Raw genomic sequence first — 50,128 nt, 5'->3', positions numbered from 1 at the left:
CATTGGCCGAGATCGTGCCGACCTGGGCGACTTCCTCGGAGGTCTTGATCTTCTTGGAGGCCTTGCCGAGAGCGGTGACGACTTCACCGACGGCGAGGTCGATACCGCGCTCGAGATCCATCGGGTCATGCCGGCGGCAACCGCCTTGTGGCCTTCCTGGACGATCGACTGCGCCAGAACGGTCGCGGTCGCCGGCCGGCTGTTCGAGAGCTGGGCGGCGTTCGAGGCGCATCTGGGGCGCCGTTGGGCAACTGCGGGACCTGATCCGCAAGGTCCAGGCCGACTGTGCGATCGATCTGGATACGAACAGGTACTCGGTGCCCTGGCACCTGATCGGCGAGAGCGTCCAGGTCGTGGTGTTGGCTGGCCGTGTGATCATCCTTCATGCGGCCAGATGATAAACGATCATGCCCTGTGCCGGGGGCAGTGGTACAATCGGCTTCATTGCTCCTCAAAACGGTGAGAAGGACATCTTCGTTCATGCCACCGCGCAGACCCGCTCAGGACTGAGCATGCTGATGGAGGGACAGAAGGTGTTTGTCCAATGCGGGCAGGGCAAGAAAGGCCTGGAAGTTCGGACTATTCGCCTCGCTTAGCCAAATGCGTTGGCCCAACCGAAATCGCGCCTCAGACGAAGAAAAAGCCCGCTGCCGGGAGGAGGTGACAGCGGGCTCTATTTCGATGAGACGCGGGAGGAGGTGCGCCCCACTCAGCGTCGGCACCACATCTGGGAGGAGTAGATGGCCGACAACATGATCATAGCAACAGCAACGGATATTGCAACGCACAAATTTTTTATCGCACGTGCGAAATCATGCCGGATCCACAACACATTGTGCCGTGGTCGCCGCGTCGATGCGGCGCCTCTCACGCAAATTGGCTATTTGGAAGATTGGGAGGAACGAATGAATGCTAAAGTTTTCAGCAGCCCCCTTTTCGTAAAGCGGGCTACGCACCCAGATCGCAGAGACCTGATCCACGAAGCCGCCCTTAGGGCACGATGCATACGACGGACGCAAGCCGGTAAGCACGGCGCGCAATGCCTTTTTGGGCTTTGCGAAGCGGGTCGCCATATTGGAAGATCCAACCCTCCGCGATGCAGTGGATCGCCGCCTGCCCATCCACCAGCCGCTAGACGAGCTTTCGTCGCAGCCGCGCGCGAAGCACGCGTTCTACGCAGCGTTCAGATTTAGGACGCCGCTCATTGAATCTCGGCCATCTGCGCATCGCTATTTTGGCGCGGTCCGAACACCCCTCCCGGCATCCGCCGGGAGCAAGCTAACCCCGGACTTCCGCGATGGCATCCTGGTCCGGCGCCGGATATTCCACCATGGGGGCGGGCCCAGCTGCGGCCCGCTCGGCTTCGCTTTCGTGGCGATGGTGATTGAAGGACGGAGCCCGAGCGGGAGTTGGTCCGCTGCAGATGTAGAGGGGCGATGCCGCCTCCATAAGTGCCGTTTGAACCATTCCCCATCCGGTCTCCTGGAACGCGCTCAGCGGACCGGCGGCGCGTGATCGCTGATGCTTCTTCCGACCGTCGGGAGCGGGATCTCGGCGACCAAGATGGGGAGATCATAATGATACTGGATTATCCCAATACGGAATGATCCGAAACTGGCTGGCGGAGAGCCGTCTCGTTTCTGGCCGGGCACATTTAAATACGCAAGTCCCTTCGATCGCCCGCCAACGCCGGCCTCGTGGAACAGCTGACTTCGACGCGCCATGATAAGGGCGCAGCCACGCCAAGGTGTCGAGGCGTTTCGCCACCGGCAGCTCGATTGCCTTGGGAGCGGTGGATCCCAAGATTGACCGCTGTGTGGCGTTGCCGCTCAGCGCCGGCGAGTGTCACCGCGCGCTACGCCGTCTCCGCTTTTTACCGAATTGCGCGTACCGCAGCCACCAAGTTCAGGGCAGGGCGGACCTCCTCCCATCTGCGCGTTTTGAGACCGCAGTCGGGATTCACCCCCACAGTTGGCCATCCAACAATCGATGGCGCGCAAGCATAATGAGGTTGAAAATCTCGGCCACTTCTGGGATCCCCGGCGAGTGAATGTCCAGCGGCGACCTCATCCCGGCCTTCGGCCAGGGCAAGGGCGAGCACGATCAGCTCGTCGGTCTTTTGCGCCGCGAAGGCGAACCACGACTTCACATCCGCTTCGAGTGCCGTCTCGATGTCCACGTCAATCGGCACATGTAGCATCGAAAGGCTCTGTTGGAATGCCGTCGCGCATCTTTGGTCCATTTATCGGGTGGATGATTGCTATTCCAACAATCAATTTTACCGTCCCAATAAAATCGTATTAGAGGATCCTGAATTGCAGCGCGTCGGTATCCTCGTCGTGATTGGTGCGTCGACTGAGGCTGCCGGAAAGAAGTCGGAGACGGCATGTGCGGGATTGTTGGTATTGTTGGGCAACTGCCCGTGTCGGAGCGGTTGGTCGACGCCTTGACGCGTCTGGAATATCGCGGCTATGATTCCGCCGGCGTTGCGACGATCACCGGGGGCGCCTTGCAGCGGAGGCGGGCTGAGGGCAAGCTCGTCAATCTCGAGACGAGACTGAAGGCAGAGCCGCTGAACGGCTCCATCGGCATCGCCCACACGCGCTGGGCAACCCACGGAGCGCCGACGGAAGGCAATGCGCACCCGCACTTTACCGGCGGTGTGGCCGTCGTTCATAACGGCATCATCGAGAATTTTGCCGAGCTGAAGGAGGAATTGACGGCGGCGGGAGCCGAGTTCCAGACCGACACCGACACGGAGGTCGTCGCGCATCTTGTGGCAAAACACCGCCAGGAGGGCATGGGGCGGGGCGAAGCGATGCATGCCATGCTGAAACGCGTCAAGGGCGCCTATGCGCTCGCCATCCTGTTCGAGGATGATCCGTCGAGCATCATCGCGGCGCGCAATGGACCACCGCTGGCAATCGGCCACGGCGACGGCGAGATGTTTTTGGCATCCGACGCGATCGCGCTTGCCCCCTTCACGAATGAAGTCACCTATCTCATCGACGGTGACTGGGCCGTAATCGGCAAGGGGGGTGCCGATATCTTCGATCTCGACGGCTACCCCGTAGAGCGTCCGCGTCAGACCTCCATGGCCGCGGCTTATCTGGCCAACAAAGGCAAACATCGCCACTTCATGGAGAAGGAAATCTACGAGCAGCCCGAGGCCATTGGCCATGTGCTCGCCCATTATGTCAGCTTGATAGAGAATCGCGCCGATCCGGTTCCTAGCTTCGATTTTGCCAGCATTCCGAGCCTGGCGATCTCTGCCTGCGGCACCGCCTACCTCGCCGGACTGATCGGAAAATACTGGTTCGAGCGCTATGCTCGCCTGCCAGTCGAAATCGACGTTGCGTCCGAATTTCGCTACCGCGAGATCCCGTTGTCGCCCCAGTCTGCTGCTCTTTTCATTTCGCAATCTGGCGAAACCGCCGATACGCTGGCCTCGCTGAGATACTGCAAGAAGCTTGGACTGAAAATTGGCGCGATCGTCAATGCCGCCGAATCGAGTATCGCTCGGGAGGCCGACGCGGTCTTCCCGATCCTTGCCGGCCCGGAAATCGGCGTCGCCTCCACCAAGGCCTTCACCTGCCAGCTTGCCGTTCTTGCCGCACTTGCCATCAGCGCCGCCCGGACCCGCGGAACGGTAACCGAAAATGAGGTGCAGGCGCTGGTCCGAAGCCTTGCCGAAATGCCGCGCATTATGGGCCAGGTCCTGAACAGCATCCAACCTAAGATAGAGCTTCTGGCGCGCGAATTATCTAAGTATCAAGACGTCTTGTATCTTGGCCGTGGCACCAGTTTCCCACTGGCGATGGAAGGTGCGCTGAAGCTCAAGGAGATTTCCTACATCCACGCCGAGGGCTATGCGGCGGGTGAATTGAAGCACGGTCCGATCGCATTGATAGACAAGGACATGCCGGTGATCGTCATCGCGCCATTTGATCGCTTTTTCAACAAGACCGTCTCCAATATGGAGGAAGTCGCCGCCCGTGGAGGGCGGGTTATCCTCGTCACCGATGAAAAAGGAGCAACCGCATCCAAGCTCGACACCATGCACACGATCGTGCTGCCAGCTGTCGACGAGATTATCGCGCCGATGGTCTTCTCGCTGCCCATACAGCTTCTTGCCTATCACACAGCGCTCTTCATGGGTACAGATGTCGACCAGCCGCGCAACCTCGCAAAATCAGTCACCGTCGAATGATTGTGACGCGCTCATAGCTGGGGCCGTCCATTGGAAATACATTCCAAGTGACAAAGCGCGTCGCACCGGTACTTGGATGTCGACGAGACGCAGATCGATGGCGATACCCGCGGTTAGGTCGGCATTTGCCCCGGTGAAGGTAATGCCCAGCGAAGCACCCAGCAGAGCCACGCTGCCATCCGCGACAATGCCTTCTTCTACGGTCGCGCGGGTCGCGTTCAGGGCGTCGACACGATCCTGCCGGGCCAAATCGACAAACGGCGCGCTGTGCAGAACTGGGCCAGACGGCGGTTCGGCCCGGCTGCGCAATGGCTGTGAGCCCGGGCCTCTGGTCGGACCGATTGGTGCGCGAGGGCAGGGTGGCGCGCCAGTAGAACTGCGAGGTTAGTCGCATGCTGGAGTACGCGAATGTGGGCGTCCGCGCCGACTGATGTCAAGATCACCTGAAACCGGTAAGTGGCGCCAACCCGTTTCCGAGTTCCGGTAATTAGACTGGGACGCCAAGGGGAAAACCGCCCTCAACGGGATGCACATGGGACATTTCGATTTGCCCGCGCTTTCCTAAACAGCTGTCACTAGGAGGAAGGAAGCTAGTCCTTGGCACGCCCCTACAGCAGCCCGGCTTGCCCGGCCTCGCGGCGCAGGTTCTGGCGCGGACGCGGGCCGATCTGCTGGATCACCAGGCCGGCGGCCAGCGAGCCGAGATCGCCGCACTCCTTGAGGCTGCGTCCGGTCGTGTAGCCGTAAAGGAAGCCGGCGGCATAGAGGTCGCCGGCGCCGGTCGTGTCGACCAATTCCTCGATCGCCGTCGCCTGGATGATAACGGTCTCGTCGCCGCGCACGATGACCGAGCCTTTCTCAGAACGGGTGACGGCGGCTATTCTGCAGTCCTTGCGGATGGCGGCCAACGCCTCCTCGAACGAGGAGGTCTGGTAGAGAGACTTGATCTCGTGGCTGTTGGCAAAGACGATGTCGACGGTGCCCGAGCGCATCAGCTCGAGGAACTCATCGCGGTAGCGGTCGACGCAAAAGGAATCCGAAAGCGTCATCGACACTTCGCGGCCGGCGGCATGCGCCAGCCTCGCGGTCTGTCGGATCGCTTCCTTGGCGCGCGGCGGATCCCACAGATAGCCTTCGAAATAGGTGACCTTGGCGCCGGCGGCCTTGTCGGCCTCGACGTCCTCCGGCCCGAGTTCGATGCAGGCGCCGAGATAGGTATTCATCGAACGCTCGCCATCGGGCGTGACGAAGATCATCGAGCGAGCCGTCGGCGGCTCGCCATTGAGCGGCTTGGTGTCGAAGGCCACGTCCTGGGCGTGGATGTCGTGGGTGTAGATTTCGCCGAGCGCGTCGTTCGACACCTTGCCGAAGAAGGCGGCGCGGCCGCCGAAGCTCGCGACACCCGCCGCCGTGTTGCCGGCGCTGCCGCCTGAAGCTTCGATCGCCGGTCCCATGCGGCTGTAGAGCAGCTCGGCGCGCCGGGTGTCGATGAGGTTCATCGCGCCCTTGATGATGCCGTTGGTTTCCAGGAAGGCCTCGTCACACTGCGCGATGATATCGACTATAGCATTGCCGATGCAAAGCACGTCATATTCCGGCATCGATATCTCCAACGACTGCCGGCTTTCTGCCACGCCGGCCGGGCGCGATCAGTTGGGATGGGCTTTCCCCATGCCAATCTATTCGGCGCGAGTCTCGCGGCGCTGCGAGCTTTGCATCGCGCCATAAGTGCCAGCCTCTCCTAGGTAGACTCAAGCTCTTCGCACCCGCAGTGCTCATAGTCGCGGGAAATAAATGCACCCGGCTTGACCTCGCTGACCTCAAAGAGCCTTTGGGATTCTTACCAGTTTTAGCGATTTGGTGTTGCAAGGCCTCCGTGAATTTTCTGGAAGGATCTGCTACAATGCTGAACCGAAACGCAACGCTATGCCGGAGACGATCCGAGGTGGCAGCGGGCTGATAATGCCGCGCCACGGCGCGGTACAAAACGGCTATTTGACCGGTTTGCACTCCGCCGCCTGGCTGGTTTCAGTTGATAAACCGTGTCGTGAAGCAGAAACAGGTGCCCACTTTGCCCCGTTAGACAGAGCGCGGAGGCCCGAGAGGGAATTGCTGGCTTGACGGTGCAGCGCCGGCAAAGTCACGCGACTGGCGCGACCATCTCCGGTCAATCTCGCCAACGCGGCAGCGCGATAGGAAAATTCCCTACTCTGCTGCCGCTCAGGCGCAATAGTCCTTGTTAGGTGGATGCTTGTCGGGCGTCTGAGGGATGTTCCAGCATTCATTGATGGCTTTCTGGCCTCGGCAGTCAGATACGAGGCGTAAGCCTCCACTCGTCTAATCCCTGGCCTCCACAGCATTTCCGACTTTGGGTTTACGCCAGCGACGTCGATCGAATGGGAACATGATGTAATCCCGCACGGTCAGCGGCTCGGGCTGGTTTCGCATGCCAACCTCCGGCCACTCATTCTTTTTTGGCCAGTATGCCGTTAGAAAAATCGTATCCCAGATGGTTGTGAAAAACCCATAGTTTCGGTGCCGGTGATGCGCTTCCATCGAGTGGTGGATGCGGTGGAATTTGTTGTCGCCGATGATGTATCGAAGCGGCCCAAGATTGATGCGGGTACTAGAGTGCGAAAGATGGGCCTGGAACGTAATCAGCGTCATGGCAACGATGGGCACCACGCCAGATTCAAAATGGATCAGAGCGAGTGGCAGTGCTACCAGCGCTGCGTAAACAAGGGGTTCGGAGATGTGATGATTGCAATTCCATGCCGTCAATTCGCGGATCGAGTGGTGCGTAGCGTGAAGCCGCCAGAGGAATGGAACAGCATGCTGAGCGCGGTGCATCCAATAATAAAAGAAATCGCCAGCAATCGCGACTAAAACCCCGGAAAGGACCGCCAATCCACTGCCGACGATTGCGTTGTCAGAGTGGAGCAAGGTTGCGAAATTGATCGTTACCAGCGGCTTTATTCCTAACCAGGCCAGACCAACAGCGAAGAAGTGCCAAACAAACGCACCCAACCCGAGCCGAATAAGCCAATTCCGCACGCCGCGAGCGTATGACGCAAGACTGTATCGATAGGCCGGAACGGTGAACTCCAGCGCGGCGCAAATGGTGGCGAAGACCACCACCAGCTCAAGCGAGTTCACGAAGATCTGCGATATGTGATTAAAATCGAGAATTTGCATTTGTTTGCTCCGGCGAATCGTTCAAGCTGCGCTAGCTTCAGGTCGGAACATCGAGGCAGTCATTTTCGTCATCAGGGCGAATCCAATGGTTAGTCGATCTCCGGCGCGGCCCGATAAATTCGAGGTCGGCACCCCGAATTTGTATCCGCGCAGAAAGTACCAATTGCACGTAACGGTCATGCAATTTGCTTTTCGTGCGCATTCAGCCGTGATTATTCCGTCGGTACGCGGGGCATCGCGGGAGCGGACTATGCGGAGTTCTTCTGGATTGGTAAAATCGATTGTTTGGATGAGACGTATCCGTTTCCTAAATGGTCGGAAAAGCCCTTGGGCGAGTTTGCTTGCCCGAGGCGACAGACTATGCGTCAGTGTTGCGGCGGTGCTACGGCAAAAGAGCGTTGCAAAAATCAGCGTAAGCGTCACGAGCCCCGCACCGCTGGGTAGTTGGTCGACAGAGGCAGGTCAGATGCGGGCTGCATTGTGACGCTCACAAATCAGCAGCTCGGCGCGCAGAGTGTCGACCGAGGGTCATCGCGACTTGCCAATGCAGGCTTTTCGGGGAAGTCCGCGTCGTGCGCGATGATTTCGACAATGGCATCGCCGAGTTAAAGCAGGTCACATTTCACCATCAATGGCTTTCCTGTTCGCCAGCGGACCCCGGCTTCCTTCCATGCCGACCGGCAAAGTCTGGTCATAGACGGGTGTTGCGCGTCCTTTTGGGACCGGATTTCAAGGTGCGGCGAGCCCGGCCTCGCGCCGCAAATCGTCGGCTCTGTCAGTCCTCTCCCAGGTGAACTCGGGCTCTTCGCGACCGAAATGACCATAGGTCGCAGTCTTGCGGTAAATCGGGCGTAACAGATCAAGCATCTTGATAATGCCCTTCGGTTTGAGATCGAACAACTCAGGAATGAGCTGCTCGATCCTTCTTTCCTCGACCCTTGCTGTCCCGAAAGTATTGACCATGACAGAAACCGGACTGGCCACGCCGATCGCGTAAGCAAGCTGCACCTCGCAGACGTCCGCGAGTCCGCTAGCCACTATATTCTTAGCGACATATCGCGCGGCATAGGCAGCCGAGCGGTCAACCTTGGATGGGTCCTTGCCTGAAAAGGCGCCACCGCCATGACGCCCCATTCCACCATAGGAATCGACGATGATCTTGCGTCCAGTGAGGCCGCAGTCGCCGCGGGGCCCCCCGACCACGAACCGCCCTGTTGGGTTGACCAGAATTCTGATGTCTTTCGTTTCCAGGTCGGTCGGCAGGACCGGCTTTATTATTTCCTCAATGACCCCCTCGCGAACTGTCTCTTGCGAGACCTGCTCATTGTGTTGCGTCGACACGACGATGGTATCCAGGGCAACGGGGCGCAAGCCCTCATAACGCACGGAGACTTGAGATTTCACGTCAGGACGCAACCAGCTTAGCTGTCCGGCCTTGCGGACATCTGCCTGCCTTTTCGTCAAACCGTGGGCGAGCTGGATCGGCAACGGCATCAAAGTATCGGTCTCGCGGCATGCGTAGCCGAACATGAGGCCTTGATCTCCTGCTCCCTGTTCGAGATCTTGTCCCCGACCTTCGTCAACCCCTTGGCTGATGTCGGGTGACTGCTCGGTGAGGGCATGAATGACGGAGCAACGCCGGCCGTCAAAGCCAACCGCCTCATCGTCGTATCCAATATCAACAATCGTATCGCGGGCCACTTGGCCGTAGTCGACCGTCACATCGCTGGTAATCTCGCCAGCCAGAACGACGGTTCCTGTCTTCACCAAGGCTTCACATGTCTTCACCAGGGCTTCACAAGCGACGCGCGCCTTCGGATCGAAGCGCAAGACCGCGTCGAGGACTGCGTCCGAGATGTTGTCGGCGAGCTTGTCCGGGTGTCCCGCGCCAACCGATTCGGAAGAGAAAACGAACTGCCTAGCCATGAAATGCCTCGCTTCGGGTGTTGGAGTTTGCATGGGGCATTTTTCTTAGCCCGCCTTACCTGTCGGTGATGCCCGGGACCTCGAACGCAGCGCATAAATCGGCAACGTCTTTTCGCACGCAGGCATGAACATCCGGATCGTTGGGCTGGCGACAGACCAGGTCAATAAAGGCAGCGATTTGCACCATTTCCCCCTCGCGCATGCCCATTGACGTCACTGCTGGCGACCCCAAGCGAATTCCGCTTGTAACCGCTGGATCGCGCGGATCGCCCGGCACCATGTTAAAGTTCGTAATGATGCCCGCCTTTGATAATCGCTCGGCATAAGCCTTGCCCGACAGTGATCGATCGCGCAGGTCAAGGATGAGCATGTGATTGTCGGTCCCCCCGGTAACCAGGTCATAACCTCGCTCAAGCAGCGCCTGGGCAAGAGCCTTGGCATTCTTGACGGTCTGTTGGCCGTAGGTACGGAATGCCGGGGTCGCCGCTTCCTGTAAGGCGACTGCTAGCGCAGCGATAACATTCATATGTGGCCCGCCCTGCAGGTGAGGGAAGACCGCGCGATCAATCCGCCTGGAGAGATTGTATTTGCTCTTCGGATGATAGAGCGCCTGATAACGATCCTCGTTCCTCGACAAAATGAAGCCACCGCGGGGGCCGCGGATCGACTTATGAGAAGTGCTGCTGACGACGTCGCAATGGCGCACGGGATTCGGATGCGCCCCTGCCACAATCAGGCTGCTGATATGCGCAATGTCGGCCACGAGATAGGCGTTCGCCTCCCGAGCAATTTCTGCCATTGCCGCGTAGTCAAAGACACGCGGATAAGCAGTCCCGCCGATCCAAATGAGCCGCGGCCGTTCGCGCTTAGCTGTCTCGCGCAAGAGGTGATAGTCAATTTGCTGGGTCTTTTCGTGTAGCCCATAGGGGACTCGCCGGTAGTCGGTTCCAGAAAAGTTGATAGCCCAGCCATGGGTCAGATGACCCCCTTCCGGAATGGGCAAGCCCATGACTTTGTCGCCGGGCTTCAAAAGCGCGCGATAGACAGCCTGATTGGCCGGCGAGCCGGAATAGGGCTGGACGTTGGCGTGTTCGCTTCCAAATAGCTTCTTCAAGCGCTCGATGGCGAGGTTCTCAAGCTCATCGACAATCTCGTTTCCCGCATAGTAGCGCGCACCTGGGTACCCCTCGGCGTACTTGTTTGTGAAAATCGACCCGGTCGCTTCGAGCACTGCCGAGGAGGCAAAGTTTTCAGAAGCGATGAGTTTGAGCGTCGTGCGCTCCTGTCGCTCTTGTCTCAGGAGCAGTTCGTGAACGCAGCTATCAACCGAGGCTAAGGAAGAGCGTCCGTAAGTGTCGGGCTGCGCGATGGCGCGCTCGGCAGAGTTGTCCATCATGGGCTCGCGCTCCAATCTATTTCACGATCAAGCAGGCTGTCCCCTTCGGCTGCTCGTCTCGTATCGCTTCGAGTCGTTGTAAGTCTCGTTCATGATGGCCATCGCAGTGGGGCAGGAGATCGACTAGCAATTGGACCAGACCACCGTGCTTGTCTCCTGGTTTGAGATGATAGGAGCGCCACGGGCGCTGTTCGTCGCAGCAAAGAAAGTCGGCTCTGGCGAGTAGCCGGACATGTCGCACAACGCGATCGCGACGCAGATCCAAAATGTCTGCCAGCTCGCAGACTGTTAAGTCCGCATGCGCGCAAAGGCCCAGGATTCGAAGGCGATCAAAATGTGCTGCCGCCCGTAGGCGACTGACCAGTGTCATCATTGTTCAGCATCAAACCACGTGAAAAGAAGGGACGATATTTGCACTGAGTTTGTCATTTGGCGTTCTCCGCAGATGTTGCAGCTTTCGACCCAATTATCTCGTTGCTATATCACCGACTGGACACTCTGATCAGTCGCGTAGATACGTAATTATTTCCACGCATGTAATTGTTTCGAACCGACAGTGATTGAGTGGGAGCAACCATGACGGGAGCTCTTCTTGCTTTTTGCCTTTAGTTATAGATTTCGTGCGGTTCGGCGGTCGCAGAATAGGAAGGACCGCGGTTTTGATGACCTGATACGTCGAGATAAGCCTACCATTCTCAGCGATTTCGGGTTGCTAAGAGTCTATGAATTTCTTTGAAGAAACTGTTGCAATGTCTGCTCGCCGAGATGCCGGCCAAGATGGGCCGAGCCGCATAGTTTCAAACCAATGGGGCAACATGGTAGAGATGGAAGAATGCCAAAAACATCCTTGCGTCGAAGCGCACCGATCGTGGTACGGGGCCTGCGGCTTTTGGACTTTGAAGACGTGCTCGACAAGATCAAGGCCAGCAGTCGCAACAGCGCTGAGATGAACTCACAGGGCGTGAAAGCGCTTGACGGTGGCGCCTTGGTTACGCTCCTGGCAGCGTGACCGTCGACGCCACTTCGAAGACGTCAAGCAGAATTGCCGACCCAACGCCGCAGGCGGTCAGGATGAGGCCGGCCATGAAAATGCGGTTGGCGCGTTCGTAGACGTGGCGTCGCAGCGAACTGATGTCGAGCAACAGCGACAGCGCCCGCATCTGCGAGGCTATGCCGACCAGGATTGGGACCACTGCGAACAGGTCGTAAAATCGCCACGGCACTGGGTTCGCCGCCCAATGTGTGACGAAACCCAGCGAAAACGCCAGCAATATGCCGACGACGGTGATCGTGCCGTTGCGGAAGACGGTCTCGATCGGTTCTTCCTCCGGGTTATGCTCGTCCAATTTCCTCTCTCTGCAGGTCTGCGCAGTCGCACAGATGCGAACTGACCCTAAGATCCTTCGAAGACTGAAGTTTGCCGACTTCGGGCTGGTCGCGTCATCGGGATTGATCAATGAGTCCACCTCTTGATACAGGAAATGAGCAAAACTAAGTCGGCATGGGCGCGCGATGCTGAGGAAGGGTGGCAGTTCCGAGCGGGCCGCTGTTGGCGCGCGTGCGGAAGGCAACGACATGAAGTTCCGTCTGACTGTATCCTGGTCAGCGGCATTGAGGCCGACGAGAAAACGGTAGGCGGCCTCATACAGGATATGGCTCGATTGAAAGTCCTTGAGTGTGGCCATCTTTGATCAGGAGGGCCCGCACACTCGGTGCCAGCAAAGCAGCTCAAATATGCGCCCGTCCACCTTGCTCATATTCTGCGAGCCTCAAGAATCGACGCCACTTCTGAATCGTTGAGGACAGCGATTGCGCTCGGCTCGAAGGCGCGTGTACGGGCGCTGCCGTGAAGAACACTTGCCATAGGGCATCCTCATCCTGACGACTGAGGTTTGACGATGCACCGTCCTCGGGGACTACACACCGAGCTCCCGCCGCTTATTGTCGGCTGAACCGAAATCACCAATCCACGGACCAGAGCCACAAAAGCGGTCAGGATCCAGATGCTTTCGTCATGAGGCACCGGCCGGCGAACATGATCCTTCGAGGCGAAGACTATCGCGAGCCAGATCCCCACATGGGGTTCTTCGAGATCTTTTCGAAGACAAGAAGCTTGGCCTGGAGCACGGCTTTCTCGATCGAATCCCCGGTCGCCAGATACGCCGCTATCGCGCTGGCCAGGATACAGCCAGTGCCGCGCATCGATCCGGCAAGCCTGGGCATGTCGAAGCGGATGGGTTCCCGGCCGCGGCTCAACAGGATATCTGTGGACCTCGGCCCTTCCGCGTGGCCGCCCTTGACGAGCAGCGCCTGCGGCCCTTCCGCAAGTAATCGCCTTTCCTGCCGCAACGCATCATCGTCGCCCGCGGCCAATTCCGAACCGGTCAGCACCGCCAGTTCAATGAGGTTGGGCGTGACCAGGCGGCAAAGCGGCATGAGATCACGCTTCATGACGTCGATCGCACCCGGTTCCAGCAGTTGCCTGCCCGACGAGGAAGCCAGCACCGGATCGAGGATTGCCGGTATCCGCGGATTTTCGCGCAGCACGGCGGCGACGGCAGCGATGATCTGCGCAGTTGGGAGCATCCCGATCTTGATGGCCGCCACCGCGTTGGCCTGCAATGCTGCCCGCATTTGATCGGCCACCAGGCCGGGTTGCATGTGACGGATATCCCCGACGGCGTGGTGCGTCTGCACCGTTACCGCGGTGACAGCAACGCAAGTGCGCAGACCGATTGAAGAGATCGTCTCGATATCGCGCGCAATTCCGGCACCCCCACTGGAGTCCGATCCGCCAACGACAAGCACATTCAGGTTTTGACTCAGCGCCATCCCTCCGTCTTTTCGATCCATTCCCCGGTGCGCGCTTCGGGATCCGGATTCAGCGTTATGTCCGTCACCACCGCCGCGCTGTCGGCTCCGGCCTCGAAAACACCGTCAAGCCGCTCGGGATTGAGACCGCCGATGGCGACCAGCGGAATGGGTGCGACGGCGTCCTTCCAGGCGCGAACCCTTTCGAGCCCCTGCGGCGCCCATTTCATCTTCTTCAGGATGGTCGGATAGACGGGGCCCAGCGCAACGTAGTCGGGCCTAGCTGCCATGGCCATCTGCAATTCACTATGGTCATGGGTGCTCAGTCCGAGCCTTATGCCGGCTGCCCGTATCTGAGGCAGGTTGGCGGTCTGCAGGTCCTCTTGCCCGAGATGGACGAAGTCGCAGCCCTCCTCGATCGCCAACCGCCAATGGTCGTTGACGATGAGCTGGCAATCGTATCGTTCGCACAACGCCTTTGCCCCGCGGATTTCTGCGCGCAACCTGCACTCGTCCATGTCCTTGATGCGGAGCTGCACCAGCCTGACGCCGAGCGGCACCAGTCGCTCGATCCAGGCGGCGCTGTCCACGATCAGATAGAAGGGATCGAGCTTCATGAGAAAACCGCCCTCCCGATCGTCGGCGTCGACGGCACGGCGACGTCGCGCGGCTCGAGCAGGCCCGAACCATACGCCTCGCGGCCGGCATCGACCGCCTTGCTGAAAGCGCGCGCCATTCCGACCGGATCGACGGCCTTGGCGACCGCCGTGTTGAGGAGCACGGCATCGAAGCCGAGCTCCATCACGGTTGCCGCATGCGACGGTCGTCCGAGACCCGCATCGACGATCAACGGAACGTCGGGGAAATGCCCGCGCATCGAGCGCAGCGCCATGATGTTGACCGGCCCGAGCGCCGAGCCGATCGGCGCGCACCAGGGCATCAGGACCTTGCAACCTGCCTCCAGCAGCCGCTCGGCGACGACAAGGTCGTCGGTGGTGTAGGGGAACACGCTGAAGCCGTCCTCGCAAAGGATGCGGGCGGCCTCGACCAGACCGAACACGTCGGGCTGCAGCGTATCGTGGTTGCCGATCACTTCGAGCTTGATCCAGGACGTGTCGAAGACCTCGCGCGCCATCTTTGCGGTCGTGACGGCTTCCTTGACCGAATGGCAGCCGGCGGTATTGGGCAGCACCCTCACGCCGAGCGCGCGGATCAACGACCAGAATTGTTGGCCGCCCCTGCCGCCAGCCATTTCACGGCGCAGCGAGACCGTCACCACCGAGGTGCCCGACGCCTTGACCGCTTCGGCCAGTATGGCCGGCGATGGATATTGCGCGGTGCCGAGGAGCAGCCGGGAGGCAAGCTTCGTTCCGAGAAGATCGAACATGGCTAGCCTCCCTGCATGGGCGAAAGGATTTCGATCCGGTCGCCGTCGGCCAATCGAAATTCCGCCCGGCTGGCCGCGGGCACGACATCGCCGTTCAGCGCGGTGGCGAGCCAGCCGCCCTCATAGTCGAGCTCCTTCAAAAGGGCGTCGAGCGTCGTCGCCTCGACCTCACGCGCTTCGCCATTGACGATCAGCTTCATTTTCAGACTCCAGGCCGGCAGATGAATTGCCGGCAGATGAATTGAAGAGAAGGCCGGCAGCCTGCTCGGCCATGGCCGGTGAAAGCAGGAAACCGTGCCGATAGAGGCCATTGACCGTGATCGTGCCGTCCTTCCAACACTTCACCAGCGGCAGATTGTCGGGATAGGCAGGGCGCACGCCCACTCCTGTCTCGACGATTTCGGCCTCGCCGAACGCCGGATGGAGTGCATAGGCCGCATTGAGGAGCTCCATCAGCGAACGGGCGGTGATCGGTCCGTCATGGTCGCTTTCGATCATGGTCGACCCGACCATGAAGTGATGATCGGCCCGCGGCACGACATAGATCGGATGGCGGGGATGGAGGAGACGCACCGGCCGGGCAAGCGAGACCTCACGCGTATGCAGGAGCAGCATTTCGCCGCGCACGCCGCGCAGATCGTCGTCGGCCCGCGCGATGCCCGTACAGTCGATCACCTGATCGAAGCCGGAAGGAGCGATCTCGCCCGCCTCGAAAAGGAAAACGACGCCCATCGCTCGCAGTTCGCCGGCGAGGGCCTCGAGCGCCCGGCGGGGATCGAGGTGGGCTTCGCCGGCAAAGAACAGGCCCTGCCGAAAGCGGCCGGCAAGGTCGGGTTCGAGGGCGGCAATCGCCTCCTCGTCGACGGACTCGCAATTGCGCGTAAGAGCCGCAAAACGCGCGAGCTCGGAGGCGTCGCGCGCCTGGGCGACGACGAGAGTGCCGGCCCTCGTCACGAGCCCGGGCAGTGTTCTTTCCCACCAGTCGGCCGAAACCTTGCCGAGCGTGACAACCGCCTCCTCGGCGCTTTCGCGTTCGCACCAGGGGGCGAGCATGCCGCCGGCGAGCCAGGAAGCATTGCCGCCTATCTGGCTGCGAATTTCGGCGACCGTGACCGACGCACCCCGCGCAGCCAATTCATGGGCGACGGTGAGGCCCGCCACACCGGCGCCTTTGACAAGGACACGGCGCATGACTCAGCGCGACTCCTGATCATCAAGCGCCGAAGCCTGTTCTTCCGGCGTTTCGACCGGCATATAGAGATCGCCGCCTGCGCGGTATTTCTCAGCCATCGCCGCCATCCCCTCCTTTTGCGCTTCCGCGCGAATGTCGTGGGAGATGCGCATGGAGCAGAATTTCGGCCCGCACATCGAGCAGAAATGCGCCAGCTTGTGCGCCTCCTTGGGCAAGGTCTCGTCGTGGAACGAGCGCGCCGTTTCGGGGTCGAGCGACAGGTTGAACTGGTCTTCCCAGCGGAACTCGAACCGCGCGCGGGAAAGAGCATCGTCCCTGACCTTCGCCGCAGGGTGGCCCTTGGCGAGATCCGCGGCGTGTGCGGCGATCTTATAGGTGATCACGCCGGTCTTGACGTCATTACGGTCGGGCAGGCCGAGATGCTCCTTCGGCGTGACGTAGCAGAGCATTGCCGTGCCGAACCAGCCGATCATGGCAGCACCTATGCCGGAGGTGATGTGATCGTAGCCCGGCGCGATGTCCGTGGTGAGCGGCCCCAGCGTATAGAACGGCGCCTCGCCGCAGACGGCGAGCTGCTTGTCCATGTTCTGCTTGATCTTGTGCATCGGCACATGACCGGGCCCCTCGATCATCACCTGGCAGTCCTTGGCCCAGGCGATCTGAGTCAGCTCGCCTAGCGTTTCCAGCTCGGCGAACTGCGCGGCGTCGTTGGCGTCGGCGATCGAGCCCGGACGAAGCCCGTCGCCGAGCGAGAAGGACACGTCGTAGGCCCGACAAATGTCGCAGATCTCGGCGAAGTGTTCGTAGAGGAAGCTCTCGCGGTGGTGGTGCAGGCACCATTTGGCCATGATCGAGCCGCCGCGCGAGACGATCCCGGTCACCCGGTCGACAGTCAGCGGTATATAGTGCAGCCGCACGCCGGCATGGATGGTGAAATAGTCGACGCCCTGCTCGGCCTGCTCGATCAGCGTGTCGCGATAGACTTCCCAACTCAGATCCTCGGCGACACCGCCCACCTTCTCCAGCGCCTGGTAGAGCGGCACCGTGCCGATCGGCACCGGCGCGTTGCGCACGATCCATTCGCGAATGTTGTGGATGTTGCGGCCCGTCGACAGATCCATGACCGTGTCGGCGCCCCAGCGGATCGCCCAGACCATCTTTTCGACCTCTTCGGCCATCGAGGACGTGACGGCGGAATTGCCGATATTGGCGTTGATCTTCACCAGGAAATTGCGGCCGATGATCATCGGCTCGCTTTCGGGATGGTTGATGTTGGCGGGAATGATCGCGCGGCCGCGCGCCACCTCGTCGCGTACGAATTCCGGCGTGACGAAGTCCGGTATCGATGCGCCGAACGCCTCGCCATCCTGTTGCAGCCTGCCGCGCACGATCTCGCGGCCAAGGTTTTCGCGGATGGCCACGAATTCCATCTCGGGCGTGATGATCCCGGCGCGCGCATAGGCAAGCTGCGTTACCGCCTTGCCTGCCTTTGCCCTCAGCGGAGGGTTGCGGAGGGAAAATTCCCGCGTCAGGCGCTCTCCCGTCGCAAATCCGTTGTCCTCCGGCCTGACATGGCGGCCGTCATAGGACACGACATCGCCGCGTGCGGCGATCCAGTCCTGCCGAAGGCGGGCAAGACCCTTTTCGATGTCCGTTTCAATCGCGGGGTCGGTATAGGGGCCTGACGGATCGTAGACCGTCACCGGCGGCTCACCGGCAGTCGGGTGGACCGCGATCTCCCGCATGGGCACCCTGACCTGTGAATGGAGGACGCCGGATTTGTGGATCTTGCGCGACGCCGGCAGCGGCCCGGTCGACACGGTGGGGGTCAAGGCATTCATTTGAGGCTCCTTTGCTCATCTGCATTGGAGACCCAGTTCTGTGCCGGAAGGATGAAAAGACGCTTTGGTCGCCCTGCCGAAACAGGACCTCGGGCATAGACTCCCGCAAGCGCTTGCACCGTCCCTACGCCAGTATGAACTGGATCAGGTTCAACGGGTCACTGCGCCGCGAAAGCCAGCAGTATCTCAGCCCCTTGCCGGGACTCCCCTGGTGAATGGCTTAGGTTGAACGGGCCAGCGCCGTCTTGTCAAGCGCCTTCAGGCCGCAGCGCTGATCGGCGGCTGATCAAACTCGTCGGAAAAGATCGCGCATATGGCGGCGACAAATCGCGCGCCCGAGAACAGAGCGGAGAAGGGATAAGAAGATTGTCAAATCACCGGACTGTAAGTTCGATTCTTGCGATGATCACGCCTTCAATCGGCACCAAAGGTTTGCGCGTAGATCTCCTCGATCCGCTCTGCCTCGTCATTCGTCAGCGCGGCGAATTCCTTTTCGCGGGCGCGGTTCGATAGCTGGCCGCCGTTCTGGTGGAGGAAACGGAAGAGCAGATCGATCAGCCGCTCGGGCATGTCGATAAAGGCATCCACATGTTGCCGGAACTGATCGTAGCGCTGCAGAAACGCGGTTTCGTTGGGAAGATCCCGTTCGATGGTTCGCTGAACGCAGGCATAGAGGAATTCGGCGTGCGGGGTTGCATCAAAGAAGCGGTAGAAATCCCCGGTGTCATTCAGCACCCGGACGTTGAATTGCGGCGTCGGTTCCCATTCGACCAGTGGCAGGAGGCGCTGCGAATAGCTCTCGAGCACGCGCCTGTACTCGTCGATCTGGTCCAGGATCGCGGCCGAGACGGGAAACACTACCCCCGGCGGATTGAAGCCGCGCATGGCAAGGACTTGTTGGATTAGGTAACGGTGAATGCGCCCGTTTCCATCCTCGAACGGATGGACGTAGACAAAGCCGAAGGCGAGGATTGCGGCGGCCACAACCGGGTCGAGATTTTTTGCGGGGCCTTGGTCGAAAGCGCCCATCCCGTCGATAAGTCTTGGCAGGTCCTCAGGTCGAGCGCTGATGTGATCGGGTAGGGGCATGCGGGTCTCCCTGTCATGCGCACCAACGAAGCCTCCCTCCTTTCGAAAGCCAAGTCTCACGAAACGGACATCGCCGAGGAGAATTCTTTGCAGACGAAGCAGCTCATCGCGATCGATCGGTTGCTGGCCAGCTTCGGCGATAGCGCGGCCCCAGCGTTGGATGCGATCTTCCGGCGGGCGCTCGCCCTCGATGGCGTAGCTTGATCGGGAGTCTTTGAGCAAAAGAAAGGCGGCGGTCCGAGCAAGGAGGTCGCGCGGCACGTCCGCTACGATTGCCGCAGCGCGTCGCGGCAGCTCAAGGCTGGTGAATTTTTCGAGCGTCTTGGTGCGGAACACCAAAGGGCAGAACTCAGGCGTACCGGGGAGATTGTCCTTTATGCGGTAGCGCGAGGCGGTCTTCTCGGGTCCGGACCACTGCAGCTCGGGATCGACGACCGGAACATAACGTCCGGCATCAGCATCGGGTAGATCGAGACGCGCCCCCGTCAGCCATTCAAATAAAAACCAGATGCGGCGGGCATAACTGCCGCTCGGGCTTTCACGGACCAGCACCTCGATCGGCGCGGGACCGGTCACTTGGAAGAGCCGCTTGAGGACGGCTAGGTCGAGCCCTTCGTACTTGAGCGCGAAGGTCAGGTGGCCTTCGAGGGTTGGATGCGGAGCATGGCGGGGCGTCATGATCCGCCAGCCATTCCGTTCGATAACGCGATGATGCTGGCCGGTGGCAGATAACGTTCGCGGCAATGGCACAGCGAGACCATAGGCTCCGATCAGGGCGCTGTAGCCGGCCGGAGTCGCCGTCTCGGGAAGGCGGACTTCCTGAAAAACGATAACAGGCCCTGAAAATTGGTTCTGCTGCGCCGCCGCCATGAAATTTGGGCTCTCCTCTCGAATTCCTGTCCAAACCGGCTGAGGTCTATGAAAAATGAACCTATTCCCTGAAAATTGATGCTGCAAGTTACACTTTGCCGAAAACGGATTCTAGAACGTTGCTGAAATGTCTCGCTCGGGATTTCCGCCTTCTTGGGCGACGACTGGCCGGTCTCAACACGGGTGGCAGCGTGCCGAAGGTCTCTGTCGGGGCGAAACGACGGCCGCGATGAGTACCATCGAGCCCGTTCTGGCGCCGCATTTGCGCGATCTCGATCTTCAAGCGCGGCATGAAGGGCGTCTATCAGCATTGCAGCGAACACCACCTGCATCGCTACCTTGCCGAATTTGATTTCCGCTATTCGAACCGCGTCGCGCTTGGCGTCGATGACGGCACCCGCGCTTTCATCGCGTTGAATGGCGTGAAGGGCAAGCGTCTTACCTATCGAATTCCTGCTGGACGATAGGCATAGGCATTATCGGAAGCCGGTCCAGCTTGAGTTGCCGCTGTACAAAACGCGTAAGCGGCGGCGCAAATCTTGACGCGGGAATGCCGCAGACCCATACCTATACCGGCTGCAGCACTTTCGTTGTCGATCACGGCGAGCGGTCGAGAGACAGACTTATGGAAAAGAAATCTCAGAGAGAAAAGTTCGAGGAAGCCGCACGCGACCTGAAAACTGATCAATCTGACGAAGCCTTTGAGGCGGCAGTCAACAAAATTGATCGGGCGCCCAAGCTCACCAACGAAGAGAAACGAAGAGATAAGGGATTTGATGCGCCGCAAGCGATATCCCAAAAAGTGAAATTTTTACGGAATTTGTGCGCCGCACCATCGAGGGGATTAACCGGTCTCCCAAAGAAATTTCCCTTCTCCCTCTAGGCGAACCCACTCCGAGTCTGTTAATGTGGCCTTAATAGCTATCAGGTATTGACTGGTGGCGCGACTCGTGCTTGTGCATTTTTATCGACTCGCCCTTGATTTTGCTGCATTGCAGCAATACCTGGGCTTTGAAACCTATGCGCTTGCCACACGTTTAAACGCGATGACCGACACTTGGGAGAGTGCCTATGACCAAAACTGACAATCAGACCCCGGCAAGCTCGGGCGATAAGGTCGTCCGCGCGTGCCCCAATAACGGCCTTAAGCAGCCGCTTCTTCGTTTCGAAGACACATTCAGCGCTGAAGCTGTTGTGATGAAGGCCTTTTTCGCCGAAAAATAGGCTTTCCGAGCGAACAAAAGCCGGATAGAAGCCCCTGTTTCCAAAACGGGGGCTTTTTTGTGCCCTTGATTCTCTAGGGCGCAGGGTAATGGTTCAATTCACCAAGTTCGAGGAGCTCGACGAGCGCGGTTTCTTCGTGGCGTTCGTCAAAGAGTATTACGAATCCGGTTGGCCGGCCGCCAACAAGGCAAGCGGCGCGTCTGTCACGCTGGATGCGGCGTTGATCGATTTGGCCTTTGACACTTATCAGGTCAGCCTCCAGCAGTACCGGGTTGCTCTGAATTCAAAGAACCCCGACCACTACAAAAGAGCGGGCGCGCTTTTGCATGCTCTCTACAAGGCCGCGCCGATCGTTTCGATCGAATGGGGCGAGGTAGCGGAGCGGCTTCGCAATTTCGACAACGTCGGGGTAAGCTACGACGACGCTCAGCACTGGGACAACTATGTCGTTTGGTGGGACAACTACTCGAACTACGTCATGGCGTTCGATTTGGCGTTCCGCTGCTGCCAGGTTTACGAAGAAGCCCCCCGGCCGTACGATAAGGACATGCTCGACAACATGGCCTATTACATGGCGGAGAACACAAACATCAACGTGGGCTCTTTCGTCACCATCCTGAAAGCCTTCATGGCTAGTGCGTAGCTGCTACTCCGTAGCAGACTCGCCACTATTCGTTCCGTTGTGAAAGATGGGCGGGCGGCGATTCCGCTCATTTGACCCCAGCACTTGCAAATGACTAGAGCGTAAATCGGGGCAGTTGCCTTGCGTACGCTACATGGACGCAACTCATGAGCGGCAGGAGATTGTCGCCGGATAGCTCGAATTCCATCGGCACTCGACGCTTGCCATCTTTCAGCGAAATGACATCGCCCTCAATTACCTGGATGCAACTCTTCGTCCATCAGAACGAGCGTTGGAAACGCAGAATGCCGCCGACGCTGTCGTTTTTGTCGGCGTTAGTCCAGTTCACGTTGGAAGGGTTCACCATGCCGACGCCGAAGTCGCCGCAGTGGTCATAGTCGACCTCGGCTGTTATCGTGAAATCTGGAATGAGCGTATAGGCGACGTTCATGGCGACACCATAGTTCTTGAGCTGATCACCCGAGACCTGAAGGTTGAACACAGTTGTCTCGTTGAACTGGTAAGTGGCGCCAGCCCAGAAAGCCCAGTGGCCGCCCCAAGTTTTGTAGAAGCCGCGGCCGTGAGCGTCGATTGCGTTAGTGGAATCATCGTTGAGCTTGCCATTGGAGCCGTAGCCTAACATTCCGAATAGCGACAGCTCGTTGGTGACATTGACCTCGACGCGGACTTTGCCGGCTACCGATCCGTAGTTGCTATCATAAGCGGCAACACCGGTGATCGCGCCCCACTGTTGTGTGTATTTCAGGCCGCCGACCACGTGCGGAACGTAGCTATCGACGGTGCCGGCCACGCCTTCGCCTTCTTCAAGCGAGACCACCGCCGAAAAGCCATCACCGGCGTCAAAGTAGTACTGGATGACGTTGGTTTCGAAATCACCGTAGGGAACGAGCATCGGATTGAGCACATTGCCGGGATAGCCAATAAACATGTCGAAGGCCGACCAGTCCTTGCCAATTCGAAGGTTGCCAAGCTGGATCCACGCGAAAGTCAGGCTGAGGTCTCTATTGGCGGCATAGTTTTGAGGACTGCCCGGATCCGAATAATCGTTGCGGTTACCAAAGTTCATGCGGGTTTCGGTGTAGGTCTTCAACGTGCCCAACTCGGTTTCCCGGTTCGTCCAGGTCTTCACTGTGAAGCGGGCGTTCTTGTTCCAGGTTGCATTGGTGCTGCCGCCCTCGTGGTCGGTTGCCTTTGCCCCATCCAACGAGCCGACGTCACCCAAGGCGATGTCATAGCGGACATAGCCGCCGATGCGCAGGCAGGTTTCGGTGCCTGGGATATAGAAGAAGCCTGCGCCATAGACGTCGCAGATCTTGACGTATTCGCCCGCGTCTGGCTCGGCGTCGACGGCGCGGGCATCGGAAACGGCAATCAGGGTCGCAGCTGAGCCGAGAAGAAGACTCGTGAAGTTCATTTGATCTCCGTTCAAACATATAAAAGAGGAAGGACGTCGAAGAGCGGACCCTTCGCTTATCCCCGCGATCTAAAAATGAGGCGCAATGCGCTGCGCCTTTCGCAGCGCGACGAACCCGTCATGACAACGGTTCAAGAACAAAGGCGATGAAGCTAAATGATATTATCAAAAGATAGGGGCATTTATAAATATGTGAATTGCTGCAATACAGCACTGTGAATTCCCCCTTTTTGAGCCAACCGCCAAAGTGATGTCCGCTAGTTGTGGGCAGATCCTCACAACGACTTCCACAGTTGCATGCGCAAGTGACGTGCCAACCTGGCGACGCAGCTGTGGCTTGACACTCAAGTTTGCCGGCGGACCTTGGTTCGCGCTCCCTTCTCATTTTGCCTTGAGATCAAGCCGCGCCCGAAACGCCAGGTTTTGGACATGGTTCGTGTGTTCGATACGCGACAGGTTTCGTTCAAAGGCGACATCTTTTGTTTGTTGTGAGCCTCGATATTGAGACATCATGTGACGGCACCGCTCGGTACGTCAGGCCGGTGCCGCACGACGCTGACATAATGGTCATGAGCGAGACTGGGCATGTGATCCTTGCAGCATGGCCCAGGCCGTAAGCGTCATTTCCGTTTTCTCGATTCAACTGAACGCTTGGCGATTTTGGCCAAAGGCGGAATAGTGGACAAAGTAAACGGTCTTGTTCGCGTACGGCGGCGGCATCGCTTCGCGATTCGCGCGGTTGGTGTCGCATTCGATGCTTTTCTCGACCGAGCTCCCCCTAACGAGGCGTAAGTGCGAGGGCAACCAGTACGACTGCGAACGCCCGAAACCGGGCGCCCCACCGTGTCGACCACCTTTGACTTCGCAGAGCATGGCATTCTGCTTAGGCGCCCGTGGTATAATCCTTCGTCCGGCTACGGTGATTGGGGTTTAAAGGGCGTGTGCGTTGCACACGAGCCTCACGGCTGCCGTACCCGCTCGCGAGACTCAGCCATGTTGTGGTAGTGGCCGAGTCCGATCATGCAGCTTGTCTCAGGCCTGCGATTGTCCAACGGCAACTTGGCGCTGGCGCTGCTTTCTCAGTTGAACTTGATGCTCGCCTGCCCGAACACGCCATAGCGTTCAATCTCCCAATGCAGGATCTGCGGGCTACCACCGCCCGGCGTCTCCTCGAAATGAGCGGCGCCAGCAGCTGCCGCGCGCCAGTAGCGGCCGCCGACGCCGATGTTGAACAAATCCGTGACTTTGTAGTTCAACATCGCCTCGATTTGGACGCCATTCCCGTTCCCATCTTCGGGTTGCGGATTGATCTCTGGGCGCAGATGGTGCTGATCCTTGCCGTCAAGCTGCGTGAACAGCACCGCGACGTCACCCGAAAGGCTGAGTCGTTCGGTGAGTTGCGTCTGTCCGGCAAGGCCGAGTCGCAGCGAATGCCAATCGTTATCCTGGCTGATGACGCCCATATTGTTCGTAATGGCTGGCACGCAAATCCCCGGATTGGCCGCCTGCTGCGCGCAATGGATGGCGTGGTAGCTTTCGTTCCAGAAATTGTATCCGACATAAGCACCCAAGCGGTAGCGCGGCGTGTCCCAGAAATTATATCCGAGGTCGGCGGTGAAATACGTGATGCGACCGCTGTGCTGATCGGACAACGTGCTCGAATAGGATTTCATGGACAAAGAGGGGTTAACGAAATCCTCGTCGGTAAGAGAACCCTTGGGGATCCCGCCCGCACTGAGGAAGCCCTTGACGAAGATGCCAGTCGGATTGTGGGTCGCGTTGAGGAAGACTTCGCCCGATAGGGCACCGAGATCGTTGTATGTGAGCCGCGAGACCATCCCCGCGACGTCGGCGTTGTAAAGTTCCTTCGATGCTTCGCCGCTACTGTACCAGTAGCGTAGCCCGCCCTCGAATGAAAAGACCGGGGCCACTGCGTCGGCTCGCACCGCCGGGTCGGCGACCACCGGGGTGTCGGCAGCGGCGGCGCCCGCCGACAGATCGCAAAGCGCGACATAGGTTATAAGCACTCGCCGCATCGGCAGATTCTCCTTTGTGTTGATTTTCGGGTTCGCGCGGACATCCAGAAATTGGCCGGGTTGGACCGACTGCCGAGTTGGTCCAAGGCAAGAGGATCATCGTGGCAAAGTGCCTGTACAGCCCTTGGCCCGGCTATTGCTTGCAGTGCGGCCGCTTGCTTGTTCTGCATCGGGAGGCCTACGGTACGGCCTGATCACAGCAGACAGCATGGTGCGAACACTCTCCGCGAGACGCGTTTAGCGACACTCGAAGCAACATGCGTGCCAAAGAAAAAACTCTTTAGACGCATGCCAATCGATTGTCGCATGTCCGACATTTGTCGCGCCTAGCACAATGCCAAAGCATCCTGTCGCAAATTGTCGGTGAGAGGATTGCGGCATGAAAGCTCTTCAATTTCTGAGGAGCTCGTGACCTTCAAAGTCCGCCTGTTCGACCGATCCGCGAATGCCACGCCGCCAGGTTTCCCAAGGTCGGAGCCACGGCGCGGAAACCCCTCGCGTAAGTCCGGGCGTCCCCACTGTGAAAACGCCCGCTGGGCGCGACCAGCGGCCCCGGCTCGTTGTCGGGTCTGACTGGTGGGGTGTCGGCCGGATCAGGTTTCTGGTTCCGATTATTCGAGCGCGGCGGGATCGCCCGTTGGCTTTGTCTTGATCCACATCAGTCCACGTCGGATGCCATGCTTGCGCATGGCTGTTGCCACTCGCGTCGCCAACCGTGACTTCCGGCTCGCGAACGTGCAACGAGGCATCCTTCAGCGTCCCGACAGCTAATACATGAAAGAACTATCGACTGCTTTCCTTCAAATTCCTGCAAGGAATTCGACAAAATAGCGACGCCGCTTTACCCACAAGGCGCGGAGAATTGGTAACTGATTGAAATTTAAGCCACCGCTGCATCTGGCATGACGTTTGCTCTCTGCCTGTTAACATGTGAAGACGTTATACAAAATATGAAGACATTATAAAAAATATAATGCGTGCTCGATTCGATTTATTCGAAAGGCACGAAAATGAACATTCGCCTTTAGGAATGGAGCAAGACAAATGACAAGCATCATAGCGACAGCAGCTTTGCTTATGGCATCGACGTTGGCGTTCGCATTGGACATAAAACAAACCAACGATGTGCTAAGTATTGATGCTCGCAGGGATGCCAAGACGTATCCGTGCAGCCGCCAGAGGGCACTCCCCTCCATTAAATGGGAAAGCGGATGCGTCTTCGTCAAGTACTTGCCGCAAGTTCTACAGCCTGCCTGAAGTGACGTGCATCTGACAACTATGCCAGACGCAATACGTGCCAAACACCCTTTTGCGCAGTGCATAGCATGGCCGGTCCGAACCCTGGTCTCGCGCTTCGCGACAAATCACAAGCGTCCCTTTGGGAAATCACAGGGGCCATGACGTTCGGAAATTCTCCCGAGTCAGTCCACCTCTTGAAACGTGAAAGGAGCAAAACCAGTTCGGCATGCGCGCGATGCCGCAAAAGTCGCGCGAACCCCATTCTGGCCCTGACAGCCCGGATCGGGGGAGGCTCTCGCAATCTGTTTGTCCTAAAGGAGAACGATATGAAGTTCCGTCCATTGCACGACCGCGTACTCGTTCGGCGCATCGAGGCCGACGAAAAGACGGCCGGCGGCATCATCATCCCCGACACCGCCAAGGAAAAGCCGCAGGAGGGCGAAGTCATTGCCGTCGGCCCGGGCGCTCGCGACGAGAGCGGCAAGCTTACCCCCCTCGACGTGAAGGTCGACGACCGCATCCTGTTCGGCAAGTGGTCCGGCACCGAAATCAAGCTCGACGGCGAGGACCTGCTCATCATGAAGGAAAGCGACATCCTGGGTGTGATCGAGGTTTCGGCCTCGGCCAGGCAAGCCGCGTGACCGAAACCGCGTGACACAAACACTCAACAAGAACTGCCTATTCACAGGAGTGAACGAATGGCTGCCAAGGAAGTGAAATTTCATTCTGATGCCCGCGAGCGCATGCTGCGCGGCGTCGACATTCTCGCCAATGCGGTGAAGGTGACGCTCGGCCCGAAGGGCCGCAACGTCGTCATCGACAAGTCGTTCGGCGCCCCGCGTATCACCAAGGACGGCGTCACCGTCGCCAAGGAGATCGAGCTCGAGGACAAATTCGAAAACATGGGGGCGCAGATGGTGCGCGAGGTCGCGTCCAAGACCAGCGACATCGCCGGCGACGGCACCACGACCGCCACGGTGCTGGCGCAGTCGATCGTGACCGAGGGCGCCAAGGCAGTCGCGGCCGGCATGAACCCGATGGATTTGAAGCGCGGCATCGACAAGGCGGTGGAAACGATCGTCGCCAATCTGAAGGCTAACGCCCGCAAGGTGACAAAGAACGACGAGATCGCCCAGGTCGGCACCATTTCAGCCAATGGCGATGCCGAGATCGGCCGCTTCCTCGCGGAGGCAATGGAGAAGGTCGGCAACGAAGGCGTTATCACCGTCGAGGAAGCCAAGACTGCCGAGACTGAGCTCGAAATTGTCGAAGGCATGCAGTTCGACCGCGGCTACCTCTCGCCCTACTTCATCACCAATCAGGACAGGATGCGCGTCGAGCTCGAAGAGCCCTACGTGCTGATCCACGAGAAGAAGCTCGGCAATCTGCAAGCCCTGCTCCCGGTGCTGGAGGCGGTGGTTCAGTCGGCGAAGCCCCTGCTGATCATCGCAGAGGATGTCGAGGGCGAGGCGCTCGCGACCTTGGTGGTCAACAAGCTGCGCGGCGGACTGAAGGTGGCCGCCGTCAAGGCCCCCGGCTTCGGCGACCGCCGCAAGGCGATGCTGGAGGATATCGCCGTCCTGACCGGCGGCACGGCGATCAGCGAGGATCTCGGCGTCAAGCTCGAGAATGTGACGCTGGAAATGCTCGGCCGCGCTCGCAAGGTGGAGATAGAGAAGGAAAACACCACCATTGTCGACGGTGCCGGCCATAAGGACGAAATCAACGGCCGCGTTGCTCAAATTAGGGCCCAGATCGAGGAGACCACTTCCGACTATGACCGCGAGAAGCTGCAGGAGCGCCTGGCCAAACTCGCCGGTGGCGTCGCGGTGATCCGCGTCGGAGGCTCGACCGAAGTCGAGGTCAAGGAGCGTAAAGACCGCGTTGACGACGCGCTGCACGCCACTCGCGCGGCTGTCGAGGAAGGTGTCTTGCCGGGTGGCGGTGTTGCACTACTCAGGGCAGCAAGGGCGCTCGACCATGTCGTTCTCGACAACCCCGACCAGAGGACCGGTGTCGAGATTGTGCGGCGCGCCATCGAGGCTCCCGCTCGCCAGATCGCCGAAAACAGCGGGGCGGAAGGCTCCATTATCGTTGGCAGGGTTCGCGAGAAACCTGAGTTCGGCTATGGCTGGAACGCCCAGACCAACGAATTTGGCGATCTCTTCGGCCAAGGCGTGATCGACCCCGCCAAGGTCGTGCGCACGGCGCTGCAGGACGCCGCTTCCGTAGCCGGCCTGCTCGTCACCACTGAGGCGATGGTGGCCGAGAAGCCGAAGAAGGAAATTCCCGCCCCGGCGATGCCGGGCGGCGGCGGCATGGATTTCTGACGAGCCCCGCTTTCTTTCTTGTCGTGGGAGAGGGCGGAGCTACCTTACCAATGGTCCATTCGCCCTCTTCCAGGCATCGATTCCGCCCTCGATGTGGCAGGCTGATGTGAGGCCCTCATCCTGGGCGGCCTGCACCGCCATGGCCGAACGCTCGCCGAAGGCGCAGTAAAGCACAAGCCGCTTGCCGGTCGAACGGACGAGCTCGTGCAACACGCCGCCGGGGGCGATGCTTTCTTGCAGCCTCGGGTAAGGCACATGCAGCGCCCCCGGAATAATGCCCTGGCGTTCGCGCTCGGAGCGCTCGCGCAGGTCAATCAGCGCGACATCCGGCTTACCGGCCAGCGCCAACGCTTCGTTGGCATTGGCCGCCCAGCCGCGCCGCGCGATCTCGTCCTGGTGCAGCCCGACCTTCATATTGGCGGGCACGGCGACATCCATCATTTTCGGATTGGCGAGCTTCAGATTGTTCATGATCTCGACATACACCTCGACCGACCTCACCTGCAGGCGCGGATTGAAGGCCTTCTCCTCGCCTATGGTCGAGACAGTGTCGCCCCTGTAGTCGTGCGCCGGATAGACCAGCGTGGAGTCCGGCAGCTTGAGCAGGCGGCCGAAGATCGATTCATACTGGTGTCGCGCATCGCCATTCGGGAAGTCGGTGCGGCCGGTGCCGCGGATCAGCAGTGTGTCGCCAGTGAACACCCGGTCGGGCAGGGCGAAGCTGTAGGAATCGTCGGTGTGGCCGGGCGTGTAGACGACGTCGAGCGCCAGCCCCTCGATGGTCAGCCTGTCGCCGTCGGCAAGCCGCATCGACACCACGTCGGCCTTGGTCTGCTCGCCCATCACCGTGATGCATTGCGTCTTGTCGCGCAGCGCGCCAAGGCCGGTGATGTGGTCGGCATGGAGATGCGTGTCCACCGCCTTGACCAGCCTCAGGTCGAGCTCACGCACGAGCCGGAGATAGCGGTCGACCTTGTCCAGAACCGGATCGATGATCAGTGCCTCGCCGCCTTGGCGACTGGCAAGCAAATAGGAATAGGTGCTCGAAACGGAATCGAACAGCTGACGGAAGATCATGATTTGCTCCATATCATCTGGTCGCGATCTTTTTTTGCAGCATGTCATGCGGCTCTACCGCTACCCCGAGGCGCCACACCCTCAGCGCTCGCCGACTAGGATGGCCTCGAGGTTCGTCACAGCCGCCTCACGGCGGGTCAAGACACTACGTCGTGGACGGGGACGGGGACGGCGCATCAGCTCACGCGTGCGCCAGGGACAAGTCACGCCCGGGAAACAAGCGCAGGAATCGCTAAAGCCTCATTGGCCTCGTCATGGATCGAGAAACTGTAACGGCCACATGCGTCGAGATCGACCGAGTAGCTCAGGCGCTCGCGTATGTGGTTGTCTTGGTCGAAGGTGACGATCCGCGGCTTCAGCGCTGTGATATGCGCTTCGTTCAGGTAGATGGAGTTGCAGACGATGATCGGGTCGCCAGGCTGGCAGGTGCGGGCGACTCACCATTGAGGATGCAGCATCGTGATCCGCGCTCGCCGAGGATGACATAGGTCGAAATCCGCGCGCCGGAATTCTTGTTCCATATCTCCACGAATTCCATGGGCAGGATCCCGGCTGCCTCGCAGTGGTCAGGGTCGAGCGTTATCGACCCATGGTAGTTGAGATTTGCTTCGGTGACGTGGATGCCGTGAAGCTTGCCGGCGACTATTTTTCGCATTGGTCTGTTGTCCTTTTTTCGTCTCGCCTGAACAGTCTTGATGTCTTGTCGGCGGCCGCCGCGCGGCTAAATTCCAACCACAAGCGCCCCACCGCTGAGACCGGCACCCGCTGCCGCCAGAAGGATTTTCTCGCCCGGCTGGAGTGGCTGCGTCCGATTGGCGAGCGACAACGAGAGCGGGATCGTTGCGGCCGAAGAGTTACCGTATTCGGCGATCCTCTTGACGATTGCCTGGTCCGCAATGCCGAGGTTTCGGCCGACGGCATCGAAAATGCGGGCGTTGGCTTGATGCGGGACGAACCGGTCGATGTCTTGCGGCCGCATTCCAGCTATCGCGAGTGCGTCCCTTGAACATGCCGTCATCATCTCCACGGCACTGGCGAACACTTCGCGGCCGTCGACGATCGTCATCCGGGTCTGCGCGAGATCGAGGTCGTTGTGAAAGGGCGTGTTGCTTCCTCCGGCGGGGATCTGGATCAATCCGTAACGCGAACCGTCCGAATCCACCGAAGCGCCGAGAATGCCGCGTTCGGCATCCTCGCTGGGACCGATCACGACCGCGCCGGCGGCATCAGCAAACAGCACGGCACTGGCTCGCTCGGCCGGGTTGATGCGGCGGCTCAAAATGTTGGCGGCAATGACAAGGGCGGGTCTGCCATACAGGCGGGTGAACCCGTCGGCGAACATCAGCGCATAGATGAAACCGGCGCAGGCGCCGGTCAGGTCGATGGCGCCGGAGCGGCCGAGGCCGAGCCGGTGCGCGACTAGCGGCGCGCTCGGCGGCAGGAGATGGTCGGGGGTTGACGTGGCGAGCAACAGAAGACCGATTTCGCACCGATCGATACCCGCATCTGCCAGCGCCATGTCGCCGGCCCGCGCGGCAAGGCCCGAAAGTGTATCTTCGTCAGTCGCCCAGAAGCGCGATTGAATTCCTGTGCGCCGTTCGATCCAACCTGGCTCGAGGCCGAGACTGTTCTCGATCTCGGCGTTCTCAACCTTGCGCCCAGGCACATGGTGGCCAAACCCGAGGATGCGCGACGACCTGCTCATGGTTTCGATCCGAAGCGTTCGCCGGCCTCCTCGATGGCGTCATAAAGCCGATCGAGCTCGGCGCCGGTTACGCAATAGGGCGGGAGCAGATAGAGGACGTTGCCGAGCGGGCGCACCAGCAATCCCTGATCGAGGAAGAATGCCCGCAGCTTTGGACCGATCTCGGCCAGATAGCCGGGGGATGCGGTACCCAAATCGAGCGCCGCGATCGTGGCGGTAATCCGGCAGTCGGTGAAGCAAGCATTGTCGTGAAAGCGCCGAAGGCCAGCGGCCTGCAGCGCGCCCAGGGCCGCGATCCGCTCGATAACAGGCTCGTCGTGCCAGATCTCGACGTTGGCGAGTGCGGCCGCGCAGGCAATCGGATTAGCCGTATAGGAGCTCGAATGAAAGAAGGTCCTCTTCCGGTCGACCGAATAATGGGCCTGGAAGATGGCGTCGGTCGCCAGCGTGGCGGCGAGCGCAATGGTGCCGCCGGTCAGACCCTTCGAGGTGCAAAGGATGTCGGGCGAGATATTCGCCTGCTCGCAGGCGAACAGGGTTCCGGTGCGTCCCCAGCCGGTCATCACTTCGTCGGCGATCAAGAGCGTGCCCGAAGTCTCGGCGATCCTCTTCAGTTCAGCCAAAACCCAGGCCGGATACATCAGCATGCCGCCGGCGCCGAGCACCAGCGGCTCGACAATCAGCGCAGCTGCGCGCCGGTCGCGAGAGACGACCTCGAACCGATCCAGCGTTTCCTGCTCGCGTCCTGCGGCCGGGAAGGGGATGGTGTCGACTTCGAACAGCAAGGGTTCGTAGGCGGCGTTGAACACACCGCGGGCGCCGACGCTCATCGTGCCGATCGTGTCGCCATGGTAGCTGTGCTCCATGACGACGATGCGCGAGCGCGGCGCGCCGATATTGCGGAAATAGCCGAGCGCCATCTTCAGCGCGACCTCGACCGAGGTCGAGCCGCTGTCGGAATAAAACACCCACTCGAGCCCCGGCGGCGCTAGATTCACCAAGGCTTTGGCGAGGCGTTCGGCCGGCTCGTGCGTGAAACCGGCGAAGATGATCTGGTCGAGGCTGGCAACAGTCGTCTCGATCGCCTTGACGATGCGCGGATGGCGGTGGCCATGGGTGACGACCCACCAGGAGGAAATGGCGTCGAGGATGCGGGTGCCATCGGCCTTGTGGAGATAAGCGCCTTCAGTCCGGACAATTTCGGGGATCGCCGGTTCGAGCGCGTGTTGGGTGAAAGGGTGCCAGACGCGGGATTGCGACATCATTGACCCCGTGCAATCGGCGAGAGATCGAAGCCCGAAACCATCGCTTCCCTCAAGGTTTTAGATGTCAGCGGATCAAGGTGCGGCAGCCTGCCGAGCTGCCGCACATTCGCAAATTCCGCGATCGTCCTTTGGCTGTCCGCCATTTCCTCGCCGATGAAGGCCACGCCGATGAGCGGGATGGCACGGGCCCTGAGCGCCTCGATCGACAGCAATGTGTGATTGATGGTGCCGAGCCCGGTGCGCGCGCAAAGAATGACCGGCAGTTGCCATTCCCGGAATATGTCGATGAATCTTGTCTGCCGATTGAGCGGTACCATCACTCCGCCAGCGCCTTCGATGATGAGCGGGCCTGGCAAGTCCGGCAGTGAGAGCTTTGCCGCCTCGATTGCGACGCCATCGATTTCGGCCGAACGATGCGGCGACAGTGGCGTCTTCAGACGATAGACTTCGGGCAGCACGCGCCCGGCCGGCAGGCCGGAGAGCCGGGTAACAGCCTCGCTATCGGTCTCCTCGTCGAGGCCCGATTGCACCGGTTTCCAGTAGAAGCCGTCGAGCAGGCCGGCGAGGCCCGCCGAAAACACCGTCTTGCCGATGCCGGTATCCGTTCCGGTGATGACTATGCCTCTGCTGATGTCGCTTCGGGTCATGTCACCTTTGGTCATTCTGCGCCAACGCCTCGACAAGCGCATCGATCATGGCGGATATGGCGGCTTCATCGACGTTGAGCGTCAGCGATATGCGCAGGCGCGAAGTCCCTTCCGGCACAGTCGGCGGACGAATGCCGCGTATGTCGAAGCCGCGGGCCTGCAGTGCCGCCGCTACCGCCATGGTGCGCCGGTTGACGCCGATGACAACTGGTTGGATCTGCGTTCCGCTGGGCTTTATGCCGCAGCGCTCTGCCAATTGGCGGCCCGCCAAGGCAATGCGCTCATGCAGTTGAATACGGCGCATTGGCTCGTCGGCGAGCATGGCGAGCGCTTCACGCGCAGCAACCGCCATCAGCGGCGACGGCGCGGTGGCGTAAATGAATGGCCGGGAGCGGTTGACGAGATAGTCACACAGCGCTCGCGGCCCGGTGACGAGCGCTCCTGAGGCGCCGAGCGCCTTGCCGCAGGTATGCAGCGCGAGGACGTTGTCGCGGCCTTCGAAAGCGACGGCAAGGCCGCGGCCATCCGGTCCCCACACCCCGGTGGCGTGCGCCTCGTCGACAATGATGAACGCCTCGTGCCGGTCGGCGAGCGCCATAAGGCTCTCCAAAGGCGCGCAGTCCCCACCCATGCTGTAGAGGCTTTCGACCGCGATCCAGACGCGTCCGATGCCGCCTTCGGCGCGCCAGCGCGCGATCTGACCCTCGACGGCGTCGACGTCGTTGTGCGCGGCCAAAACGAACTGCGCGCGTCCGGCGCGCGCGCCCTCGTGCATGCTGGCATGGGCGAGCTCGTCGAGGACGAGTAGGTCGCCCTTCTGCGGCAGCGCCGTCAGAATAGCGAAATTGGCGATATAGCCGCCGCCGAAGAAAAGCGCGCGCTCGGCCCCGAAAAAGGCCGCAGCGTGAGCTTCCAGTTCCTCGTGCTCCGGCGCGTTGCCGCGCAGCAGCCGCGATCCTGTTGCGCCGACCGGCGTGCCGCGTGCAATCGCGGCAGCAACCGCATCGCCAAGCCTCTTGCAGGCGGCAAGCCCGAGATAGTCGTTCGATGAAAAGTCGAGGCCGGCGCGCGGCGCAAGCCGCCGCAGCCGGCCCTTGCGCGCCAGTCCCTGCAAGGTCGCCTCGTAGCGGGCAAACAGTGCCTCGTTCACTGCGCCTCCAGTTCCATCGGCTCGATGCCGAGACGCCTAAACAGCAGCGTATCCTTGTCCTCGCCGGGATTGTCCGCCGTCAGCAGCGTATCGCCGACGAAGATCGAATTGGCGCCGGCAAAAAAGCACAGCGCCTGCATCTCATCGGTCATGGCGGTGCGGCCGGCCGAAAGGCGGACATGCGATTTCGGCATCATGATGCGGGCGAGCGCGATCATGCGCACGAACTCGATCGGCTCGATAGGGCTGGCGTCGGCAAGTGGGGTGCCAGCGATCGGGATTAGCATGTTGATCGGAACGCTTTCTGGATGCTTAGGCAGATTGGCGAGCGTCACCAGCATCTGGATCCGGTCCACCGGCTCTTCGCCCATTCCGACAATCCCGCCGCAGCAGACCTTGATGCCGGATTGGCGAACGTTCTCCAGCGTATCCAGCCGATCGGCAAAGCTGCGCGTGCTGATGACCTCGCCATAGTAGCGCTCCGACGTGTCGATGTTGTGGTTGTAATAGTCGAGCCCCGCCTGCTTCAGGCGACCGGCTTGCTCGAGATCGAGCATGCCGAGCGTCATGCAGGTCTCCATGCCAAGCGCCTTGACGCCTTCGACCATGGCGACCACCGCATCCATGTCACGCGGCTTGGGATTGCGCCAGGCAGCACCCATGCAATAGCGGGTGGCCCCGGCATCGCGCGCCTTGGTCGCCTCAGTGATGACTTGCTTGACCTCCATGAGCTTCGAGGCCTTCAGGCCCGTTTCGTGATGCGCCGACTGGCTGCAATAGCCGCAATCCTCCGGGCAGCCGCCTGTCTTGATGCTGAGCAACCGGCTGAGCTGGACCTTGTTGGGATCGAAATTCTGGCGGTGAACGGTCTGCGCTAGGAAGAGCAGATTGTTGAAAGGTGCATCGTGAAGTGCCCGAGCCTTCTCTAGGGTCCACATCCCGCCATCAGCGCATTGCGTGCGTGGCATCGTGTTAGCCGGATTGGTGTCGTGCATATCCGTCCTGTTTCCTAGCTCTTCGCTTTGTCCTGGCTTCTTCGTCTGATTCATGCCGCTTCGAATGACTGTCGTTTCGTTGGCGGATCACGGCGCGTAATAGTCCAGTCCGATGTCGAGAATTGGCGCGCTGTGGGTCAACCAGCCGACGGAGATAAGATCGACGCCAGTGGCCGCGATGGCTGGCGCCGTCGCAGGCGTGATCCGGCCCGACGCCTCCGTGATCGCCCGGCTGGCGACCATGACCACCGCCTGGCGAAGCTCATCGAGCGACATGTTGTCGAGCAGGACAGCGTCTGGGACAAGCGAGAGGGCTTCTTCCAACTGGGCTAGCGTGTCGACCTCGACTTCTATCTTGACGAGGTGGCCGACGCTCTGTCGCGCGCGTTTGATGGCGGAGCGGATGCCACCGGCAGCCGCGATGTGATTGTCCTTGATCAGAACGGCGTCGTCGAGGCCGAAGCGGTGACTGGCGCCGCCACCAGCGCGCACGGCGTATTTTTCGACAGCCCGCAACCCGGGCGTCGTCTTGCGGGTGCAGGTGATCTTGGCGCGGTGCTCGCAAACCGCTGCGACAATCGATGCGGTTGCCGTGGCAATGCCGCTCAAATGGCACAGGAAATTCAGCGCCGTCCTTTCAGCGGTCAGAATGGCCCGGGTCGGGCCACTCACCGATGCAATTATCTCCCCTTGCGCAACTTTGCTGCCGTCTGCTCGGTTCACATCTATCTTGATATTTTGGTCGATCAACCTGAACGCGAGCCTCACCAGATCGAGCCCGGCGACAACCCCGGGCTGGCGTGCGGCCAGCACGGTCGTGGCGTGATGATACTTCGCTACGGTCGCCTCGGTGGTGACGTCACCGGCTCTGCCCAGGTCTTCGAGAAGGGCGGACCGAACCAGCGGCTCGAGCATGATTGCGGGAAGTGGTAACAGACTCATCAGGTGGCGCTTTCCAGCGTTGGCGAGTGCGCCAGTTCCCGAGCCTCGGCGAGGGCGGCTTCGAGGGTGATCTCGGAACGACGCGCAACAGCCGCATGATGGGGAAAGTCCTCGCGGTAATGAGCGCCGCGGCTCTCTCGGCGCCGCAAGGCGGAAATAGCAAGCATCAGACCGACAGCCGCCGGATCCGATGCCGCGTCCTCGCGTTCAGCGAGCGGCAACAACGCCCGTGCGGCTGCTTTCAAAGCTTCGCCATTGCGCACGATACCGAGTGCGCGCGACACGAAAGGACGCGCGGGTACCGGATCGGGCGATGGGTAATCGTCCGCAAACACTGGCTTTGTTCTGCGAGCAGGCGTTCCGCCCACGCTTTCAGCGACCCAGCGCGCGCATACGACGGCCTCAGTCAAGGAATTGCTGGCGAGCCTGTTGGCGCCGTGCAGTCCGGTCGAGGCGGCCTCGCCACAGGCCCACAACCCCTTGACCGACGTCCTGCCCGAGCCGTCCACGGCAACGCCACCCATGTGATAGTGCTGGGCAGGACGAATGGGAATGAGATCGTGCACGGGATCAATCCCCAGTCCACGACAGGCACATGCGATTGTCGGGAAGTGTCGAACAAATTCTGGGCCAGGCCGCTTCCGCGCGTCGAGGAAGACCTTATGGCCATCTGCCAGATGGCTCCAGACTGCGCGCGCCACGACGTCGCGAGGCGCGAGTTCGGCGCCCGGCACGCCATCGAGGAAGCGCCGGCCCGTCTCGTCAATCAGGGTGGCGCCTTCGCCGCGGACAGCCTCGCTGACCAGCGCCATGGGGCGTTCGGGGCCCTCAAGCGCGGTCGGGTGGAATTGGATGAATTCGAGGTCGGCAAGGACAGCTCCGGCGCGGGCCGCAAGTGCCAGGCCCTGTCCGCAGCTGCCCGAGGGATTGGTGGTGTCGAGAAATAGCCCGCCGATCCCACCGGTGGCAAGGACGACCCGCCGTGAGCCGAAGAAGACAGGTCCTAGCGCACAGCTTGCCCAGACGCCTCGGATCGCATTCTCCCTGACCGCTAGTCGGCGCGCTTCCACGCCCTCCACGACAACGATCGAGGGGGTGGAGCGCACGGCATCAATCAGTGCGCGCATGATCTCACGCCCGCTGCCGTCGCCATGAGCATGAACGATGCGACGTCGGCTGTGTGCGGCCTCCAATCCGAGGCACAGGGGTCCTTTTAGCGTACGGTCGAAGCGAACCCCAAAGCGCGCAAGCCCCTCGATCGCGTCAGGCGCGGCCTGAAGGATGCGGCTCGCCATATCTTCATCGCAAAGCCCGTCGCCGGCGGCGAGCGTATCAGCCAGGTGCAGTGTCGGATGGTCGTCTTGGCCGAAACTCGCAGCCAGCCCCCCCTGAGCCGAGGTACTCGAAGTGTCGGCTCCCAGAAGCGTCCTGGACAAAACAAGCACCGGCTCCGGCGCCAATTGAAGCGCGGTCATCAATCCGGCGATGCCGCCCCCGATGATGATGGGCCGCCCGAAGAAGCTGCGGACATCGGGGCTCAAATTGCCAGCATCCGTTCGACTGCGAGCCGCGCGCGCCCCGCGATCCCGGGTTCAATGGTGACGACATGATGGTTCTGCTCGAGCGCCATGCGGATGTTGGCAAGCGTGATCCGCTTCATGTGCGGGCACAAATTGCAGGGCCGGATGAACTCGACATCCGGGTGCGCTAACGCGACGTTGTCACTCATCGAGCATTCCGTCATCAGCACGACACGTGGCGGCTTTTGCCTTTCGACATAGTCGGACATGGCTGCGGTCGAGCCGGAAAAATCGGCTTCGGCAACCACGTCGGGTGGGCATTCGGGATGGGCCAGCACTGTCACGCCGGGATGGTTTTCGCGCAACTCGCGGATATCGGCCGGCGTAAAGCGCTCATGCACCTCGCAATGGCCTTTCCAGGCGATGATCTCGACGTCGGTCTGGGCGGCGATATTGTGGGCCAGATATTCGTCCGGCAACATAATCACCCGGGGGACGCCAAGGGATTCGACGACCGCCTTGGCGTTGCCCGATGTACAGCAGATATCCGATTCGGCTTTCACTTCGGCCGATGTGTTGACATAGGTGACGATCGGCACGCCGGGATAACGCTGTCGCATCAAGCGCACGTCTTGTGCCGTGATCGAATCAGCCAGCGAGCAACCGGCGCCGAGATCCGGAATGAGCACGACCTTGTCCGGATTAAGGAGCTTGGCCGTTTCGGCCATGAAATGCACGCCGGCCAGCACGATGACTTTCGCCTCGACCGTCATAGCCTTGCGGGCCAGCGCCAAGCTGTCGCCGACGATGTCGGCAATGCAGTGGAAGATCTCGGGTGTTTGATAGTTGTGAGCCAGGATGACGGCATTGCGCTCGCGTTTGAGCGTCAGAATGGCCTCGATGTCATCGCTGAAAGCCGCCCATTCCCCCGGTGGGATAACGCGCCAGACGCGCCGATACAGAGACGCGGCCGAAGGTAACGCCCCGCTCATCGGCGCCTCCAATTATAATCCGTTTGACTATAAGGGATATATATCTATGTCGACTATAAGAGTGTCAACCCCGAGCGACCGGCAATTTTGTGCCGACTATCGCCGTTTCGTCGAGGACCGCGTGCCGGAAGCGATAGAGCCTTGCCGGTCGCCCGCCCGTGTCGACAGAAGTCTCGCCAGTCTCCTCGACCAGCTCCTGCTGCTCTATGAGGCGACGAAAGTTCGGCTTGTTGATTAGCCTGCCGGCGAGCGCTTCGACGGTTCGTTGCAGCTGGAGCAGTGTGAAAGACTGCGGCATCAGCTCAAAGACGACCGGCCGGTATTTGATCTTCGAGCGCAGTCTCGCAATGCCCGTCGCCACGATGCGCCGATGATCGGCGACCATGGGCTTGCTGGGCACCAGCGAGGCCCTCGTGGTGTCGCGTCCGCTCCCGGCCTCTTGGACCAGGCCTGCTTCGTAGACTAACTCATAGCGTTGAAGCGTGAGTTCCTCGTTCCAATGGCGGTCGTCAAAGCCGAAGGCCATCGCCGCCCGTTGCCGACGTTCGCGTCGCATGGCCGCGTCGCCCACGCTGTTTGCCCATTCAATCAGGCGCGGTCGCAGGACGTCCAGCAGCATCGGCGGCGTGCCGGAGCGGTGGTCCTCCCATGGAAAATATTCATACCAGCTTCGCCAGCCGCACTTGGGCGAGCCCGATGCCTTTTCCATGCGAGTTAGTGCGAGATAGCTGATGGAGATGGCGCGCTGCCGACGCTCGGCGCCGACGCGGTCCCGGTCAGCGAAAGTGTAGAGCTGCTCAATATAGCCCAGCGGATGGCCGGTCTGCTGCTCAACCCAACCCCTCAACCCGGATTGCAGCGATCTGTGCTCAAGCGCAAATGGTCCGGAAGGCAGAGTGTCCGCCTGCCCGATGGTGAGGACACAGGGTTCACCGTCGTTTACGGCGACGACAAAGGCGATCAGGTCCACTTTGACTTCATCGCCCGTGACGGCGGCTCGGTCTTTGCTGGCTCCTGTTTCTTGATCGTCCATGTTGTTCGCGAAAGTGGTTGGTTGGTTACGGCGCCTGAATCGATTTAATTTAAGCGCAGCTGTCTGCACGTCAACATCGCGCAGCCGCACGGCTTTTTTTAGCTCTTCGCATTTGCACAAAGACGTGCCAAACGCGACACCTGCGGGGGGTGACGCCGGGGAAGGAGGCACTTGAGCACTGCTGGTGGTTCGAAGGCGATTACACCGCCCGATATCCAGGCGCGTAAGGGTGCGTCCCCGTCGTCTGGCTGACGGCCTATACGACGCCGATTGCAAAACTGGTCGATCGACATTGCGACATCGTTCTTATCGGCGACAGCGTCGGCATGGTCCTGCGCGGCGCTCCGCAAACGACCCTTGTGTGCATCCGCCACAGGCGGCGCCTGAGCGGACTGGTACTGTGGCAATCGGTTCTTGGCCGTTCGGCATAGCTGATTGCGGATGCCAAACGCGTGTCGCTGCCCTTCAGTTCGGCATTAGGTAGCTGCCGCCACCAACTTTACCGCAAACCGTTGTCGCTAAACGCGACACATCGGGGTTCCTCCCAGCGGTCAATTCCCGGCCACGCTTCTGGCATAAGCGCCATGGCTCGGATCTCCATACGACAGCTCTGAAAATCACTCACCCGAAAGGCGATGTCGCCTGATGAAATCGGCGAAAAGCGGAACGGTGAAGTCGAGATAGCCGTGATCGGTGCTGTAGATCATCCCTTAAAGATGATGCTCGCGCGGGCCGGGCCAATGGACTTCTGCGTTCGGCCCATCGCCTTCGCGATGTCAGAGACCGGATAGGGGCCGTTGCCGAGGGCCGCCATCGACGTGACGAATTGGACCTCGGCCTTGGTCAGACGATCCAGACGGACGCGGAAGAAGCCGTCGTCCAGGGATTTGATCGTTTCCGTGTAAGATGCTTGGACATCGTTCTCGTTGATCTGCGGGCCCTGCGCGTTGTTCCAGGAGAAGGAGGCGAGTTCCTGGAGAAAGAGCGGATAGCCCTTTGTCATGTCGAAGACGGTCGTCAGCGCCTCTTGGGAGATGGTCGCCTTTTGATCATTGATCGGCTTCTCGATCGCCTTCGAGGCAGCCTCCTTATCGAGTGCGCCGACGGCAGGATAGCTGAAGAGCCGTTCTGCGTAGGATTTCGCGTCGCCGGCAAGACGCGCCACCTGGGGCAATCCTGCGCCAACGAAGACGATGGGCAACCCATCCTGGGACATGCGATGAAGAGCGACGATCAGGCCGGATAAATCTTTTTGCGAAAGATATTGCACTTCGTCGATCAGAAGAACCCAGCCCTTGTTAGCAGCTTGGGCGGCACGACCGATCTGGCCGAATAGATCGGGAAGGTCGTGCTGTATATCACCGCTTTCGGCAAGGCCCGGCTCGGGCGTCGGGTCGACGCCGACATTCACGCCGGCGACCTCTATGTTGAATACGGAGGCGAAGTTGCGCAAGCAGCCGAGGGCGGGCGAGGCGAAATGCTTTGCCGCTTCGGTGCCGGAAAGCGAACGAGATACCTTGCGCATTTCAGGATAGAGAAGGTTCGCGAGATTGGTTCTTCGGGAGCCTCGACCTTCGTAACAAGAAGGCCTTCGGCCTCGGCGATCCGGCCGATCTCGCTCAGGAGAACCGTGTTGCCGGTGCCGTGAAGGCCCAAAGTATGAGCGAACGGCCTGACCGCCCATTGATCGCGCGTCCGCAGGAGATCTTGGCGGCTTCAAGGATCGCGTCGCGACCGACAAGTTCGGGGGGACGGCTTCCTGCGCCGGGTGCAAACGGATTAGCGAACGGATCCGTCGGGGTCTCCAGAACAAAGTCTACCGATAGATAGGAGTCTAGTGGAAAACGCTAGTCTCTTTTAGAGTTTGATAGATAACGCCGGCTGCGGGAACTGGGCTCACTAGCGATCGGCCAGCTGGAAGTCGCCCGGGGTGGCAGACGACGCTCCATCCTTAATGCAGTCGTCCTCAAGGGACGCTTCGCTCAGGCCCTTGCGGACTGCGCGCGTCAGCACTTGACGGGACGCGCGACGGCGGATCCGGGGATCAGGCACAGGTTAACCGGGAGTTAGTGGTGGTTGGTGCCGAATAGCGCTTCAGTTCCTCAATGACATTAAGGATAGCGGCCGGCTGGCACCCGTTTGCTTTCCGCCGGAACTGCGCGGAGGGTGTCTGCGTGCTCCAGGTTTTGGATGGCTCGCTTGCGGCGGCATCCCATCAAGAGAATCGCCATTGCCCTGTTCGGGCGAGGGCGTGTCCAAGAAGACTGGGCTCATCCGGATGGCCATCTTCGCGATCGGGTGCGTTGCGCCCATCCAACATAGCGGCCACCTAATGGGTATCGCGCTATTCGGTAGCAACCGCCACCAAGTCAAGGTTGCCGCGTCCGCCGCTGTCAGCGGAGCGATAGGGGTCGCGGATCGGGTATAGTCAATTCGGCATCGGTGAACAGATTCGGGAAGAGTCTCTCGCGATAGTCCAGCGGGAAAGCAATTCGGACAGGGGCTTTGGGCGTTTCGGACTTTAGGAAGCCTTGTCTAACCATTGCTGACATCGTGTTCCGTGCCGTTCTTTCCGATGTCTTGAGAACGAGATGAACATCACCGCGCTCAAGTGATCCGTGTTTGAGGACTGCAGCTAAGAGATCGGGCGCGCGTTTGTCTTCGCTGATGTCCTTGACGAGTAGGCGGTACCGATCTTCCAGGCGACCAAGGTCGAAAATCGCTGTGGAGAAGCGTATTTGGTCGAGTGCCACGGTAAGGAACCACTCGCAAAAGTCCTTGAGAGCTGCTTGCGAGAGATTGCCCCGACCATCGAGGTCTCCGCGACGGGGGCTGTCTGCGTGGTCCATCATCCGTTTGTATTCGCCTCGATCCTTAAGACCGCGGGCCAGGCCTCTGGAAATCGACCACAAGCCATGTCCCCCGATGCCTGCTTTCAGCGCCATCGCATGCGACATCAACCGGGACACACGGCCGTTGCCGTCAGGGAATGGGTGGATATAGTTGAAGCGATGGTGAGCAGAAGCGATGGCAATGATACGGGTGCTCGCCCATTTTTCCGCCACTGCAAAACGCTTTGAGAAGTGTGCCATGAAGGCCTCGACTCGATCTGAAGAGGGTGGCTGGTGTCTTCCGACAACCACGTCGTCGCTCGCAGTCTTTCTGAACTCGCCGGGAACGATCTCGACCTTCGAACCATCTGGCCGTTCCATGAACCTGAACTCTTCGGGCATCTCGTGATAGAACATACGATGCACCCAAGCGATGAACTCAACCGATGTCGGGCTCGGCAAAATTCCTTTGGAATACATCTCATCGATTTTGCGTTGGACGATGACGTGCGCCTTGGCCTCGAGCGCTAATGCTCGCCGTTCCGGCTCGACCTCCGCACCCGCGAGTGCCTTTTCGATGTCCTTGGGACGGGTGTTGTGACCCTCGATCAGATTCGAGTAGTAGCAATTCATCATCCGAACCAGGTCGGCGAGTTCTGCAGCCGATTCTGGATGGAGGCCGCGCCCCAAATCGTCTGCCTCCCTCTGCAGTTCTACCGTGAGGTCCGCTAAGACGGACGGGATGGTGTCCTGGAAAAAGCAGGGCTCGATACGAGCAGGCGTTTCAAACATTTTTTGCCGATCTTGAAAGATACCAATTGCCTTTTATATAAGGCACTTACGTCAGCAATAGGCAATAGGTTGCCGATTATTGTTGCCGATCTTCGTTGCTGCATCGCAGTTGTATGCCGCGAGAGTGGGGCGAGGCTTAATCGAATGCCCTGCAAATCGTTCCTCAGTTGTCCAATTCCGATCGAACCCTGAAACGAGATTCGCTAAGGGCCCGCTTCATGTTCAGGCGGATACGCATACGGCGCTGAGTTTCGACGGCCTCCCGAGGCCGCCGCACTGCCATGCGTATCGACGACCGCCGGCCCTGGAGCCTGAACATGAACGCCCGCGCCTCTAATTCTCCCACGCCCCGCCTGACTCCGAGGGTTCTCGAGCGTCCGGAGCCTTGGGGTTTCGTCTACGTCGATTACGACGCTGAGGCGCGGACGAAGAGGAATCCTTCGCGATCTTCCGCCGCAAATTCCTGGGCGCATTCGGCTGTCGACAGCGGCCGCCTGGCGGTGCGCAGGATCTCCAGCGTCATCTGTCGCTTGTTCGTCCCACCGATAAGCTTGTCGAGCTCGTTGGCGCTCATGGCCGTCGGCGGTCGGCCGCGGCGCTTCTGCGGCTGGTCTTCCGGCCTCCATTCAGGCTCGTAGATCGAGATCACCTTGTCGACGGCCGCGATCTGCGCCTGCAGATCGGCAAGGCCGCCGCCAGCCGCGGGGACGCCCTGCCAGCTCGCTACGCTTGCTCTTCAACTCGTCTGAAACGCCCATCTCGCCCCCGAAATCCTCCTTTCAGAGGTACCAGATCAAGGATTAAACTTCTGGTGGCGGTTGATACCGAATAGCGGGATGGCGGCTAGAGACAGTTCCGGCATTAGGTGGCAAAACCACCAAATCTCCTGAGCGAGCTCATTTACCCTTGTCTCAAGTCGAAACGAGACAAATCGGGGTACGAGCGTCGCGTATGAGTTGAAGCTGAAACGAGCCGAATTGACCAGCAGGCTTGAGGAATTGGCGAAACTGCAGGCCGAGGTGCGCGAGCAGGTCAGTTCCATCGACAGGGTCATTGCCATTTACGAACCCGGTTACGAGCCGACGGCAGCTAGGTCGCGTCCGTTCCGGCCGGACCGCCGGGATCTCAGATGAGGTGAAAGCGTCGATGGGAGGCGTGAACCAGCGCCAGGCCGTGCTCGGAATCCTCCGCGACGCGGCAAGCCCGGTTTCGACGGCCGAATGCGCTGCGAAGTTCTCGCAGGCAGTTGGACTGGGCAATGAAGCGGAGATCGTCGACCAGATGTCGCGTAAGCTGCCCTCTTGACCCAGCTCACGAAAGCCGGGCGCGTGAGGCACGTCGGCAAGACCACAACAGGCAGTTCCTCTGGGAGATCGCCTCCTAGCCCCGCGGCGTTGCCTGGCCAAGTTTGCTTGAAGGCTCTCCCTCCCTGATGACTACCAACGGAATCGCAACGCACGTCCGGCAGGCCGGATGGTCTATCGCAGACCAGTGTGTCGGTGTCGCCGGATATCTTCTATAATCCAGATTATAATAATCGTGATTATAAAAGCGAACGTACGGCCATGGACCACTTTATCGGGAGGGGAAAGGAGCTATGGCTGCTGAACGCGAACTGGACAAGCGTTCGGCATCGCTCGTCGTCGCCTATGGCCGCCGCCGGATCGGCAAGTCAAGGCTCCTGCGCCAAGCTGCCGTCGGCCGCAACGAAATCTATTTCCAGGCGACGCGGGTCTCCTCAGTCCTGAACATGGAACAGTTCAAGCTTGAGGTGGCCCGGGTTCTTGGCCCATCACCCGTCCTGGCGTCGCTCGACAACTGGGAGAGTATTTTCCACTTCGTAGCCGAAGCAGCCAAGGCCAAACCGGGCACTGTGGTCACGATCGACGAAGTCCTGTACCTCGTCGATCAGGACAGCGCTTTACTATCGGTGCTCCAACGGTTCTGAGACTCCGGGGCGGCACGGGCGGGAAACCTCAAGATCATCCTGTGCGGTTCTGCCGTCGCTCAGATGGAGGACCTGCTGGCGGAAACGAACCCGCTTTACGGGCGCGTGACGCTGCGCCTGGAGGTGCGGCAGTTGCCCCTGCGCGACCTTCCGGGGTTCTTTCCGGAGTACAGCGCCGAGCAGCTCACAGAGACCTACGCCATTTTCGGCGGCGTGCCGTACTACCTGACCCTCTCCGACCAGCATGCAAGCCTGCGCGAAAACGTCATCAATCTGCTCCTGACAGAGACCGGGACCCTGATCGACGAACCTAACACCCTTCTGCTGCGCAAGCGAGTCTTGCACAAATTAGGCATCATGAATTTGGCCCGAAAACCAGGTACTTAACGTGCAATTGGTGGTCTTTGCTGCCTAATGCCGGACAGTTCCTGACAGATTAAGGTGCCAGCTTCGCAAGGCGTATTCGAAAGCGCGCAGCGATCTAACTGCATTTGCTGCGAGGGAAATTGTGCGTTGCACAAAATTTGACGTGTGGCTAGCGTTCTTCCGCTGCGGGAATCGGGTTTGGGTAATACGTGACGAAGCACTGAGAACCGATGCTTCGTCGATAGTGCATTCATACCTGAGGACCCTGAGGACCCTGATGACCGTTACGAATACCGACAAAGCCGGCACTGCAAGCCTCGAGGAAATCGCGCGAAATGGCAATATGCTACGTCGCATGGCCGTACGCATTCCGACATATCTGTCGGATCTTCGCGAGAATCCAGCGTGGCTGCCGATGTTCGTGCTCGCCCGGACCATGCCGGCACGGAGAATGCACTGGCGTGGTGCAAAGCCTGTTCGAGCGTCGCAGAAAGGCCGGGAAACAATGTTTGTCGGCGTCAATCGCCAGGACGTTGTCGATGCGCTGCAGTCGGATGGACTTTTTTCCGGACTCGTTTTGCCGAAATCTATCCATGAGGAAATCGCAGCTTTCGTCCGGTGCACACCTTGCTTTGGCAATTTCGATCGCCGTCTCGAATTCATGCCGGCAGATCATGCGGAGGCTGAGGCTCGATTCGGCCGTCCGTTGCTCAGCGGCCACTATTTCGAGCGCATTCTCGACTGCAAGGCGGCAGTCGCCGTCCAAAACGATCCGCTGCTGATGGATATCGCTGCACACTATCTCGGCGGCCAGGCGAAACTGATCACCACGCGTGTTTGGTGGAGCTTCCCCACCGGCCAGGCTTCAGACGCCGACAAGAACCTGGCATCGCTCGGCAAATACCACTTCGACCTCGACGACTGGCGAATGTTGAAGTTCTTCTTCTACCTGCTGCCGGTCGACGAGGGCACCGGTCCGCATGTCTATGTCCGCGGCAGCCACAGGCGCCGCGCGCTCAAGCATCAGCTGACGCTTCTCGTCGGCCACCCCGCGGAAGAGATCCTGGACGTCTATGGCGAGCAAAGCCCCGTTACTCTTATCGGTGAGGCGGGGCTTGGCTTCGTCGAGGATCCGTTCGGCTTCCACATGGGCACCGTGCCGGCGCACACGCCGCGGCTGATGATGGAAGTCGGGTTCGGCGTTTCGCCACCCTCGCGGCGACGCTTCCACGGCGAGCCGGTTATTCGCTGATTTCCAAGAAGTCCCGAAACACCTTATCCCAGACCGAAGACCAGTGCCTCGTAGGCCGATAAGCAATGGCACCATCCCGGAACAATCGGCGTCCACGGACGGCGTTTTCCGCCACATGGTGCCATTGCAACTATTTTCATCTGTCTACGCAGTCCACCCTCGCGGACGACGCGCCTAGGAGGAACGGCGTCACGGAGCTCAATCATCTGCTAGAAGCTCCGGTTTTCCTCCGCTTCTGGGGAGCTGACAAAAACCTTATCCACAGATCTTGCTCGAGTTTGTACTTTGCACCTGCCTCAAGCTGCAACAATTCGGTCTGCCCTCCCTCGTCGGCGATTCCGACTCAGATCGGGCTGCCAGAGACCGAGATCGGAGGCGCGCAACCAGGCGATCACGTAGCGCCCAATAAGTCCGCCTCCGCAAGAATTCCCACAGGTAGGGATAGCGACCTCACGATGCGGTCCCGATAGCCCTTGTTGTACTTCAGACCCGACTCGATGTTTTGGATTTCCTCGGCGGATAGTCCGCTCGTCACCGCCAGGTCCTCGATCGAATATCCAAGGTGTTCGCGAAAAGCGCGAATGATGTGGGTCCCCTCTGACATAGCCATCAAAACCGGCTCGGGAATGCGCGAATCCTTCATAGACACCTCCAAGAAGACCAAGAGCGCCCTGATAAATCGGTAGACTTGTCCCCGACCTGGCGCTCCAGCAATTCAAAAAAAGGACGTCGAATAGGCCCGGTCGGCCTCGTCCATGAAATTGGCCGCCTGAAATTGGCGGGCAGATCGGGATATGGCGGTTCACTCGATTCTGATCAAGTCCAAGAACCTGCCTGCCCTCAGCTGGCCTGGTCGGCTGTACCCGCATCACGCCCTATGGCCAGCGGCTCATCATGGCTGACGGCCCTCTCGAACAGGAACACTCGCCCCTGTCGCCGTGTCCAGTGCTATCGCGGCACCGTCCACCGAGCCTGGCCGACGCTTTTATTCCATTGCGGATCACCGGCAAAAAAGCGCTGTTAACCAGATTTTCTAAGCCGCCAATACAAACTCGCCGGCTCAACGGGTGAGGTGATGGATGTGTGATTCGAACATAAGCGCCTTTCCGCTGCACCGGCGGCGGAAGTTGGTCGAAGGTATCGCCCGGATCCTGGAATCCAAGAACGGGGAAGACGCGAATGCCTTCTGGCGCAACACCGCCAAGCAAATTCTCGTTCAACTGTCCGAATCAGGGATTTCACCCAGGCTCGCCGAACAGGAAGTTGGAACGCTTCTTCATGCAGTCTTAAGCAATATAGCCATCCGGAGTGCTGCGACGCTTGCATGATAGCATCGGCTCGCGACAAAGGACTGCCGACGGCGCGCTCGGCAAGGCGATACTGGCTGGAGCTCACATTGGCCAGGCCAGAGCGGCCCGACCCACCAGGCACAATCGGCCGACACGGCCGACATCCACCGCTGTTACAACAGCACAGCGGGCACCCGGACGCTGCTGGGTTGACTATGGGTCTCGGAACCGCGAAAAGGGGGCGCTCTTCGTGAGTGGCGTGCGCCGGCAGTCTCGCCCCAAGCCCCCGCCCAGGCTGCCGGCGCGCTTCTAGGAATGTCGAGGTAGGCCGCGCCCAACGCCTTGTCCGACCATGCGTCGATCAGGTCCTCGAGCAGGCAGCGGGTGTAGGCATCGCATGCGCCTCCGCCTGGCGAGAGGCCTTGCACTTCCTCCAGCGAGGAAAGCCGATTGCCATCGGTGCGCCAGTTTTGGTGTTTGGCCAACTGCCATCTGCGATCTCGTGTCGACCCGCCGAGTGAGCTGTGGAAGCTCCTCCTGATTGCAAAAGGGTAGGGCGGCTAAGAGGCGATCGTGATCGATCCTCACGCCTCCGATTCGGCGCGGTAGGCTCCATTCGCGTGAGGGGAAGACGCGGTGCATTTGCGCTTTGCGAAATCGCCGGCGCCGTTTTCGAACATGACACTCATGCCGGCGATGTCGGCACCGATGCAGGATATCAAAAACGACAAGCTGCATTCTAGGCAAATGCTAGCCCGCTTGATGCACGGCGATGAGCTTTCGGCGGCCTGAAGCGGCGATCTGGTTTCCTTTGCGCTGCGTTTTCCCAAACCTCATCAGGCGCCAGCGGTGATCCGTCGTGGATGAAGGCGAGGGTTTGCGGGTTGAGGTCAGCGGGTTTGTTCCGGGACGTCTGCGCCCCATCGTTTATGTCGCGAGTTGCGGGATGCGACTGAGGACAAAGCGCAAAATACGCTGATCCGGGCAGGATGTCGTCAGGTGCGGGCGAATTTGGGTTTTCAACTCTACCACGCGCCTCTCACTGTGACCTCGATCACGCGCGATCAGGGATCGCTAGATAGGTCGCCGGATGCAGCGAACGGCGCCAGCATTCGGCGCTCGGATCACACCTGCGGCCCTCTGCCGCCACGCTGACAGCAACACACGGCTGCGCAATTCTACCGGCCCCGGCGATCGCCTGTTGCCCAATCCGCTACCAGGCGCGCAATTCTCAACCGAGGACTCTGGCGTCAGCCCGGTGCCCAGTTGGTCACAGCATTTTGTCCGCGTCCGATAGACGACAATCTGTGTTCAGGTCCAGACATCCTAAGGGTTAGGATCAAGCCGGCCAGGGGCGACTCCTCCGATTTGTGGTCGCTGCTCACAATCTTTTTGGTGGCATGCCAATTGCATATTCATAGCCATGATACGTGTTCCGACATGGCTCGTCGCGCAGTCTTTAGCCCAGGAGTTCACATGACATTCGTCCGAACGCAATACAGGCTGCGCATCCCGTGGGAC

The 50,128-nt window shown here is 60.0% G+C and carries 44 protein-coding genes, 8 pseudogenes and 1 riboswitch; of the genes and pseudogenes, 19 read left to right on the top strand and 33 right to left on the bottom strand.

The features are described 5' to 3' along the window. A pseudogene (gene groEL / locus RFN30_RS26825) lies at positions 1–192 on the bottom strand (chaperonin GroEL); the annotation flags it as partial. On the opposite strand from groEL (RFN30_RS26825), the pseudogene RFN30_RS26820 reads away from it, so the two are divergent. Continuing rightward, positions 185–427: pseudogene (locus RFN30_RS26820) on the top strand (Mu transposase domain-containing protein); the annotation flags it as partial. The pseudogenes groEL (RFN30_RS26825) and RFN30_RS26820 overlap by 8 nt on opposite strands. Next, on the top strand, positions 408–596 hold the full coding sequence (locus tag RFN30_RS26815) for a cold-shock protein (RefSeq protein WP_320265065.1): 189 nt from the start codon (positions 408–410) through the stop codon (positions 594–596). The pseudogene RFN30_RS26820 and the gene RFN30_RS26815, both read left to right, overlap by 20 nt. Before the next feature lie 216 nt (positions 597–812). Here the strand turns inward: RFN30_RS26815 and RFN30_RS26810 are convergent, their stop codons facing one another. Together RFN30_RS26810 and RFN30_RS26805 are read right to left on the bottom strand one after the other, a co-directional pair. Further along, positions 813–1,073, bottom strand: coding sequence for a hypothetical protein (locus tag RFN30_RS26810; protein WP_320265064.1), 261 nt, complete (start codon positions 1,071–1,073; stop codon positions 813–815). A gap of 800 nt (positions 1,074–1,873) precedes the next feature. After that, positions 1,874–2,055, bottom strand: a pseudogene (locus RFN30_RS26805) (hypothetical protein); the annotation flags it as partial. Between RFN30_RS26805 and RFN30_RS26800 the strand changes: the two are divergent. Next, entirely contained in the window at positions 2,051–2,197 is a 147-nt protein-coding gene (locus RFN30_RS26800; protein ID WP_320265063.1) for a hypothetical protein, read from the top strand. The pseudogene RFN30_RS26805 and the gene RFN30_RS26800 overlap by 5 nt on opposite strands. A 189-nt stretch (positions 2,198–2,386) precedes the next feature. Next, a complete protein-coding gene (gene glmS, locus RFN30_RS26795) occupies positions 2,387–4,210 on the top strand; it encodes a glutamine--fructose-6-phosphate transaminase (isomerizing) (RefSeq protein ID WP_320265062.1) in 1,824 nt (607 codons plus the stop codon). A gap of 48 nt (positions 4,211–4,258) precedes the next feature. On the opposite strand, the pseudogene groEL (RFN30_RS32460) reads toward glmS, so the two are convergent. The 5 genes and pseudogenes from groEL (RFN30_RS32460) to glyA form a co-directional block, all read right to left on the bottom strand. Then, positions 4,259–4,453: pseudogene (gene groEL, locus RFN30_RS32460) on the bottom strand (chaperonin GroEL); the annotation flags it as partial. 365 nt (positions 4,454–4,818) lie between these two features. Next, a complete protein-coding gene (locus RFN30_RS26785; protein ID WP_320265061.1) occupies positions 4,819–5,811 on the bottom strand; it encodes an adenosine kinase in 993 nt (330 codons plus the stop codon). Between the two features lie 736 nt (positions 5,812–6,547). Then, positions 6,548–7,405 (bottom strand): sterol desaturase family protein, encoded by an 858-nt coding sequence (locus RFN30_RS26780; protein ID WP_320265060.1) that lies wholly within the window; start codon positions 7,403–7,405, stop codon positions 6,548–6,550. 729 nt (positions 7,406–8,134) lie between these two features. Then, complete coding sequence (gene metK, locus RFN30_RS26775; RefSeq protein ID WP_320265059.1) at positions 8,135–9,331, bottom strand: methionine adenosyltransferase; 1,197 nt, start codon at positions 9,329–9,331, stop codon at positions 8,135–8,137. A gap of 55 nt (positions 9,332–9,386) precedes the next feature. Beyond that, on the bottom strand, positions 9,387–10,724 hold the full coding sequence (glyA, locus tag RFN30_RS26770) for a serine hydroxymethyltransferase (RefSeq protein ID WP_320265071.1): 1,338 nt from the start codon (positions 10,722–10,724) through the stop codon (positions 9,387–9,389). An 835-nt stretch (positions 10,725–11,559) separates the two neighbouring features. Between glyA and RFN30_RS26765 the strand changes: the two genes are divergently transcribed. Beyond that, a complete protein-coding gene (locus tag RFN30_RS26765) occupies positions 11,560–11,736 on the top strand; it encodes a hypothetical protein (protein ID WP_320265058.1) in 177 nt (58 codons plus the stop codon). Here the strand turns inward: RFN30_RS26765 and RFN30_RS32455 are convergent. From RFN30_RS32455 to RFN30_RS26725, 8 genes are all read right to left on the bottom strand, one after another. Further along, on the bottom strand, positions 11,717–12,412 hold the full coding sequence (locus tag RFN30_RS32455) for a hypothetical protein (protein ID WP_430699086.1): 696 nt from the start codon (positions 12,410–12,412) through the stop codon (positions 11,717–11,719). The genes RFN30_RS26765 and RFN30_RS32455 overlap by 20 nt on opposite strands. A 370-nt stretch (positions 12,413–12,782) precedes the next feature. After that, complete coding sequence (locus RFN30_RS26755) at positions 12,783–13,559, bottom strand: hydroxymethylpyrimidine/phosphomethylpyrimidine kinase (protein WP_320265057.1); 777 nt, start codon at positions 13,557–13,559, stop codon at positions 12,783–12,785. Beyond that, positions 13,550–14,155: a thiamine phosphate synthase gene (locus RFN30_RS26750; RefSeq protein WP_320265056.1), complete on the bottom strand. Its 606-nt coding sequence runs from the start codon at positions 14,153–14,155 to the stop codon at positions 13,550–13,552. Before RFN30_RS26750 ends, RFN30_RS26755 begins: the two co-directional genes overlap by 10 nt. Continuing rightward, positions 14,152–14,925: a thiazole synthase gene (locus tag RFN30_RS26745; protein ID WP_320217833.1), complete on the bottom strand. Its 774-nt coding sequence runs from the start codon at positions 14,923–14,925 to the stop codon at positions 14,152–14,154. Before RFN30_RS26745 ends, RFN30_RS26750 begins: the two co-directional genes overlap by 4 nt. A gap of 2 nt (positions 14,926–14,927) precedes the next feature. Beyond that, complete coding sequence (thiS, locus tag RFN30_RS26740) at positions 14,928–15,125, bottom strand: sulfur carrier protein ThiS (RefSeq protein WP_320217834.1); 198 nt, start codon at positions 15,123–15,125, stop codon at positions 14,928–14,930. Then, complete coding sequence (gene thiO / locus RFN30_RS26735; protein ID WP_320265055.1) at positions 15,094–16,116, bottom strand: glycine oxidase ThiO; 1,023 nt, start codon at positions 16,114–16,116, stop codon at positions 15,094–15,096. The genes thiS and thiO overlap by 32 nt, the downstream gene beginning before the upstream one ends. A gap of 3 nt (positions 16,117–16,119) precedes the next feature. Beyond that, positions 16,120–17,958, bottom strand: coding sequence for a phosphomethylpyrimidine synthase ThiC (thiC, locus tag RFN30_RS26730; protein ID WP_320265054.1), 1,839 nt, complete (start codon positions 17,956–17,958; stop codon positions 16,120–16,122). Between the two features lie 103 nt (positions 17,959–18,061). Then, positions 18,062–18,178, bottom strand: a riboswitch (TPP riboswitch). Between the two features lie 194 nt (positions 18,179–18,372). Then, positions 18,373–19,917, bottom strand: a complete 1,545-nt coding sequence (locus tag RFN30_RS26725) for a Fic family protein (RefSeq protein ID WP_320265053.1) — start codon at positions 19,915–19,917, stop codon at positions 18,373–18,375. A 272-nt stretch (positions 19,918–20,189) separates the two neighbouring features. Between RFN30_RS26725 and RFN30_RS26720 the strand changes: the two are divergent. The 5 genes and pseudogenes from RFN30_RS26720 to RFN30_RS26700 form a co-directional block, all read left to right on the top strand. Beyond that, positions 20,190–20,384 (top strand): annotated as a pseudogene (locus RFN30_RS26720) (transposase); the annotation flags it as partial. Positions 20,385–20,467: 83 nt separating this feature from the next. Continuing rightward, positions 20,468–20,800, top strand: coding sequence for a hypothetical protein (locus RFN30_RS26715; protein WP_320265052.1), 333 nt, complete (start codon positions 20,468–20,470; stop codon positions 20,798–20,800). Positions 20,801–20,855: 55 nt separating this feature from the next. Then, positions 20,856–21,002: a hypothetical protein gene (locus RFN30_RS26710; RefSeq protein ID WP_320265051.1), complete on the top strand. Its 147-nt coding sequence runs from the start codon at positions 20,856–20,858 to the stop codon at positions 21,000–21,002. Then, the gene (locus RFN30_RS26705; protein WP_320265050.1) at positions 20,989–21,141 is read left to right on the top strand and encodes a hypothetical protein; all 153 of its coding nucleotides are present in this window, start codon (positions 20,989–20,991) and stop codon (positions 21,139–21,141) included. Before RFN30_RS26710 ends, RFN30_RS26705 begins: the two co-directional genes overlap by 14 nt. Positions 21,142–21,229: 88 nt before the next feature. Beyond that, positions 21,230–21,784: a hypothetical protein gene (locus RFN30_RS26700; protein WP_320265049.1), complete on the top strand. Its 555-nt coding sequence runs from the start codon at positions 21,230–21,232 to the stop codon at positions 21,782–21,784. Positions 21,785–22,043: 259 nt separating this feature from the next. Here RFN30_RS26700 and RFN30_RS26695 read toward each other — a convergent pair whose 3' ends face one another. Together RFN30_RS26695 and RFN30_RS26685 are read right to left on the bottom strand one after the other, a co-directional pair. Next, complete coding sequence (locus tag RFN30_RS26695; RefSeq protein WP_320265048.1) at positions 22,044–23,198, bottom strand: porin; 1,155 nt, start codon at positions 23,196–23,198, stop codon at positions 22,044–22,046. Between the two features lie 1,079 nt (positions 23,199–24,277). Then, positions 24,278–25,234, bottom strand: a complete 957-nt coding sequence (locus tag RFN30_RS26685) for an omptin family outer membrane protease (protein WP_320265047.1) — start codon at positions 25,232–25,234, stop codon at positions 24,278–24,280. Positions 25,235–26,799: 1,565 nt separating this feature from the next. Here RFN30_RS26685 and groES point away from each other — a divergent pair. After that, entirely contained in the window at positions 26,800–27,114 is a 315-nt protein-coding gene (gene groES, locus RFN30_RS26680; RefSeq protein ID WP_128372672.1) for a co-chaperone GroES, read from the top strand. A 57-nt stretch (positions 27,115–27,171) separates the two neighbouring features. Beyond that, complete coding sequence (gene groL / locus RFN30_RS26675; protein WP_320235932.1) at positions 27,172–28,803, top strand: chaperonin GroEL; 1,632 nt, start codon at positions 27,172–27,174, stop codon at positions 28,801–28,803. Between the two features lie 39 nt (positions 28,804–28,842). On the opposite strand, the gene RFN30_RS26670 is transcribed toward groL, so the two are convergent. The 11 genes and pseudogenes from RFN30_RS26670 to RFN30_RS26620 form a co-directional block, all read right to left on the bottom strand. Beyond that, positions 28,843–29,880, bottom strand: a complete 1,038-nt coding sequence (locus RFN30_RS26670) for an MBL fold metallo-hydrolase (RefSeq protein WP_320265046.1) — start codon at positions 29,878–29,880, stop codon at positions 28,843–28,845. A gap of 203 nt (positions 29,881–30,083) precedes the next feature. Then, positions 30,084–30,535, bottom strand: a pseudogene (gene panD, locus RFN30_RS26665) (aspartate 1-decarboxylase). A 66-nt stretch (positions 30,536–30,601) separates the two neighbouring features. After that, positions 30,602–31,585 carry a 3-oxopimeloyl-[acyl-carrier-protein] synthase BioZ gene (bioZ, locus tag RFN30_RS26660; RefSeq protein ID WP_320265045.1) on the bottom strand — a complete coding sequence of 328 codons (984 nt, stop codon included), beginning with the start codon at positions 31,583–31,585 and terminating at the stop codon, positions 30,602–30,604. After that, a complete protein-coding gene (locus RFN30_RS26655; RefSeq protein WP_320265044.1) occupies positions 31,582–32,847 on the bottom strand; it encodes an adenosylmethionine--8-amino-7-oxononanoate transaminase in 1,266 nt (421 codons plus the stop codon). Before RFN30_RS26655 ends, bioZ begins: the two co-directional genes overlap by 4 nt. Continuing rightward, positions 32,847–33,482: a dethiobiotin synthase gene (gene bioD / locus RFN30_RS26650; RefSeq protein WP_320265069.1), complete on the bottom strand. Its 636-nt coding sequence runs from the start codon at positions 33,480–33,482 to the stop codon at positions 32,847–32,849. Before bioD ends, RFN30_RS26655 begins: the two co-directional genes overlap by 1 nt. 16 nt (positions 33,483–33,498) lie before the next feature. Continuing rightward, positions 33,499–34,647, bottom strand: coding sequence for an 8-amino-7-oxononanoate synthase (locus RFN30_RS26645; protein ID WP_320265043.1), 1,149 nt, complete (start codon positions 34,645–34,647; stop codon positions 33,499–33,501). After that, complete coding sequence (gene bioB / locus RFN30_RS26640) at positions 34,644–35,585, bottom strand: biotin synthase BioB (protein WP_320265042.1); 942 nt, start codon at positions 35,583–35,585, stop codon at positions 34,644–34,646. The genes RFN30_RS26645 and bioB overlap by 4 nt, the downstream gene beginning before the upstream one ends. 144 nt (positions 35,586–35,729) lie before the next feature. Beyond that, positions 35,730–36,584, bottom strand: a complete 855-nt coding sequence (nadC, locus tag RFN30_RS26635) for a carboxylating nicotinate-nucleotide diphosphorylase (protein ID WP_320265041.1) — start codon at positions 36,582–36,584, stop codon at positions 35,730–35,732. Beyond that, the gene (locus tag RFN30_RS26630; RefSeq protein WP_320265040.1) at positions 36,584–38,125 is read right to left on the bottom strand and encodes an L-aspartate oxidase; all 1,542 of its coding nucleotides are present in this window, start codon (positions 38,123–38,125) and stop codon (positions 36,584–36,586) included. The genes nadC and RFN30_RS26630 overlap by 1 nt, the downstream gene beginning before the upstream one ends. Next, positions 38,122–39,096, bottom strand: a complete 975-nt coding sequence (nadA, locus tag RFN30_RS26625) for a quinolinate synthase NadA (RefSeq protein WP_320265068.1) — start codon at positions 39,094–39,096, stop codon at positions 38,122–38,124. Before nadA ends, RFN30_RS26630 begins: the two co-directional genes overlap by 4 nt. 64 nt (positions 39,097–39,160) lie before the next feature. Beyond that, positions 39,161–40,129 carry an NUDIX hydrolase gene (locus tag RFN30_RS26620; RefSeq protein ID WP_320217231.1) on the bottom strand — a complete coding sequence of 323 codons (969 nt, stop codon included), beginning with the start codon at positions 40,127–40,129 and terminating at the stop codon, positions 39,161–39,163. Between the two features lie 171 nt (positions 40,130–40,300). On the opposite strand from RFN30_RS26620, the pseudogene RFN30_RS26615 reads away from it, so the two are divergent. After that, a pseudogene (locus RFN30_RS26615) lies at positions 40,301–40,482 on the top strand (3-methyl-2-oxobutanoate hydroxymethyltransferase); the annotation flags it as partial. A 264-nt stretch (positions 40,483–40,746) separates the two neighbouring features. Here the strand turns inward: RFN30_RS26615 and RFN30_RS32530 are convergent. The 3 genes and pseudogenes from RFN30_RS32530 to RFN30_RS26600 form a co-directional block, all read right to left on the bottom strand. Beyond that, positions 40,747–40,943, bottom strand: a pseudogene (locus RFN30_RS32530) (DUF8462 domain-containing protein). A 1,579-nt stretch (positions 40,944–42,522) separates the two neighbouring features. Then, positions 42,523–43,752 carry a Fic family protein gene (locus RFN30_RS26605; protein ID WP_320265038.1) on the bottom strand — a complete coding sequence of 410 codons (1,230 nt, stop codon included), beginning with the start codon at positions 43,750–43,752 and terminating at the stop codon, positions 42,523–42,525. 406 nt (positions 43,753–44,158) lie between these two features. Further along, positions 44,159–44,326: a hypothetical protein gene (locus RFN30_RS26600; RefSeq protein WP_320265037.1), complete on the bottom strand. Its 168-nt coding sequence runs from the start codon at positions 44,324–44,326 to the stop codon at positions 44,159–44,161. 403 nt (positions 44,327–44,729) lie between these two features. Between RFN30_RS26600 and RFN30_RS26595 the strand changes: the two genes are divergently transcribed. From RFN30_RS26595 to RFN30_RS26575, 5 genes are all read left to right on the top strand, one after another. Next, positions 44,730–44,885 (top strand): hypothetical protein, encoded by a 156-nt coding sequence (locus tag RFN30_RS26595; RefSeq protein ID WP_320229286.1) that lies wholly within the window; start codon positions 44,730–44,732, stop codon positions 44,883–44,885. A gap of 13 nt (positions 44,886–44,898) precedes the next feature. Next, on the top strand, positions 44,899–45,057 hold the full coding sequence (locus RFN30_RS26590; RefSeq protein WP_320265036.1) for a hypothetical protein: 159 nt from the start codon (positions 44,899–44,901) through the stop codon (positions 45,055–45,057). Between the two features lie 292 nt (positions 45,058–45,349). After that, positions 45,350–45,700, top strand: coding sequence for an AAA family ATPase (locus tag RFN30_RS26585; protein ID WP_320223075.1), 351 nt, complete (start codon positions 45,350–45,352; stop codon positions 45,698–45,700). 63 nt (positions 45,701–45,763) lie between these two features. Further along, a complete protein-coding gene (locus tag RFN30_RS26580; RefSeq protein WP_320265035.1) occupies positions 45,764–46,087 on the top strand; it encodes an ATP-binding protein in 324 nt (107 codons plus the stop codon). Between the two features lie 256 nt (positions 46,088–46,343). After that, on the top strand, positions 46,344–47,318 hold the full coding sequence (locus RFN30_RS26575; RefSeq protein ID WP_320265067.1) for a hypothetical protein: 975 nt from the start codon (positions 46,344–46,346) through the stop codon (positions 47,316–47,318). Between the two features lie 391 nt (positions 47,319–47,709). On the opposite strand, the gene RFN30_RS26570 is transcribed toward RFN30_RS26575, so the two are convergent. After that, entirely contained in the window at positions 47,710–47,961 is a 252-nt protein-coding gene (locus RFN30_RS26570; RefSeq protein ID WP_320223077.1) for a helix-turn-helix domain-containing protein, read from the bottom strand. A 436-nt stretch (positions 47,962–48,397) separates the two neighbouring features. On the opposite strand from RFN30_RS26570, the gene RFN30_RS26565 reads away from it, so the two are divergent. Next, positions 48,398–48,646 (top strand): DUF6074 family protein, encoded by a 249-nt coding sequence (locus RFN30_RS26565; RefSeq protein WP_320235947.1) that lies wholly within the window; start codon positions 48,398–48,400, stop codon positions 48,644–48,646. Positions 48,647–50,128: the final 1,482 nt, after the last annotated feature.

The sequence above is a fragment of the Mesorhizobium dulcispinae genome, assembly GCF_033977345.1.
GTDB lineage: Bacteria > Pseudomonadota > Alphaproteobacteria > Rhizobiales > Rhizobiaceae > Mesorhizobium > Mesorhizobium dulcispinae.
This window is presented reverse-complemented; position numbering and strand designations above follow the sequence as displayed.

Bases quoted from the DNA above. Each gene is read 5' to 3' on its own strand.
- RFN30_RS26620 (WP_320217231.1), bottom strand. From the start codon at position 40,129: ATGGACGATCAAGAAACAGGAGCCAGCAAAGACCGAGCCGCCGTCACG.
- RFN30_RS26810 (WP_320265064.1), bottom strand. From the start codon at position 1,073: ATGGCGACCCGCTTCGCAAAGCCCAAAAAGGCATTGCGCGCCGTGCTT.
- RFN30_RS26570 (WP_320223077.1), bottom strand. From the start codon at position 47,961: ATGAAGGATTCGCGCATTCCCGAGCCGGTTTTGATGGCTATGTCAGAG.
- RFN30_RS26745 (WP_320217833.1), bottom strand. From the start codon at position 14,925: ATGTTCGATCTTCTCGGAACGAAGCTTGCCTCCCGGCTGCTCCTCGGC.
- RFN30_RS26580 (WP_320265035.1), top strand. From the start codon at position 45,764: ATGGAGGACCTGCTGGCGGAAACGAACCCGCTTTACGGGCGCGTGACG.
- RFN30_RS26605 (WP_320265038.1), bottom strand. From the start codon at position 43,752: ATGTTTGAAACGCCTGCTCGTATCGAGCCCTGCTTTTTCCAGGACACC.
- RFN30_RS26705 (WP_320265050.1), top strand. From the start codon at position 20,989: ATGACCAAAACTGACAATCAGACCCCGGCAAGCTCGGGCGATAAGGTC.
- nadC (WP_320265041.1), bottom strand. From the start codon at position 36,584: ATGAGTCTGTTACCACTTCCCGCAATCATGCTCGAGCCGCTGGTTCGG.
- RFN30_RS26715 (WP_320265052.1), top strand. From the start codon at position 20,468: ATGCCGCAGACCCATACCTATACCGGCTGCAGCACTTTCGTTGTCGAT.
- RFN30_RS26600 (WP_320265037.1), bottom strand. From the start codon at position 44,326: ATGAGCGCCAACGAGCTCGACAAGCTTATCGGTGGGACGAACAAGCGA.
- RFN30_RS32455 (WP_430699086.1), bottom strand. From the start codon at position 12,412: ATGGCCACACTCAAGGACTTTCAATCGAGCCATATCCTGTATGAGGCC.
- thiS (WP_320217834.1), bottom strand. From the start codon at position 15,125: ATGAAGCTGATCGTCAATGGCGAAGCGCGTGAGGTCGAGGCGACGACG.
- RFN30_RS26585 (WP_320223075.1), top strand. From the start codon at position 45,350: ATGGCTGCTGAACGCGAACTGGACAAGCGTTCGGCATCGCTCGTCGTC.
- RFN30_RS26815 (WP_320265065.1), top strand. From the start codon at position 408: ATGCCCTGTGCCGGGGGCAGTGGTACAATCGGCTTCATTGCTCCTCAA.
- thiO (WP_320265055.1), bottom strand. From the start codon at position 16,116: ATGCGCCGTGTCCTTGTCAAAGGCGCCGGTGTGGCGGGCCTCACCGTC.
- RFN30_RS26655 (WP_320265044.1), bottom strand. From the start codon at position 32,847: ATGTCGCAATCCCGCGTCTGGCACCCTTTCACCCAACACGCGCTCGAA.
- RFN30_RS26765 (WP_320265058.1), top strand. From the start codon at position 11,560: ATGCCAAAAACATCCTTGCGTCGAAGCGCACCGATCGTGGTACGGGGC.
- RFN30_RS26780 (WP_320265060.1), bottom strand. From the start codon at position 7,405: ATGCAAATTCTCGATTTTAATCACATATCGCAGATCTTCGTGAACTCG.
- RFN30_RS26785 (WP_320265061.1), bottom strand. From the start codon at position 5,811: ATGCCGGAATATGACGTGCTTTGCATCGGCAATGCTATAGTCGATATC.
- nadA (WP_320265068.1), bottom strand. From the start codon at position 39,096: ATGAGCGGGGCGTTACCTTCGGCCGCGTCTCTGTATCGGCGCGTCTGG.
- RFN30_RS26565 (WP_320235947.1), top strand. From the start codon at position 48,398: ATGTGTGATTCGAACATAAGCGCCTTTCCGCTGCACCGGCGGCGGAAG.
- groL (WP_320235932.1), top strand. From the start codon at position 27,172: ATGGCTGCCAAGGAAGTGAAATTTCATTCTGATGCCCGCGAGCGCATG.
- glyA (WP_320265071.1), bottom strand. From the start codon at position 10,724: ATGGACAACTCTGCCGAGCGCGCCATCGCGCAGCCCGACACTTACGGA.
- thiC (WP_320265054.1), bottom strand. From the start codon at position 17,958: ATGAATGCCTTGACCCCCACCGTGTCGACCGGGCCGCTGCCGGCGTCG.
- RFN30_RS26575 (WP_320265067.1), top strand. From the start codon at position 46,344: ATGACCGTTACGAATACCGACAAAGCCGGCACTGCAAGCCTCGAGGAA.
- bioB (WP_320265042.1), bottom strand. From the start codon at position 35,585: ATGTGGACCCTAGAGAAGGCTCGGGCACTTCACGATGCACCTTTCAAC.
- RFN30_RS26590 (WP_320265036.1), top strand. From the start codon at position 44,899: ATGGGAGGCGTGAACCAGCGCCAGGCCGTGCTCGGAATCCTCCGCGAC.
- RFN30_RS26670 (WP_320265046.1), bottom strand. From the start codon at position 29,880: ATGATCTTCCGTCAGCTGTTCGATTCCGTTTCGAGCACCTATTCCTAT.
- RFN30_RS26685 (WP_320265047.1), bottom strand. From the start codon at position 25,234: ATGCGGCGAGTGCTTATAACCTATGTCGCGCTTTGCGATCTGTCGGCG.
- RFN30_RS26750 (WP_320265056.1), bottom strand. From the start codon at position 14,155: ATGAAGCTCGATCCCTTCTATCTGATCGTGGACAGCGCCGCCTGGATC.
- metK (WP_320265059.1), bottom strand. From the start codon at position 9,331: ATGGCTAGGCAGTTCGTTTTCTCTTCCGAATCGGTTGGCGCGGGACAC.
- RFN30_RS26700 (WP_320265049.1), top strand. From the start codon at position 21,230: ATGGTTCAATTCACCAAGTTCGAGGAGCTCGACGAGCGCGGTTTCTTC.
- groES (WP_128372672.1), top strand. From the start codon at position 26,800: ATGAAGTTCCGTCCATTGCACGACCGCGTACTCGTTCGGCGCATCGAG.
- bioZ (WP_320265045.1), bottom strand. From the start codon at position 31,585: ATGAGCAGGTCGTCGCGCATCCTCGGGTTTGGCCACCATGTGCCTGGG.
- glmS (WP_320265062.1), top strand. From the start codon at position 2,387: ATGTGCGGGATTGTTGGTATTGTTGGGCAACTGCCCGTGTCGGAGCGG.
- RFN30_RS26695 (WP_320265048.1), bottom strand. From the start codon at position 23,198: ATGAACTTCACGAGTCTTCTTCTCGGCTCAGCTGCGACCCTGATTGCC.
- RFN30_RS26755 (WP_320265057.1), bottom strand. From the start codon at position 13,559: ATGGCGCTGAGTCAAAACCTGAATGTGCTTGTCGTTGGCGGATCGGAC.
- RFN30_RS26725 (WP_320265053.1), bottom strand. From the start codon at position 19,917: ATGGCGGCGGCGCAGCAGAACCAATTTTCAGGGCCTGTTATCGTTTTT.
- RFN30_RS26800 (WP_320265063.1), top strand. From the start codon at position 2,051: ATGTCCAGCGGCGACCTCATCCCGGCCTTCGGCCAGGGCAAGGGCGAG.